The 57,671-nt window shown below is 36.5% G+C and carries 62 protein-coding genes (2 of these 62 cut by a window edge); 50 read left to right on the top strand and 12 right to left on the bottom strand.

All coding sequences use genetic code 11. The annotated features are described in order from the left end of the window. From recD2 to F7888_RS09630, 17 genes are all read left to right on the top strand, one after another. Positions 1-2,319, top strand: partial view of an SF1B family DNA helicase RecD2 gene (recD2, locus tag F7888_RS09710; RefSeq protein WP_191779083.1) — the 3' portion only. It extends 39 nt beyond the left edge of the window; 2,319 of the gene's 2,358 nt are visible here — the last part of the coding sequence; its start codon lies beyond the left edge, outside the window; it ends in the stop codon at positions 2,317-2,319. Positions 2,320-2,345: 26 nt separating this feature from the next. Beyond that, positions 2,346-2,822 carry a PRC-barrel domain-containing protein gene (locus tag F7888_RS09705; RefSeq protein ID WP_191778987.1) on the top strand — a complete coding sequence of 159 codons (477 nt, stop codon included), beginning with the start codon at positions 2,346-2,348 and terminating at the stop codon, positions 2,820-2,822. A 14-nt stretch (positions 2,823-2,836) separates the two neighbouring features. Continuing rightward, positions 2,837-3,028, top strand: a complete 192-nt coding sequence (locus F7888_RS09700; protein WP_191778986.1) for a hypothetical protein — start codon at positions 2,837-2,839, stop codon at positions 3,026-3,028. A gap of 22 nt (positions 3,029-3,050) precedes the next feature. Further along, positions 3,051-3,185, top strand: a complete 135-nt coding sequence (locus tag F7888_RS09695; RefSeq protein WP_191778985.1) for a YrzQ family protein — start codon at positions 3,051-3,053, stop codon at positions 3,183-3,185. A gap of 102 nt (positions 3,186-3,287) precedes the next feature. Beyond that, on the top strand, positions 3,288-4,379 hold the full coding sequence (locus tag F7888_RS09690) for an AI-2E family transporter (RefSeq protein WP_191778984.1): 1,092 nt from the start codon (positions 3,288-3,290) through the stop codon (positions 4,377-4,379). 365 nt (positions 4,380-4,744) lie between these two features. Then, positions 4,745-7,381 carry an alanine--tRNA ligase gene (gene alaS, locus F7888_RS09685; protein WP_191778983.1) on the top strand — a complete coding sequence of 879 codons (2,637 nt, stop codon included), beginning with the start codon at positions 4,745-4,747 and terminating at the stop codon, positions 7,379-7,381. Between the two features lie 82 nt (positions 7,382-7,463). Continuing rightward, positions 7,464-7,730 carry an IreB family regulatory phosphoprotein gene (locus tag F7888_RS09680; protein WP_191778982.1) on the top strand — a complete coding sequence of 89 codons (267 nt, stop codon included), beginning with the start codon at positions 7,464-7,466 and terminating at the stop codon, positions 7,728-7,730. 5 nt (positions 7,731-7,735) lie between these two features. Next, a complete protein-coding gene (ruvX, locus tag F7888_RS09675) occupies positions 7,736-8,152 on the top strand; it encodes a Holliday junction resolvase RuvX (RefSeq protein WP_191778981.1) in 417 nt (138 codons plus the stop codon). Between the two features lie 12 nt (positions 8,153-8,164). Further along, positions 8,165-8,455: a DUF1292 domain-containing protein gene (locus F7888_RS09670; RefSeq protein WP_191778980.1), complete on the top strand. Its 291-nt coding sequence runs from the start codon at positions 8,165-8,167 to the stop codon at positions 8,453-8,455. Positions 8,456-8,595: 140 nt separating this feature from the next. Further along, positions 8,596-9,735 (top strand): endolytic transglycosylase MltG, encoded by a 1,140-nt coding sequence (gene mltG, locus F7888_RS09665; RefSeq protein ID WP_191778979.1) that lies wholly within the window; start codon positions 8,596-8,598, stop codon positions 9,733-9,735. Positions 9,736-9,931: 196 nt separating this feature from the next. Continuing rightward, the gene (locus F7888_RS09660; RefSeq protein WP_191778978.1) at positions 9,932-10,588 is read left to right on the top strand and encodes an O-methyltransferase; all 657 of its coding nucleotides are present in this window, start codon (positions 9,932-9,934) and stop codon (positions 10,586-10,588) included. After that, the gene (locus F7888_RS09655) at positions 10,575-11,504 is read left to right on the top strand and encodes a peptidase U32 family protein (RefSeq protein WP_191778977.1); all 930 of its coding nucleotides are present in this window, start codon (positions 10,575-10,577) and stop codon (positions 11,502-11,504) included. The genes F7888_RS09660 and F7888_RS09655 overlap by 14 nt, the downstream gene beginning before the upstream one ends. A 15-nt stretch (positions 11,505-11,519) precedes the next feature. Continuing rightward, entirely contained in the window at positions 11,520-12,791 is a 1,272-nt protein-coding gene (locus F7888_RS09650) for a peptidase U32 family protein (RefSeq protein WP_191778976.1), read from the top strand. Between the two features lie 6 nt (positions 12,792-12,797). Continuing rightward, entirely contained in the window at positions 12,798-13,433 is a 636-nt protein-coding gene (gene udk / locus F7888_RS09645; RefSeq protein WP_191778975.1) for a uridine kinase, read from the top strand. A gap of 202 nt (positions 13,434-13,635) precedes the next feature. Then, positions 13,636-14,112, top strand: coding sequence for a transcription elongation factor GreA (gene greA, locus F7888_RS09640; protein ID WP_191778974.1), 477 nt, complete (start codon positions 13,636-13,638; stop codon positions 14,110-14,112). A gap of 67 nt (positions 14,113-14,179) precedes the next feature. Further along, positions 14,180-15,961, top strand: coding sequence for a peptidoglycan D,D-transpeptidase FtsI family protein (locus F7888_RS09635; protein WP_191778973.1), 1,782 nt, complete (start codon positions 14,180-14,182; stop codon positions 15,959-15,961). 75 nt (positions 15,962-16,036) lie between these two features. Then, on the top strand, positions 16,037-16,762 hold the full coding sequence (locus F7888_RS09630) for a YrrS family protein (protein ID WP_191778972.1): 726 nt from the start codon (positions 16,037-16,039) through the stop codon (positions 16,760-16,762). A 67-nt stretch (positions 16,763-16,829) separates the two neighbouring features. Here F7888_RS09630 and F7888_RS09625 read toward each other — a convergent pair whose 3' ends face one another. Continuing rightward, a complete protein-coding gene (locus F7888_RS09625; RefSeq protein ID WP_191778971.1) occupies positions 16,830-17,036 on the bottom strand; it encodes a YrzA family protein in 207 nt (68 codons plus the stop codon). A gap of 154 nt (positions 17,037-17,190) precedes the next feature. On the opposite strand from F7888_RS09625, the gene mtnN reads away from it, so the two are divergent. Further along, on the top strand, positions 17,191-17,898 hold the full coding sequence (mtnN, locus tag F7888_RS09620; RefSeq protein WP_191778970.1) for a 5'-methylthioadenosine/S-adenosylhomocysteine nucleosidase: 708 nt from the start codon (positions 17,191-17,193) through the stop codon (positions 17,896-17,898). A 397-nt stretch (positions 17,899-18,295) separates the two neighbouring features. Next, positions 18,296-18,436, top strand: a complete 141-nt coding sequence (locus tag F7888_RS09615) for a YrzI family small protein (RefSeq protein ID WP_191778969.1) — start codon at positions 18,296-18,298, stop codon at positions 18,434-18,436. A gap of 865 nt (positions 18,437-19,301) precedes the next feature. On the opposite strand, the gene crcB is transcribed toward F7888_RS09615, so the two are convergent. The 6 genes from crcB to sigK all read right to left on the bottom strand — a co-directional run bounded on the left by crcB (position 19,302) and on the right by sigK (position 24,542). Beyond that, positions 19,302-19,661 (bottom strand): fluoride efflux transporter CrcB, encoded by a 360-nt coding sequence (gene crcB, locus F7888_RS09610; RefSeq protein WP_191778968.1) that lies wholly within the window; start codon positions 19,659-19,661, stop codon positions 19,302-19,304. Beyond that, positions 19,661-20,065 carry a fluoride efflux transporter FluC gene (locus tag F7888_RS09605; protein ID WP_191778967.1) on the bottom strand — a complete coding sequence of 135 codons (405 nt, stop codon included), beginning with the start codon at positions 20,063-20,065 and terminating at the stop codon, positions 19,661-19,663. Before F7888_RS09605 ends, crcB begins: the two co-directional genes overlap by 1 nt. Before the next feature lie 106 nt (positions 20,066-20,171). Beyond that, positions 20,172-21,530, bottom strand: a complete 1,359-nt coding sequence (mgtE, locus tag F7888_RS09600; RefSeq protein ID WP_191778966.1) for a magnesium transporter — start codon at positions 21,528-21,530, stop codon at positions 20,172-20,174. 80 nt (positions 21,531-21,610) lie between these two features. Beyond that, positions 21,611-23,107, bottom strand: coding sequence for a potassium/proton antiporter (locus F7888_RS09595; RefSeq protein ID WP_191778965.1), 1,497 nt, complete (start codon positions 23,105-23,107; stop codon positions 21,611-21,613). A 16-nt stretch (positions 23,108-23,123) separates the two neighbouring features. Then, entirely contained in the window at positions 23,124-23,687 is a 564-nt protein-coding gene (locus tag F7888_RS09590; RefSeq protein WP_191778964.1) for a tyrosine-type recombinase/integrase, read from the bottom strand. A gap of 138 nt (positions 23,688-23,825) precedes the next feature. Further along, a complete protein-coding gene (gene sigK, locus F7888_RS09585) occupies positions 23,826-24,542 on the bottom strand; it encodes an RNA polymerase sporulation sigma factor SigK (RefSeq protein ID WP_191778963.1) in 717 nt (238 codons plus the stop codon). A gap of 217 nt (positions 24,543-24,759) precedes the next feature. Here sigK and yjcZ point away from each other — a divergent pair, with 217 nt between their 5' ends. The 3 genes from yjcZ to F7888_RS09570 all read left to right on the top strand — a co-directional run bounded on the left by yjcZ (position 24,760) and on the right by F7888_RS09570 (position 27,809). Continuing rightward, on the top strand, positions 24,760-24,927 hold the full coding sequence (yjcZ, locus tag F7888_RS09580; protein ID WP_191778962.1) for a sporulation protein YjcZ: 168 nt from the start codon (positions 24,760-24,762) through the stop codon (positions 24,925-24,927). 154 nt (positions 24,928-25,081) lie between these two features. Further along, a complete protein-coding gene (locus tag F7888_RS09575) occupies positions 25,082-26,875 on the top strand; it encodes a M3 family oligoendopeptidase (RefSeq protein WP_191778961.1) in 1,794 nt (597 codons plus the stop codon). 154 nt (positions 26,876-27,029) lie between these two features. Beyond that, a complete protein-coding gene (locus tag F7888_RS09570; RefSeq protein WP_191778960.1) occupies positions 27,030-27,809 on the top strand; it encodes a phosphatidylserine decarboxylase in 780 nt (259 codons plus the stop codon). Between the two features lie 94 nt (positions 27,810-27,903). Here F7888_RS09570 and sda read toward each other — a convergent pair whose 3' ends face one another. Then, on the bottom strand, positions 27,904-28,044 hold the full coding sequence (gene sda, locus F7888_RS09565; protein ID WP_191778959.1) for a sporulation histidine kinase inhibitor Sda: 141 nt from the start codon (positions 28,042-28,044) through the stop codon (positions 27,904-27,906). A 420-nt stretch (positions 28,045-28,464) separates the two neighbouring features. On the opposite strand from sda, the gene F7888_RS09560 reads away from it, so the two are divergent. The 8 genes from F7888_RS09560 to F7888_RS09525 are packed head-to-tail and all read left to right on the top strand — an operon-like array spanning position 28,465 to position 33,521. After that, complete coding sequence (locus tag F7888_RS09560; RefSeq protein ID WP_191778958.1) at positions 28,465-28,980, top strand: YqeG family HAD IIIA-type phosphatase; 516 nt, start codon at positions 28,465-28,467, stop codon at positions 28,978-28,980. A 4-nt stretch (positions 28,981-28,984) separates the two neighbouring features. After that, entirely contained in the window at positions 28,985-30,088 is a 1,104-nt protein-coding gene (gene yqeH, locus F7888_RS09555) for a ribosome biogenesis GTPase YqeH (RefSeq protein WP_191778957.1), read from the top strand. A 33-nt stretch (positions 30,089-30,121) separates the two neighbouring features. Then, entirely contained in the window at positions 30,122-30,961 is an 840-nt protein-coding gene (gene aroE / locus F7888_RS09550; protein WP_191778956.1) for a shikimate dehydrogenase, read from the top strand. Position 30,962: 1 nt separating this feature from the next. Next, a complete protein-coding gene (gene yhbY / locus F7888_RS09545; RefSeq protein WP_191778955.1) occupies positions 30,963-31,265 on the top strand; it encodes a ribosome assembly RNA-binding protein YhbY in 303 nt (100 codons plus the stop codon). Between the two features lie 19 nt (positions 31,266-31,284). After that, positions 31,285-31,857: a nicotinate-nucleotide adenylyltransferase gene (locus F7888_RS09540; RefSeq protein WP_191778954.1), complete on the top strand. Its 573-nt coding sequence runs from the start codon at positions 31,285-31,287 to the stop codon at positions 31,855-31,857. Continuing rightward, positions 31,844-32,422, top strand: coding sequence for a bis(5'-nucleosyl)-tetraphosphatase (symmetrical) YqeK (gene yqeK, locus F7888_RS09535; protein WP_191778953.1), 579 nt, complete (start codon positions 31,844-31,846; stop codon positions 32,420-32,422). Before F7888_RS09540 ends, yqeK begins: the two co-directional genes overlap by 14 nt. Continuing rightward, complete coding sequence (gene rsfS / locus F7888_RS09530; RefSeq protein ID WP_191778952.1) at positions 32,419-32,775, top strand: ribosome silencing factor; 357 nt, start codon at positions 32,419-32,421, stop codon at positions 32,773-32,775. Before yqeK ends, rsfS begins: the two co-directional genes overlap by 4 nt. Then, on the top strand, positions 32,772-33,521 hold the full coding sequence (locus tag F7888_RS09525; RefSeq protein WP_191778951.1) for a class I SAM-dependent DNA methyltransferase: 750 nt from the start codon (positions 32,772-32,774) through the stop codon (positions 33,519-33,521). Before rsfS ends, F7888_RS09525 begins: the two co-directional genes overlap by 4 nt. A 58-nt stretch (positions 33,522-33,579) precedes the next feature. Here F7888_RS09525 and comER read toward each other — a convergent pair whose 3' ends face one another. Further along, positions 33,580-34,404: a late competence protein ComER gene (comER, locus tag F7888_RS09520; RefSeq protein WP_191778950.1), complete on the bottom strand. Its 825-nt coding sequence runs from the start codon at positions 34,402-34,404 to the stop codon at positions 33,580-33,582. 118 nt (positions 34,405-34,522) lie between these two features. On the opposite strand from comER, the gene F7888_RS09515 reads away from it, so the two are divergent. The 3 genes from F7888_RS09515 (at position 34,523) to F7888_RS09505 (ending at position 38,097) form a co-directional block, all read left to right on the top strand. Further along, positions 34,523-35,131 (top strand): helix-hairpin-helix domain-containing protein, encoded by a 609-nt coding sequence (locus F7888_RS09515; protein ID WP_191778949.1) that lies wholly within the window; start codon positions 34,523-34,525, stop codon positions 35,129-35,131. Positions 35,132-35,207: 76 nt separating this feature from the next. Continuing rightward, complete coding sequence (locus F7888_RS09510; RefSeq protein WP_191778948.1) at positions 35,208-35,777, top strand: ComE operon protein 2; 570 nt, start codon at positions 35,208-35,210, stop codon at positions 35,775-35,777. Beyond that, a complete protein-coding gene (locus F7888_RS09505; protein ID WP_191778947.1) occupies positions 35,740-38,097 on the top strand; it encodes a DNA internalization-related competence protein ComEC/Rec2 in 2,358 nt (785 codons plus the stop codon). Before F7888_RS09510 ends, F7888_RS09505 begins: the two co-directional genes overlap by 38 nt. Positions 38,098-38,208: 111 nt before the next feature. On the opposite strand, the gene F7888_RS09500 is transcribed toward F7888_RS09505, so the two are convergent. Beyond that, entirely contained in the window at positions 38,209-38,343 is a 135-nt protein-coding gene (locus tag F7888_RS09500) for a YqzM family protein (RefSeq protein ID WP_191778946.1), read from the bottom strand. 329 nt (positions 38,344-38,672) lie between these two features. Here F7888_RS09500 and holA point away from each other — a divergent pair, with 329 nt between their 5' ends. Then, positions 38,673-39,683: a DNA polymerase III subunit delta gene (gene holA / locus F7888_RS09495; protein WP_191778945.1), complete on the top strand. Its 1,011-nt coding sequence runs from the start codon at positions 38,673-38,675 to the stop codon at positions 39,681-39,683. Positions 39,684-39,713: 30 nt separating this feature from the next. Here the strand turns inward: holA and rpsT are convergent, their stop codons facing one another. Further along, a complete protein-coding gene (rpsT, locus tag F7888_RS09490) occupies positions 39,714-39,977 on the bottom strand; it encodes a 30S ribosomal protein S20 (RefSeq protein ID WP_191778944.1) in 264 nt (87 codons plus the stop codon). 236 nt (positions 39,978-40,213) lie between these two features. Here rpsT and gpr point away from each other — a divergent pair, with 236 nt between their 5' ends. From gpr to deoC, 13 genes are all read left to right on the top strand, one after another. Next, entirely contained in the window at positions 40,214-41,341 is a 1,128-nt protein-coding gene (gene gpr, locus F7888_RS09485; RefSeq protein ID WP_191778943.1) for a GPR endopeptidase, read from the top strand. A 73-nt stretch (positions 41,342-41,414) separates the two neighbouring features. Continuing rightward, complete coding sequence (gene spoIIP, locus F7888_RS09480) at positions 41,415-42,611, top strand: stage II sporulation protein P (RefSeq protein WP_191779082.1); 1,197 nt, start codon at positions 41,415-41,417, stop codon at positions 42,609-42,611. A 21-nt stretch (positions 42,612-42,632) separates the two neighbouring features. Then, entirely contained in the window at positions 42,633-42,992 is a 360-nt protein-coding gene (locus tag F7888_RS09475) for a YqxA family protein (RefSeq protein WP_191778942.1), read from the top strand. A 352-nt stretch (positions 42,993-43,344) separates the two neighbouring features. Further along, positions 43,345-45,171, top strand: coding sequence for a translation elongation factor 4 (gene lepA / locus F7888_RS09470; protein ID WP_191779081.1), 1,827 nt, complete (start codon positions 43,345-43,347; stop codon positions 45,169-45,171). A gap of 126 nt (positions 45,172-45,297) precedes the next feature. Then, the gene (hemW, locus tag F7888_RS09465) at positions 45,298-46,440 is read left to right on the top strand and encodes a radical SAM family heme chaperone HemW (protein WP_191779080.1); all 1,143 of its coding nucleotides are present in this window, start codon (positions 45,298-45,300) and stop codon (positions 46,438-46,440) included. A gap of 84 nt (positions 46,441-46,524) precedes the next feature. After that, on the top strand, positions 46,525-47,556 hold the full coding sequence (hrcA, locus tag F7888_RS09460; RefSeq protein WP_191778941.1) for a heat-inducible transcriptional repressor HrcA: 1,032 nt from the start codon (positions 46,525-46,527) through the stop codon (positions 47,554-47,556). 126 nt (positions 47,557-47,682) lie between these two features. Then, positions 47,683-48,243 carry a nucleotide exchange factor GrpE gene (gene grpE / locus F7888_RS09455; RefSeq protein WP_412095991.1) on the top strand — a complete coding sequence of 187 codons (561 nt, stop codon included), beginning with the start codon at positions 47,683-47,685 and terminating at the stop codon, positions 48,241-48,243. 62 nt (positions 48,244-48,305) lie between these two features. Next, complete coding sequence (gene dnaK, locus F7888_RS09450; protein WP_191778939.1) at positions 48,306-50,138, top strand: molecular chaperone DnaK; 1,833 nt, start codon at positions 48,306-48,308, stop codon at positions 50,136-50,138. 213 nt (positions 50,139-50,351) lie between these two features. Then, positions 50,352-51,482 (top strand): molecular chaperone DnaJ, encoded by a 1,131-nt coding sequence (gene dnaJ, locus F7888_RS09445; protein WP_191778938.1) that lies wholly within the window; start codon positions 50,352-50,354, stop codon positions 51,480-51,482. Positions 51,483-51,539: 57 nt separating this feature from the next. Beyond that, on the top strand, positions 51,540-52,478 hold the full coding sequence (gene prmA, locus F7888_RS09440; RefSeq protein ID WP_191778937.1) for a 50S ribosomal protein L11 methyltransferase: 939 nt from the start codon (positions 51,540-51,542) through the stop codon (positions 52,476-52,478). Positions 52,479-52,515: 37 nt separating this feature from the next. Continuing rightward, positions 52,516-53,262 (top strand): 16S rRNA (uracil(1498)-N(3))-methyltransferase, encoded by a 747-nt coding sequence (locus F7888_RS09435; RefSeq protein ID WP_191778936.1) that lies wholly within the window; start codon positions 52,516-52,518, stop codon positions 53,260-53,262. Positions 53,263-53,268: 6 nt separating this feature from the next. Further along, positions 53,269-54,636, top strand: a complete 1,368-nt coding sequence (gene mtaB / locus F7888_RS09430) for a tRNA (N(6)-L-threonylcarbamoyladenosine(37)-C(2))-methylthiotransferase MtaB (RefSeq protein WP_191778935.1) — start codon at positions 53,269-53,271, stop codon at positions 54,634-54,636. Between the two features lie 82 nt (positions 54,637-54,718). Beyond that, positions 54,719-55,393 carry a deoxyribose-phosphate aldolase gene (gene deoC, locus F7888_RS09425; RefSeq protein WP_191778934.1) on the top strand — a complete coding sequence of 225 codons (675 nt, stop codon included), beginning with the start codon at positions 54,719-54,721 and terminating at the stop codon, positions 55,391-55,393. Positions 55,394-55,441: 48 nt separating this feature from the next. On the opposite strand, the gene F7888_RS09420 is transcribed toward deoC, so the two are convergent. Then, positions 55,442-56,371 (bottom strand): Na/Pi symporter, encoded by a 930-nt coding sequence (locus F7888_RS09420; RefSeq protein ID WP_191778933.1) that lies wholly within the window; start codon positions 56,369-56,371, stop codon positions 55,442-55,444. Positions 56,372-56,666: 295 nt separating this feature from the next. Between F7888_RS09420 and rpsU the strand changes: the two genes are divergently transcribed. From rpsU to F7888_RS09405, 3 genes are all read left to right on the top strand, one after another. Further along, positions 56,667-56,840, top strand: a complete 174-nt coding sequence (rpsU, locus tag F7888_RS09415) for a 30S ribosomal protein S21 (RefSeq protein WP_015595024.1) — start codon at positions 56,667-56,669, stop codon at positions 56,838-56,840. A gap of 16 nt (positions 56,841-56,856) precedes the next feature. Next, entirely contained in the window at positions 56,857-57,300 is a 444-nt protein-coding gene (locus F7888_RS09410; protein ID WP_191778932.1) for a GatB/YqeY domain-containing protein, read from the top strand. Positions 57,301-57,493: 193 nt separating this feature from the next. Next, positions 57,494-57,671, top strand: partial view of an NfeD family protein gene (locus F7888_RS09405; RefSeq protein ID WP_225228716.1) — the 5' end (the start) only. The gene runs 1,181 nt beyond the window's last position; only the first 178 of its 1,359 coding nucleotides appear in the window; it begins with the start codon at positions 57,494-57,496; its stop codon lies beyond the right edge, outside the window.

The raw sequence follows: 57,671 nt of genomic DNA, 5'->3' as shown, positions 1-57,671 counted from the left end.
AATAACCTATATTCTGTTGTTCGGATAAGACTTGAAGAAACAAATGAAAATTATGATGAAAAAGAAGCGGTTGTGACAGGGTACTTTCCCCGAATTCACGAAAACGAAACGTATACCTTCTTCGGAACGTTAAAGGATCATCCAAAGTTCGGTCGACAATTTCATGTCGAGCATTTCAGAAAGGAAATACCACAGTCAAAACAAGGGATTATACAATATCTTTCAGGTGATCTATTTAAAGGGATTGGGAAGAAAACTGCTGAGAAAATTGTTGACGAACTAGGCGAAAATGCCATTTCTAAAATATTAGCAGATCCATCCTCCTTACAGAAAATCCCGAAGCTCCCTAGTGAGAAAGCTAAAGAAATCTATGAGACCTTAATTGAACATCAAGGTCTAGAACAAGTTATGATTGGTTTATCTCAATATGGATTTGGGCCAAATATTTCAATGAAGATTTATCAAATGTACAAAGAAGAAACACTTGAAATCATTCAAAGTAATCCGTATAAACTAGTTGAAGATATCGAAGGAATTGGATTTGGAAGAGCAGACGAACTCGGAAGTGCGCTTGGATTATTAGGTAATCATCCTGACCGAATTCGAGCTGGAATCTTATACATATTAGAATCTGACTCCATTCAGGAAGGTCATGTTTTTCTAACGGCTGAACAATTAATCATTAAGGTAAAGTTGCTTTTAGAGCATAATCAAAGTGAAATGATATCAGAATTGGACATCTCCAAAGAAATTATTGCTCTAACCGAAGAAGGAAAAATTGTCACAGAAGAAAGTCGAATTTATATCCCATCCTTGTATTTCTCTGAAAAAGGGGTGGTCACAAATATTAAACGAATTCTTGCCCAAACAGAGTATAATGATCAATTTCCAGAATCAGAGTTTTTATTAGCCTTAGGGGATCTTGAGGAACGTCTTAAAGTTCAGTACGCTCCTTCTCAAAAGGAAGCCATTCAAACTGCCCTAATGTCACCGATGCTATTACTCACGGGAGGTCCAGGTACAGGGAAAACAACTGTTATAAAAGGAATTGTGGAGCTATATGGAGAACTACATGGATGTTCCCTTGAACCGAACGATTACAATGATGAAAATCCTTATCCAATACGATTAGTCGCACCTACTGGAAGAGCTGCTAAGCGAATGAGTGAAGCGACAGGACTTCCTGCAGTAACGATTCATCGATTATTAGGTTGGAATGGTGTGGAAGGTTTTCAGCATGATGAGGAAAATCCGATCAGTGGGAAACTGTTAATTGTAGATGAGGTTTCGATGGTAGATACTTGGTTAGCAAATCAATTATTTAAATCATTACCAGAATCGATTCAAGTTATTTGTGTAGGTGATGAGGATCAATTGCCCTCTGTCGGACCTGGTCAGGTGTTAAAGGATTTTCTACAATCTAATGTGATACCTACGGTTCGATTAACAGACATCTATCGTCAATCAGAAGGGTCTTCAATTATCGAATTAGCTCATGAAATAAAAAAAGGTAAGCTTCCTACTGATATTGCCATGCCTAAAGCAGATCGCTCATTTATCAAATGTGGGGCAGGTCAAGTGCTTGAAGTTGTCAAAAAAGTAGCTGCAAATGCGAAGAAAAAAGGGTATAGTGCTCGTGATATTCAAGTTCTTGCCCCAATGTATCGAGGTCCAGCAGGTATTGATAGCCTGAATGTGATGTTACAGGAATTATTTAATCCACCCTCACAAGACAAACGTGAGATTTCATACGGGGATATTATCTACAGAAATGGAGATAAAATCTTGCAGCTCGTTAATCAACCGGAAAGTAATGTGTTTAACGGTGACATTGGTGAGGTTGTTTCAATCTTCTATGCCAAGGAAAACACAGAAAAACAAGATTTGGTGGTCGTCTCTTATGATGGCAATGAAGTAACCTATACAAAACAAGACTTGAATCAAATCACTCATGCTTATTGCTGTTCTATCCATAAATCTCAAGGTAGTGAGTTTCCGATTGTGATTTTGCCACTTGTTAAAAGCTATTATCGAATGTTACGAAAGAATTTGATCTATACGGCCATTACACGTAGTAAGGATTTTCTGATTCTATGTGGGGAAGAGGATGCGTTTGTTCAAGGGATTAATCGAGTAGACGATGGATTAAGGCAAACAAGCCTAGGCTTAAAACTACAGGAAGAAATGGATGATTCATTTATTGGTGAGTCAAAAGAGAATTTAGAGGAACTGGAAGTCATTGATATCTTTTTAACTGATCCTAATGTCGGTATGGAAAACCTTACACCGTATGACTTCATGGAAGAAGACGAAAGATAGTAATGTTCGGAAAGGCGGGAATCACTTTGCGGACATTCTCATTATTAAAAGGACTACCTATTTATCAAACGGACAAAGGGAAGTTAATCGGACATGTGTCTGATATTTGTTTAAGTGAAGAAGGAACAGTAGAAGGAATCTTGATCGACGGTAAGGGTCTTTTTCAGCGGGATCGATTAATTCCGGTTGAATCGATTTCTTCTTTTGGACATGATGGTGTAATGATAGACAGTTGTGTTGAATTGAAGCCAATCCCAAAGGACCAATCGAAGCATTTCTTATACTCACATCACGGATTATATCGAAAGCCAGTGATCACCGAAGAGGGTGAAAAACTTGGTTTATTAGAAGATGTATATTTTCAGGAAGAAGTGGGCACGATTATAGGGTATGAATTAACGGATGGATTCTTTGCTGATATCGCGGAGGGAAAAAAGGTTATTAAAACAAAGACACCCCTTACAATTGGTGAAGAAGTCCTCGTCGTACAAGTAAAACCGTGATGTGAGGTGTGCCCTTGTTGAAATGCCCAAATTGTAAGTCCAAGGACATTGGAAAGATTGGCGTGAATCAATATTATTGTTGGAATTGCTTTATTGAGCTTTCCGTCTCAAAAGGACAAATTAATACCCATCAAGTAGAAGAAGACGGGACATTGAGTTCTTTGGATGATCTCTTTGCTGAGGAAGACAGAAGTATTAGTATGTAATCTACAGCTAGGGGTGAAGAAAATGAATAAGATGTTTACTTCTTTAGTGACAATTGGATTAGGTGCTGTGGCATATAATATGGCTCAGAAAAACAACCTAATCAGTAGTCGTTCAATGAAACAAATGAGGAAAAAGCTTGCAAAAGCAATTTATTAACCATTAAGGGCTGCCGAGGTTGGCAGTCCTTTTATCATTTGCTACTAAAATGTATAATTTTTCCCAATCTCCTCACACTAACAGATGGAGGAGTGATTTACTTTGAACAACCAAATTCAATTAAAATGGATACTGCGCATTACGCTTTTTTTATTGTCTTCGTTATTAATCCTTATAGTTGTAAAACTCTCTCCAATTTGGCTTCCATTCTTTTCAATGTTAAAAATAGTCTTTGTTCCTTTCTTGATGGCAATTTTTATTACGTATTTATTGCACCCGCTTGTCGAAAAAATTCATGCGCGGGGTCTACCAAGGCCAATCGCCATTTTAATTATTTATATTTTATTCTTTGGTGGAGTTTCTTATGGAGTGTATCAGGCAATTCCGATTCTATTGAACCAGCTCCGTGATTTAGTTGAAAGTGTACCAGAATTGATGGATTCTTATCGACTATGGTTACAGCAAATTGAGTATTCAACCTCAAATCTTCCCTCAGGTCTTCATGCTAGGATTGATGAGGCATTTGCCTCTTTTGAGAATAGTATCGATGTGATTATTGCGAGAGTAGTTGCAATGGCAAAGGGATTATTTAATTCAATCTTAATTATTGCCATTGTTCCTTTTGTGGTTTTCTACATGCTCAAGGACTATGATCAAATGAAAAAAGCCGTATGGTATTTAACACCAAGAAGATGGAGGAAGCCTGGACAGCTTTTCCTTAAGGATGTAGATGAATCACTTGGAAATTATATAAGGGGTCAATTATTAGTTTGCTTATTAGTAGCTATCATTGCCTCTCTTGCCTTATGGTTAGCAGGAATGAAATATCCATTATTACTCGGATTTATAATTGGTATAACAGACATCATTCCGTATTTTGGACCTATTATTGGGGCAGTTCCAGCAGTAATTATTGCTGCAACCATATCTAATCAAATGATTCTAATAGTAGTTATGATCATCTTTGCTTTGCAATTTATTGAAGGGAATTTATTATCGCCATTAATCGTTGGGAAGAGTCTACATATGCATCCAATCATGATTATGGCGGCATTATTGCTTGGCGGAGAAGTTGGGGGTGTGGTAGGACTATTAATTGCCGTTCCGATTCTCGCTGTCATCAAGGTGGTGTTAATTCACGTGAAATCACATCTGACTGCATATAGAAAAAAACATCCACTCAACAAAGATTGACAAACATTTTTAGCTTGTCTATAATTGGCTTGAAGTTGGTTAATAAAACAATATAATGTGAAATCAGTGAAGGAATCAGTATGTTACAGCCCATTTAATTGTGAGTAAAGGTAATCACATGTCAGAGAGAGGTCTCCTAGGGTGGAAGAGACGTCAAGTGAAGAGTAACAGAAAGCTAATCCAGAGTGTAGGAAAAAATCCTACCGGGTCATCCCGTTATCAGACTTCATGAGGTGATGAACTAGGTAGGTTCATAATCAGGGTGGTACCGCGAGAATACTCTCGTCCCTGCTATAGGGATTAGAGTATTCTTTTTTATGTCCCTATAAATCAATGCTTAATATTCATACATAGGAGGAAAAACGATGAGTAAATTAACTTCTGCTCAAGTGAGACAAATGTTTCTCGATTTCTTTAAAGAAAAAGGACATGCAGTTGAACCTAGTGCATCTCTTGTTCCACATGAAGATCCAACATTGCTGTGGATCAACAGTGGAGTTGCTACCTTGAAAAAATATTTTGATGGTCGTGTTATACCAGAAAATCCACGTATTTGTAATGCACAAAAATCAATACGTACCAATGATATTGAAAATGTCGGAAAAACAGCACGTCATCATACGTTTTTTGAAATGCTAGGTAACTTTTCAATTGGTGATTATTTCAAAGAAGAGGCAATAATCTGGGCGTGGGAGTTCCTTACTAGCAAACAGTGGATAGGCTTTGACCCTGAAAAGCTGTCAGTGACGATTCATCCAGAGGATGACGAAGCATTTCAAATCTGGAGAGAAAAAATCGGGATTCCAGAGGAGCGCATCATTCGTTTAGAAGGGAATTTCTGGGATATTGGTGAAGGGCCAAGTGGACCAAATACCGAGATTTTCTATGATCGTGGCGAGGCATACGGAAACGATTTGTCAGATCCTGAATTATATCCAGGTGGAGAAAACGAACGATATTTAGAAGTCTGGAATCTTGTGTTCTCACAATTTAATCATAATCCAGATAATACATACACTCCACTGCCTAAAAAAAATATTGATACAGGTATGGGTCTTGAGAGAATGGTTTCGGTTATCCAAGATACACCAACGAATTTTGAAACTGATTTATTCATGCCAATTATTAAAGCAACAGAAGATATTTCAGGGTCTAAATATGGTACGTCAAAAGAGACTGATACAGCCTTCAAAGTAATTGCTGACCATATTCGTACTGTTGCATTTGCAGTTGGGGATGGAGCTCTTCCTTCAAATGAAGGACGCGGCTACGTTCTACGACGTTTATTAAGAAGAGCGGTTCGTTACGCAAAGCAAATCAACATTAATCGTCCATTTATGCATGAGCTAGTTCCAGTGGTTGCAAAGATCATGGTTGACTTTTATCCTGAGGTACAACAAAAGTCCGAGTTCATCCAAAAGGTGATTAAAAATGAAGAGGAAAGATTCCATGAGACGTTACATGAAGGACTTGTGATTCTTTCTAATGTTATTGCCAAGCAAAAGGAAAGCCGAAGCAATGTTGTTCCTGGGGTGGATGTATTCCGTCTATATGATACGTACGGCTTCCCAGTAGAGTTAACAGAAGAATATGCTGAAGAAGAAGGCATGACGATTGACCACAAAGGCTTTGAAGACGAAATGGAAAATCAACGTTCAAGAGCGCGTGCTGCAAGACAAGATGTAGGATCAATGCAAGTACAAAGTGGTGTACTAGGTGAAATCAAGGTAGAAAGTACGTTTGTCGGTTATGATCAACTTCAAACAGATGCAACTGTCTTAGTGATTGTCAAAGACGGTGAGATTGTTGATTCTGCTCATGAAGGCGATGATGTTCAAGTGATTCTTGATCAAACGCCATTCTACGCAGAAAGCGGTGGTCAAATAACAGATGAAGGAACTCTTGTAAATAATCAAAGTAAGCTTTTGGTTAAAGATGTTCAAAAGGCTCCAAATGGTCAGAACCTTCACAGACTAATTGTTGAAAAAGGAACAGTAAAAACGGGTGACAAATTTGTAGCTTCTGTTGAACAAGGAAATCGTCTAGAAATCATCAAAAATCATACAGCTACACATCTTCTTCATCAAGCACTAAAGGACGTTCTTGGAAATCATGTTAACCAAGCGGGTTCACAGGTTACTGCACAGCGTCTTCGTTTTGATTTCTCACACTTTGGACAAGTAAAACAAGAGGAATTAGAACAAATTGAGACGATTGTAAATGACCAAATATGGAAAAGCTTACAAGTAAATATAGATTACAAATCATTGGACGAAGCAAAAGCTATGGGAGCGATGGCTCTATTTGGTGAGAAATACGGCAAAATTGTCCGTGTTGTTCAAGTAGGGGATTATAGCTTAGAGCTTTGTGGAGGCTGCCATGTTCCTAACACGTCAACCATTGGTCTCTTCAAAATTGTTTCTGAGACAGGTATTGGTGCAGGAACTCGTAGAATAGAGGCTGTTACTGGTCGAGCAGCATATAAGTTAATGAATGACCAAGTGAAGCTCCTTCATGAGGCGTCAACAATTATTAAGTCAAGTCCTAAGGATGTACCTGCAAAAATCGAGCTATTATTAGGCGATATTCGTCACCTGCAACGTGAAAATGAGTCACTTTCTACAAAGTTGGGCAATATTGAAGCTGGTAGCTTAGTGGATCAAGCACAAAAAATTGGTGATGTGACGGTCTTAAATCAGATCGTGAATCCAACTGATATGAATAATCTACGTACAATGGTCGATGATTTAAAACAAAAGCTCGGTTCGGCTGTCATTGTTTTAGGCTCTGTAAATGAAGGCAAGGTCAATATCACTGCAGGAGTAACAAAAGATTTAATTGACCGAGGATTCCACGCAGGTAAGTTAATTAAAGAAGTCGCAACACGTTGTGGCGGTGGCGGTGGTGGCCGTCCAGATATGGCTCAAGCAGGTGGTAAAAACCCAGACCAATTACAAGAAGCAATTAACTTTGTACAAGATTGGGTTAAATCCATTTCATAATGCTTCAAAGTTAGTGTAGAATGGAAGTAAGAATCAACATGACAGGTTCAGGTCATAAGAATCTGAGAGTGAGGTGTAACAAATGAGTTCATTTGATAAGACAATGAAATTTAATTTTCAAGAAGAACCGTTTGAAACAAATGTAAATGAAGTGTTGAACACTGTATATGACGCACTAAAGGAAAAAGGTTATAATCCAATTAACCAGATTGTTGGCTATTTACTATCTGGTGACCCGGCTTATATTCCTAGACACAATGATGCTAGAAACATTATAAGAAAGCTAGAACGCGATGAATTAATAGAGGAGTTAGTGAAATCCTATTTAAAGTCTCATCGTGAGGGGTAAACTACATGCGAGTTCTTGGATTAGATGTGGGCTCTAAGACGATTGGTGTTGCCGTTAGTGATGAAATGGGTTGGACAGCCCAAGGGATTGAAACAATCAAAATTAACGAAGAACGACAGCAATTTGGCTTACAGCGACTAGGTGAGATCATAAAGGAATATCAAGTAGATTCAGTTGTGATTGGATTACCTAAAAACATGAATGGAACAATCGGTCCTAGAGGTGAAGCCAGTCAAAGCTTCGCAGCATTGATTGAGAGTGAATTCAATGTTCCTACAATTTTATGGGACGAGCGTCTGACAACGATGGCGGCAGAACGAGTCCTCCTTGAAGCAGATGTTAGTCGAAAAAAACGAAAAAAAGTAATTGATAAGATGGCTGCGGTCATGATACTACAAGGCTATCTAGATAGCAAAAACTAATGAGGTGACATAATGGAAAACGGTGAAAAGCAAATTACAGTTATAGACGAGCAAGGAAACGAACAATTATGTGAGGTATTATTTACGTTTGAATCAGAGGAATTCAATAAGTCTTATGTTCTATATTACCCAGTTGGTGCTGAAAATGATGATGAAGATGATATCGAAATTCATGCATCAAGCTTCAATAGCAATGAGAACGGTGAAGACGGTGAATTACAGCCGATTGAAACAGATGAGGAATGGGATATGATCGAGGAAATGCTTAATACATTCCTTGACGAAGAGGAAGAAATGGAATAAGTTTTCATACGAAAAAGGATTATCTCCAAAAAAGTGGAGATAATCCTTTTTTTTATTCTAAATTTTGAAGAAATTTGGCGTGAATTGACGAAATCAACGAAAGATTGTAGTATAATATTTCGAGTAGAGGAGGAAGTCAAGTGTCTGAATCACCAAAAAATAATGAGAAAAAACAAATACATCAAGAAAAACTTCTTGAGCTTCAAGGAGAAGCGAGAGTTGTTCGAAAAATCGTACTAATTATTTTTATTGTCATATTACTTGTTATTTCTGGTGTCGTAGGCGGCGGTTATTTATATATTAAATCAGCCCTTGAGCCAGTAGACCCAGATAGTGAAAAAGAAGTAAAAGTGACAATTCCAATTGGTTCTTCACCAACGGCAATAGCTAATATATTAGCAGAGAATGGAATTGTCAAAAACGCAAAGGTATTTCGTTATTATACGAAATTCAGAAATGAGTCTGGTTTCCAAGCAGGAGAATATACATTAAAACCATCAATGACATTTACTGATATCATTTCAAACCTAAAAACAGGTAAAGTGATGGAGGATGTAGTATTTCAAATAACAATACCTGAAGGAAAACAGATTAAAGAAATAGCCAAGATTATTTCAGGGAAAACCAATTTCAGCGAAGAAGAAGTATTGGAGAAATTGACAGACCCAGAATACATTGAAGAGTTAATGACCTTATATCCATCATTACTAACTAATGAAATTCTCAATGAGGATATTAAATATGCTCTAGAGGGGTATTTATATCCTGCAACATATCCTTTTTATGAGACAAGCCCGAGTCTAGAGAAAATTATTGAACCTATGATTTCTCAAACTGAGAAAGTAATCGCTGATGTTCAAGGTGAAATGGAATTTCGTGAATTTTCACCACATGAATTATTAACCTTCGCCTCACTTATTGAAGAAGAAGCAACAGCACAAGTAGATCGTGATAAAATCTCAGCCGTATTCTATAATCGGATGAAGATTGATATGGCCCTACAAACGGATCCAACTGTTCTATATGCACTCGGTGAACATAAAGACCGTGTCTTATTTAAAGATTTAGAGATAAATGATCCATTTAACACCTATATTCATAAAGGGTTAACACCAGGTCCAATTGCAAATGCTGGATTAACATCAATAAAGGCTGCACTTAATCCCGCAGATATTTCAGCATTGTACTTTTTAGCTGCAAGTGACGGACAGGTATATTACTCTGATACGTTTGAGGAACATACCGAAAAGGCAGCGAAATATATTCGGAACACTGAATAAATTTGTTTTGGGGAACCGAAAATTAGCGTTCCCCTTTACAATGTGGTAAAATATATCGAGTTATTATAACAACATATGAAACATACTAAAAAATTGGCATAAATGAGCCAATTTTCTTTTTGTTGTTTTCGCACTTGTTCGTTCTATTTTTTACTAACTACGTTTTATTTTAATAAATGTAACTGGAGGTCCCTTAATGGTTTCCGATGAACTACTCGCTTATTTAAATTCCTTAGTCCAGCCTAGAAGTGAATTCATTCAACAGCTAGAAGACTATGCGAAAGAGAATCATGTTCCAATCATGGATGTTATTAGTGCTGAAGCTATTCTTCAGCTTCTACGAATATCTAATCCAAAGCGTATCCTTGAGATCGGAACAGCTATTGGCTATTCAGCAATTCGCATGGCGATGACATTGCCAGGAACTGAAATAACGACAATCGAGCGGAATCGTGGTCGTTATGAAGAAGCAATAAAGAATATAAATGAAGCAAATATGACAAATCAAATCACTGTGTTTCATGGAGACGCACTAGACCTTGCACCAGAAATCCATGCAACTGGAAGCTATGATGTTATTTTTATTGATGCTGCAAAAGGTCAGTATAAACGTTTCTTTGAAAGCTACGAGCCCCTCTTAACAAATCAAGGCATGATTATTACAGACAATGTTCTTTTTAAAGGTCTTGTTGTGGAAGAGATTGAAGATAAACGAAAAAGGCAATTGGTGGACAAAATCAAAATGTATAATGAATGGCTATCGACACATCCAAATTATGTGACAACGATTCTTCCTGTTGGTGATGGGATAGCAATAAGTAAACGAAGAGGTGTTAAGTATGAAAAAGCCTGAGCTTTTAGTTACTCCGACGAATGTTTCTGATATAGAAAAACTCGCAGCTGTAGGAGCAGACGCATTTGTTATTGGTGAACAACAATTTGGATTACGATTGGCAGGAGACTTCACACGTGAGGATGTTAAACAAGCTACTGAAACCAGTCACAAGCTAAATAAAAAAATCTATGTCGCAGTGAACGCTCTATTTCATAATGAGAAAATCGACGCTGTGTACGATTATCTTTCATACTTAAATACACTTAATGTGGACGGTGTTCTTTTTGGAGACCCTGCTGTATTAATGGTTGCTCGTGAGGTAGCCCCTAATCTTAAATTACATTGGAATACTGAGATGACAGCAACAAATTGGTATACATGTAATTATTGGGGGAAAAGAGGCGCAAAACGTGCTGTGTTAGCACGAGAATTAAATATGGATGCGATTGTTGAAATTAAAGAAAATGCTGAAGTTGAAATTGAAGTTCAGGTCCATGGTATGACAAATATGTTCCAATCGAAACGTTCATTAGTTGGGAATTATTTTGAATATCAAGGGAATGTAATGGAAATTGAAAATCGAAAGCTAGAAAAAAACATGTTCTTATATGATAAAGAACGTGATAACAAATATCCTATTTTTGAAGATGTGAATGGTACACATATCATGAGTCCAAATGATATTTGTATCATAGATGAGCTTGAAGAAATGATTGATGCTGGTGTCGATAGCTTTAAAATCGATGGAGTCTTAAAAACAAGTGAATACTTAATTGAAGTAACAAAGCGATATCGAAAAGCGATAGATTTATGTGTTGACGATCGTGATGAATATGAAAACATAAAGGACGAGCTATTAGAAGAGCTTGAGGAATTACAACCTGCTAATCGTCCGCTTGATACGGGATTTTTCTTTAAAGAAACGGTTTATTAAAAGGAGGAACGATTCATGACAACCGTAATGCATGACAAAATATCAAAAATCATCGATGGGAAACGTGTGATCGTAAAAAAACCTGAATTATTAGCACCAGCAGGAAGCTTAGAAAAGCTAAAAATAGCTGTTCATTATGGTGCAGACGCTGTATTTATTGGTGGGAAAGAATTTGGCTTACGTTCAAACGCCGACAATTTCTCCCTTGAAGAAATGGCTGAAGGCGTTGAATTTGCAAATAAATATGGTGCGAAAATTTATGTAACGACCAATATTTTTGCTCATAACGAAAACATGGATGGATTAGATGAATACTTAGAAGGATTAGAGAATGCTGGAGTAACGGGGATTATCGTTGCGGACCCATTAATTATTGAGACATGTCGCAGAGTCGCTCCGAAGCTTGAAGTTCATTTAAGTACTCAGCAATCATTGTCTAACTGGAAGGCTGTCCAGTTTTGGAAAGAAGAAGGCCTTGAGAGAGTTGTACTTGCACGTGAAACAAGTGCTGAAGAAATTAGAGAAATGAAGGAAAAGGTAGATATAGAGATTGAGGCATTTATTCATGGTGCTATGTGTATTGCTTATTCTGGACGTTGTACCTTAAGTAATCATATGACAGCACGTGATTCAAACCGTGGCGGTTGCTGTCAATCATGTCGCTGGGACTATGACCTTTATCAAAAAGACTCAGAAAATGAAGTAGCTCTGTTTAATGATGGAGATGCAGCATTTGCAATGAGTCCAAAAGATTTAAAGCTAATTGAATCGATCCCGAAAATGATTGAATTAGGAATTGATAGTTTGAAAATCGAAGGTCGTATGAAATCAATTCACTATGTGGCAACTGTAGTAAGCGTGTATCGTAAAGTGATTGATGCCTATTGTGCAGATCCAGAAAACTTTGAAATAAATCCTGAATGGCTTGAAGAGCTTGATAAATGTGCAAATCGAGATACTGCAACAGCATTCTTTGAAGGTGTACCAGGGTTTAAAGAGCAAATGTTTGGAAACCATAGCAAAAAGACCACTTATGAATTTGTTGGGCTAGTGTTAGACTACAATGAGGAAACAAAAATAGTTACTCTTCAACAAAGAAACTATTTCAAACCAGGGGACGAGGTTGAATTCTTCGGTCCAGAAATTGAAAACTTTAGAATCAACATCGAGAAAATTTGGGATGAAGATGGACATGAGCTTGATGCAGCCCGTCATCCTTTACAGATTGTCAAATTCAAAGTAGACAAGAAAGTATTCCCGAATAACATGATGCGGAAGGGGAACTGAGTAAGCATGGGGAAGAAGCCCATTGTGATTGGTATCGCAGGTGGATCGGGATCAGGTAAGACAAGTGTAACAAAAGCGATCTACGAGCATTTCAGAGGACAATCAATATTAATGATCGAACAAGACTTTTATTATAAAGATCAAAGTCATTTAGCATTTGAGGAACGTTTGAATACAAACTATGACCATCCACTGGCATTTGATAATGATTTATTAATTGAGCATATTAAGCAATTACTAGAATACAAACCGATTGAAAAGCCGGTATATGATTACAAAGAACATACCAGATCTAAGGATGTTATTATTGTAGAACCGAAGGATGTTATTATTTTAGAGGGAATCTTAGTCCTTGAGGATGAGCGATTGCGCAATTTAATGGACATTAAGCTTTTTGTTGATACTGATGCAGATTTGCGAATTTTACGCAGAATGCTCCGAGACATTAATGATCGAGGTCGTACAATTGAATCAGTTATTGAACAATATGTGTCAGTTGTACGTCCAATGCATAATCAGTTTATTGAACCAACTAAGAGATATGCGGATTTGATTATCCCTGAAGGTGGACAAAATCATATCGCTATCGATTTAATGGTCACAAAAATTCAAACTATTCTTGAACAAAATTCCATTTTGTAATAACATATCATAGAAAGTTACATTTTTGACAATCAATCATTTTAGGGTTCCATAGTAACCCATTTATAAGGAAAGGGGTGACCTTTTTAGGTTAATCTCTTTCCTTCTATAATAGATGTCAAAAAAAGTGTAATAATAAATGGATACATAGATAAAAACAATTCTACTTGGGGTTGTATTACACAGAAGGAGTGAAGGGATTATGGCAATTGAAAAAGTATTTCCGATGACAGCGGCCGGAAAACAGAAACTAGAACAAGAATTAGAACAATTAAAATCAGTAAAACGTAAAGAGGTTGTTGAACGTATAAAGATCGCTAGAAGCTTTGGAGATTTATCTGAGAACTCTGAGTATGATTCAGCGAAGGAAGAGCAAGCTTTCGTTGAAGGACGTATCACAACTCTTGAAAATATGATTAGAAATGCAAAAATCATTGAAGAGTCAAATGATGGATCTAATGTTGTATCACTTGGGAAAACGGTAACATTCATCGAACTACCTGGTGGTGAAGAAGAAACATATACGATTGTTGGAAGTGCGGAAGCTGATCCATTTGAAGGGAAAATTTCAAATGATTCACCAATCGCAAAAAGCCTAATCGGTAAACAGGTGGATGATGAAGTAACTGTTCAAACTCCTGGTGGCGAAATGTTCGTTAAGATTGTCTCAATTAGCTAAATTAAATTCATTTATAACGTTTTAAATAGGATCACCTCGTCGAAAATGGAGACGAGGTGGTTTTTTTATGAAAGTTAAAAAGAGAGGATTCGCTGTTCTAATCATCTTTATGATGATGATTTCCATTCTCGTGATTAGATTAGTGGATATTCAATTATTACATCCAGAATCGTTTACATCTAACAATATAAATTTAATTAAGTCTAGTGTATCTCAGCGGACACAAGAGATTGTGATAGATCAAGGAAGAGGTCGTTTCATTGATCGGAATGCCAATGCATTAACACATGAATATTATCCTAGCCTTGTTCTTTTTCCATTTCTAAAAAATACAGAGTGGCCAGTTGAACAGGTTTCTGATATTTTAGAGGTGCCTTCTAGTGAATTAACAGCTAGTATAGAAGAGGCAAAGGAACCAGTCGTATTTGGAAAAGAAAAGCCACTTGAACTAACAGAAACACAAATGAACCGAATTAATGAGCTTGAGATTCCGGGTGTTTTTGCAGTGTATCGTCAGTATGCAATAGATAGCGATATCGCAGAACATTTATTAGGGATTATCAGAGAAAATCATGAATTACTATCCAAAAGATACCCTGAAAAGACGTATTTATCACCAAAAACGAAGGTAGGAATCACAGGATTACAAGCCGCATTTGATGAGTTTTTACTCCCTGAGGGAGAAGCAAAGCTATTGTATCATGTTGCAGGTGATGGCAATCCGTTGTTTGGTATCGATGTGAAATATACAGCACCTGCTAATCCATATTATCCGGTATCTATTAAAACAACTATTGATAGAGAAATGCAGCAGCTTGCAGAAAAGTTAGTTGAGGAGCATGGGATAAAAAAGGGTGGAGTCGTTCTTTTAGATGTTAAAACATCTGATATTTTAGCCATGGTAAGTGCACCTTCGATTAATCACTCCAATCCATTTGGAGATGGTAGTGCGGATAATCAGATGCTTCTGCCACATTTTCCTGGTTCTGTTTTCAAAATAGTTACAACTGCAGCCGTAATAGAAAAGAATGTGGATGTATCAAAACGAACGTTTAATTGTGACCTTGATTTATATGGACAATCTAATCCGGTGTATGAGCTTGGCGAGTTGGACTTCAGAGAAAGCTTTGCAAAGAGCTGTAACTATACATTTACTTCGCTTGCTCAGGAATTAATTGAGAAGGACTCTAACATCATTGAAGAATATGCTGCGAAATTAGGGTTAATCACCCCTGTCGGTTGGCATGGAGATGTATTTCGGCTTCAGGACTTTAAGCAATTGTCAGGAGAATACAAAGGTTCAATTTGGGGAGATGAAAAGGATAAATCTGTCCCAAAAGCGGTTGCTCAAATATCCATTGGACAAAAGGATGTGAGAGTAACCCCACTTGCTATTGCCAATATGATGGCGACGATTGCAAGAGGAGGAGAAATCAAGCAAGTTCGAGCTGTTTCAGAGGTGCTTTACAAAAATGGAACAACCTTATTCTCATTTCCAGAGCAATCTTTTAAACAAGAAGAAAATATTGCCCCATATACTGCGATGAAGCTACAAGAGCTAATGCAAGAGGTAGTAGAGTCAGGAACCGGTTCGAAATTCCAATCACTTCCATACAAAGTAGCTGGAAAATCAGGGACAGCGGAGATTGGTCGAGAGGTATCAGAAGGTTCCCTAGTAAATAAGTGGTTTGCAGGTTATTTTCCTGCCGAAGAGCCAAGATATGCATTGGTTGTTGTTGACCTTGAACAGATTGGCAGTAAGTCACCAACCAATGACGTATATTTTGATATGGTGAATGGAATTTATCAGATAAATCTTTCTAGAAATGAAACGATAAAAGAAAGTTAATATAAAAAACATTCATCAAATAGGGAAGTAATGATAAAATAGAGTATAGTGAACATTTAGGGAGGGAACTATACTTTGGGGTATGACTTAGAAAAGCTATATGTGGGACCAAGGTCTGAAAAAAGAGCTAAGAGAAGAAGGATTAATAGAGTCCTTAATATACTTATCGGAATTGTGTTTATTTTAATTATCTTCTTCGGTTGGAAGTTCTTATTATCTAATGACAATAAGCAAAGTACAGCTGAAGTGGTTGAATCAACAGAAACAAATAATTCCCCTTCTTCAGAGGGTGGCGGAGAAGATCCAGCTGTAGCTGAAGGTGAATCTGATAGCACTAACGAAGAAGAATCAGCTGTAGAGGAAGAAGATCCAGCGGAGGTTCCTGAAAGTGAATCAACTGAACATGAAGAGATCACTGACGGAGATCCAGACTCAAACATTATAAGATCAATTGAGAATAAGGCATGGGCACCAATTGGTACGAGTCAATCAGAACCTCATACAATTGTCTATGACAGTGGTTCTGTTGATCGTACAGAAATGGAGCGAGCAATCAGCTATGCAGTAGGATATGACGCAGCTTCATTAACTGTTTGGGAGTTATCTCGCCAGGCAGACAATCAAGTCGCAGCGACTATTTCAACGAAGGATAATTCTCATGTGTATCGTGTCTATATTGAATGGGTCCCAGCAGAAGGCTGGAAGCCACTTAGAATTGATGAGTTAAGAGAGAATGATAGTAAATATTATAAAGGTAATAGTGCTTCAGAAACTGTTGAGACAGAAGAAGCTGAAGGTTAATTAAACTGCAGCTATAGAAAAAATGCCAGTGTCCAACTAGGGATAACTGGCATTTATATAGCAATTCTTAGATTTTTGCTTTGAAATGTACAACTGCACTAAAGAACTTTCTGCCGTCTTCATCAATATGCATTTGATGAGAGACATTCTGAACCATTAACATAATTGCTTTATTATGTTCAATTTGTTCGTTAATTTTCTTTTCAAGTGTCTTTAAATCATACGCTTCAAAAAACTCTACTTTGTCTTGAATGAAATCTAATTTAAATTCCAACCCTATTCACTTCCTCATGTCATTTCATGAAAAAAGTATAAAATAACAAGTAAGTAAAGTCTATAGTTGAACGTGAAACGAGATACATAAAAGTGTAATTGTACAAGCATTAGGTTCTAGTATTAACATTTTTAACAAATGAAAGGTGATTGATGTGAAAATAGCAATAATCGGAGCAATGGAAGAAGAAGTAGAAATCTTACGGGAGCGACTTGAAAATAGAGAATCAATGGAGATCGCGGGATGTGAATTTTCAACAGGACATTTGAACGGGCAAGAAATTATATTAGTGAAGTCCGGTATTGGAAAAGTAAATGCAGCACTTTCTACAAGTATTTTATTACAGGAATTTAGGCCAGCATATGTAATCAACACAGGGTCAGCTGGAGGTTACTTAGAGTCGTTAAATGTAGGAGATGTGGTGATCTCATCAGAAGTGAGACATCACGATGTTGATGTGACAGCATTTGGGTATGAGTATGGACAAGTTCCAGGGATGCCTGCAGCATTTAAGAGTGACACGAAACTCGTAGAAATAGCTGAGAAGGCAGCTAAACAAATTTCAGATATTCAAGTTGTCAAAGGTCTTATTGCAACAGGTGACTCATTTATGAATGATCCTGTTAGAGTTGAATTTGTAAGGGATCAATTTCAGGATTTGTATGCAGTTGAAATGGAAGCTGCAGCAATTGCACAAGTTTGTCATACATTTCGAATTCCATTTGTTGTAATCAGAGCATTATCTGATATTGCAGGAAAGGAATCGAATGTTTCATTTGATCAATTCATCAAAACAGCTGCAATCAACTCATCAGATTTAGTTATGAGAATGATTTCAGAAGTGAAAACATCGATTCAATAATATAACTAGAAGTTTATCTAGTATGTCAAAAACATCTCTTTCTTGAAAGAGGTGTTTTTTAGTTGAGATTATTTCCCTATTTTACAAAAAGAGGGTTTACAAAGGGGAATGTGTTGGATATAATTACCTTTGTAGGAATTATTATCATAAAAGGAGGTCGAAGAAAATGATGAGAATAACATCGCAAGCAACATCAGTAATGACAACTTCATATGTACAAAGCTATTCGACCGACTTGGTGATCAATGTAGTACTTTAATGTGCAATTAACGATATAACACACACCGCCGCAGGTAGAGTAGTCTCTTCTGTGGCGTTTTTATGCCTTAATAAAGCCACGGGGAGAAAATGGATTCCTGTGGCTTTTTTGTGTGCTTTTTTAAGGAGGTGATAAGAAATGGTCTTAAATCTATTCTTTTTTCAAATTTCGATCAAGAAAAGAAATGTATCAATTGAAGAGTATGTTCATGAAGAACAAGTAAAAATGATGTATGAAGAAATGAAAGAAAAACAACGTTCAATGATGAATTTTTATTAATTTCTCAATGGTTCAAAAAAAAATGAAAGGTGGTAATGAAGATGATTAAGAGAAGAATTGTATTAACAAATTGGTTGCTTGTGGAGAAGGATTCCACCTAAGTATTTTTATAGAGGAGGAGTTGCGATGCTATCACTGCGTGTATTAATCATTACTTTATTTTTCAAAAGAAAATAGATTAATGATTCACAAATTCGACAAACAAACGTAACGTTATGTTCATTTTTACTTACCGTAAACAATGTCATTAGATGGTAAAGTTAAGGTATCTAGAAGACGATTACGGGGGTGTATACAATGTTTTCAATAGTTATGGGACTTATCATAACGGCAACGATTGCATTAATCATAAGTACAGAGGTAAGTGTAGAAAACTAATTAAAAGAGGCTGTATTTGTTCATAACGAGTTCTGTTTTAGGGTGCAAAACCAAGAAATAAATATCAAACAAAGGCTCTAATTTATCAACTAAATTAGAGCCTTTGTTTTTAAATAAGATGTCTTGTCCTTATTCAAGGTACCAGCTAAAGTGAAATAAGCGGAATTTATCCGGTTAAATACAGAATGGAGCCTGTTTTTGGGGAAATAGGGGTAGTTTTTCCTCTTATGCGCTGCAAAAAATCCTATTTTCGAATGTTTCGAGTCAATAGGCGGAATCTCTCCGCTTATTTCAGCTATTTTTAGTAACAATTACTAAATAAGCGGAATTTTTCCTTCTATTAATCTAGATCAAGTACTTAACCTGACTCCCCAACCGATAAGTGCGGATCCCCTTGGTCTTAGATATGGGAATCAGCCGCTTCTAATCGACCAGCTTATACCAAATAAGAACCTGCTGGCTTTGTTCAGCCTCTATATTAACTGGTTTATGAAGCGAAAAGAATAAATCCAATCGAAAACAAACTGATACTACCTCCTATTGTACAAACAACATAAAGAATACCGCTTCTATATTGTTTTTTCTGAAACAATTCAACAGCCTCCATACTAAAAGTAGAAAAAGTTGTAAAAGCGCCAAAAAAACCAACAACGATTAAATTGTACAATGATGTAGGGCTCTCAAGGTTATATAAAGCAAGTGTAACCCCTAAACCAAAAGAACCAAGTATATTTACAATTACCATTGCTATTGGAAAAGGTGGATGTGGAAATCGTTTCATGAATAATAAGCCAAGTAAAAATCGTAGAATGGCTCCAGCCGTGCCTCCTATTGCAACAAACACCATCAGCCTTCACTACTTTCTAGCTTTAAATAGATGTCTCCAACCTTTACCCCAACAACATACCCAAGCCATGCACAGACCAATCCACCAACTATGCTAATTGAAAAATAAGAGATTAATGCCAGAAAAGAATGAGTAGAAAGGTGGAAAACGTCCGCAGCAAAAGTTGACATTGTTGTAAACCCTCCACAAAACCCTGTCCCAAGGCAAAGCTTCATCCATTTGCCTTTACGATTTATTAACAGGATGCCTGTTAGAAATCCAAGTATCAGACTTCCTACTATATTAACGATAAGAGTCGAAATTGGGAATGATGACAATGAACCAATATGTAAATTGATCTGGTAACGACAAATACTGCCTAGAGCAGCACCAAAGCCTACTGCCAAGCTATTTATTAATTTCATAAATACACCTTCAATAATTAAGAATAGTACTTAAAATATATCATAGATGTAGGGAGAGGAATAAAAAAACGATCACCAACGGAGAAATCGTGTAGTGATCGACTTGTTACATTAATTTTGTGATAAACATGGTAGCAATTCCAAAATAAATAAGTAATGATAAAATGTCATTTAATGTTGTAATGAGTGGTCCAGATGCTACAGCTGGATCGACATTGAATTTATAAAGCGTGAGTGGAATGATCGTTCCTGCCATCGTTCCGATGATTAAAGTGATAAATAAAGAACTCCCAACCACAATTCCAAGAATTGCATCTTGGCGCCAAACAAGAGCGATTAAGAAGATTAAAATGGCACAGATAATCCCGATTATTAAACTAACTTTAAATTCTCTCCAAATCAACTTCAATATCACTTGTTTGTTAATATCTCTACTAATTAACCCACGGACCACAACTGCTAGTGATTGAGTTCCTGTATTTCCAGTCATCCCTGCAATCATCGGCATGAAAAAGGCGAGGGCAACTACTTGGGCTAACGTATCCTCAAAGCTACTGATAATCGTTCCTGAGATGACTCCAATAAATAGGAGTAAGATTAGCCAAGGTAATCGTCTGTATGCAGCAACAATCGCTGTCGTATCAAAGTCAATAGACTTACCAGATGCTGATAATTTTTCAATATCTTCATTTGCTTCTCGTATCACGACATCAATAATATCATCAACGGTAACGATTCCAACAAGAACATTGTTTTCTTCTACGACCGGAATGGCTAAGAAGTCATATCTTTCAATAAACCTGGCAACCTCTTCTTGGTCTGTATCAGCAGTTACAGAGACAACACGGTTATACATAATATCCTGAATTTTCTCCGATTCCTCTGCCAAAATAATCTCACGATATGAAACAACACCAACAAGTTTTTTCTCATCATCAATAACATATAAATAATTAATTGTTTCAGAGAACTCAGCAAATACCTTTAATTTATTAACCGTTTCACGAACTGTATAGTGCTGTGGAATCCATACGAACCTGTTTGTCATAAGGCGACCTGCTGTTTCTGGTTCGTAATTCATGATATTTTGAACAATTGTTGATTCTTCTTTTTTCATCCCAGATAACAGTTCTTCAATCTTATCTGGGGATAAGTCCTGTAATAAGGATGCTAAATCATCATTATCCATTAAATCCATAACCTGTCCTGATTTCTCAATACCAAGCTTGGTTAGTACATTCAATTGTTGTTCATTCTCTAATTCCTGGATCAAATCAGCAATTTGGTCTGATGAAAGGAATAATAAAAACCTGGTATGATGTTTTTCAGGTAAACCTTCAAAAAGTCTAGCTATATCATATGGTTGTAATTCACCAAGAAGTTCTTGAAACTCCTTTTTTTTCGATTCTTTTAATAACTTAATAATGTGTAAAGGGATTTGTTCCTCTGGTATCGTCTGGAGCATGATTTATCTCCTCTCTGATCATATCTCTCGTTTTAGGGTAATTCATGCATCACCTGCTTATTCGTCAAAAAATATGGTAATCAATTATCTGGTATAGGAGTCTCTAATGGTGCTATCTCCTTTTGTGATTTAATGATTTCTAAGAGTTTATCTTTACTTTCTCGGGAGGTCAGAATATATAGAATATCACCAGTTTTAATAGTTGTATCACCTCTAGGTGTGATTAGATTTTCTCCACGAATAATGGCGTTGATTAATACTTTTCTTGGAAGCTTTAACTGGACAATTTTCTTATTCACAATGAAATCATTTTCGTTGACTTCGTATTCAATGATTTCCGCATTCGCTTTCCCAATTGACACAAGCTCTAAGGAGTGTGCTGGAGCTGTTTTCTTTTCTCCTGATAACCCAAGCCAGCCTGCCATGTGAGAAATTGTTGATCCTTGTATTAAAGATGACGTTAAAACAACGAAGAAAACAATATTGAAAAACAGCTGACTATCTTCGATTCCTGCAATCATTGGATAGGTAGCTAGAACGATTGGAACTGCTCCACGTAACCCAGCCCATGAGAGGAATAATTTTTCTCTTAGATTGAAACCGAGCTTAATCGTGGAAAGAAATACAGCTACTGGACGTGCTACAACAATTAAACAAATTGCAAGTAAAAGTCCTTTACCAATAATATCAATTGAAAATAACTGTGATGGAAAGACCAATAAACCTAAAATTACAAACATTAAAATTTGCATCATCCAAGCGAAACCTTCATTAAAACGGAAGATTGAATGACGGTAAGTAATATCTGCACTTCCAATTAATAAAGCAGCTACATATACAGCTAGGAGTCCACTTGCGTTTAGTAATGCAGTTGCACTATAGGTTAGTAAAGCAAACGCCATTGCAAATACTGGGTATAAACCACCAGAATCTAAATTAATTTTATTAAGAGCAAAAACAGCGAGTTTTCCGAATGCAATTCCTACTAATAAACCAATACCCATTTGCCAAAAGAAAGAGAAAATAAGTCCGAAAATATTACTTTCAGTGACTGAAAGTAATTGAATAAAAGAAATGGTCAAAAATACAGCCATTGGATCATTTGTACCTGATTCTACCTCGAGTGTTGATTCAAGACGATCACGAATATTTTGCCCTTTAAGTACAGCAAAGACAGCGGCTGCATCGGTAGAGCCAACAATGGAGCCAAGTAAAAACGCTTCTAACCAAGAGACGTTGAAGATTAATTTAGCAGCTACAGCTACAAGTGAAGTTGTAATTAAAACTCCAAGAGTAGCTAATGTCAAAGAAGGAACAAGAACTGGTTTGACCGATGTCCATTTTGTTTGTAAACCACCTTCAAATAGAATAACAATAAGTGCTAAGATTCCAATTAATTGGGCAAGCTTGGCATTGTCAAAATAAATAAAGCCAAAGCCATCACTTCCAAAAATCATGCCAACAGCAATAAATAGGACGAGTGCAGGTACACCTACCCTTGTTGAAAATTTAGTGGAGAGGACCCCGATAATTAGAAGTAATGCTCCCAATAAAATAAAATAATCAATATTAAACATTGCATTTCCCTCCCTTTTATAGGTTAACGTCTATTTCTGTTTTTATTTTGTTAGTTTTATCAATTCCTAAGTATTTTAGAGTTTCAGTTGAAGAGGAATGATGAAACATTTTTTGCAAGATTGAAATCGCAACTCCTTTTTTATAGGCATGATAACCAAACGTTTTCCGAAGTGAGTGTGTCCCTATACTTCCAGGTATATCACATAATTTAGCGGCCTTATTAATAATTCGATAGGCTTGCTGTCTTGTGATTGGTTTATTTGATTTAGAAGATAAAAATAGATAATCATCAAAATGTAGATTAGAGGTAGGGGCGTAGGAACGAATGGCTTTTTCTACTTGTGAATTAAGAAAGATTGGGATCGAGGGCTGAATGGTCGATGTGACTTCAAGAAACGGTTTCATCTTTCCGTCAGCATCTAATAAATCACTCACTTTAATAGAAAGTAACTCACTAATTTTAAGTCCTGTATTAATACCTAATACGAATAATAAATAATCTCTTTTTGATTGCTTCCACAAGTGCCCCTTAATCTTATTTATTTGATTGATGTCTTTTAATGCGTCAACGAATTCCATAAGCCCTCCATTTTTAATGTTACTTAACACTATTCTAACATGTAGTTATGTAACATTCTATTTATCTGCTCAAATAATGTTAATTTTGCAAAAAAAAGAAGCCAAAGCACTTATTTCAGGGCTTTGGCTTCAATAATATTATCCTTTTTTTCGTTTTTCTTTCTCTGCTCTGTAAAACTCATGAAACATTTTCATTAATGCTCTTTTTTCGATTCGAGATACATAGCTCCTTGAAATACCTAGTTCTTTTGCTATTTCTCTTTGTGTCTTTTCCTTTTGCAAGTCGAGTCCGAATCGTCCTACAATGACTTCTTTTTCGCGTCCATCCAAAATATCGATATATTCTTTAATTTTTTCAAGCTCCATATTTAATTGAATTGTGTCAATCACATCTTCCGATTCTGATTTTAACACATCAATCAAACTAATCTCATTACCTTCCTTGTCTTGCCCAATTGGATCATGAAGAGAAACATCTTTTTTTGTCTTTTTTAATGCACGTAAATGCATAAGTATTTCATTTTCAATACACCTGGCTGCATAAGTCGCAAGCTTTGTACCTTTCCCTTGCGAGTAACTTTCGATGGCTTTTATTAAGCCAATCGTTCCTATCGAAATTAAATCCTCTGAATCTTCACCGGTGTTATCAAATTTCTTTACAATATGGGCAACTAACCGGAGATTATGTTCAATTAGCATGTTTCTTGCATGCTCATCACCAGTAGCCATAAGCTCTAAGTACTTTTTCTCTTCAGAAGAGGATAATGGTTGTGGAAAGGCATTGTTTTTGACATACGAAACTAAAAAGATTAATTCTTTTACAAAGTATCCTAACGCTGCTAAGATTCCTGTCATTTGATCACCTCACACAAAAAAATCAGTAAAGTCTAGGCAATAGCCTATACTCATTCATATGTAGGCTGTTCCTTGTTTGTGTCTGTCCTTTAAAATTAGGACAAGTAATATTCGAAAAAATATTATTGTGAATTCCACGAATGCCCTTCCTCATCTGCTAATTTTGAATAGGCTATTATAAAAGATAGTAGATGACTGAATTAAAGGAGGGATTCAAATGCCATACGGTTATTATCCTTATGGAGGCTACGGGTATCCTGGATATGGTCCTGTAGTATACGGGCGTCCAGGAAGCGGCTTTGGATTTGCGTTAATTGTTGTTCTCCTCATCTTACTTTTAGTGCTTGGTGGGGGATATTATTACTACAATTCCTATGGAAAATAAGACTTTTACAAGGTCCATTGTACAGCTGATAGTACTTTGGACTTTTTTCATTATTAAATTCTTTTTAAATAATAGAAATTTTATAAAAATAATATTATAATGAAAAAGAATGAAAGTATTTAGGAAAACTAAATAAAAGGAAGAGGGGATTATTTTGACAACAACGACTTATGCCCAAACGTGGGATTTAGATGTCTTTTTTGAAGGTGGTAGTAACTCTGAACAATTCCATACATATTTAAAGGATATTGAAAGTGAGCTTGAAAGCTTTCGTTCTTTAGTGACGGAGCTTAGTGTACCGAAAGCTGCTTCAGAAAAGGATGGTTTAACAGCTGTCATTAATGCTTTCCAAGCGGTTGCGCGTAAAATTCGTCAATCTGGAGCATTTGTGAGTTGTCTTCAAGCTCAAGACATGAATGACAAGAAAGCAACGATGTTATATGGCAACATCATGCAATTAAATGCATCACTTCAAACGATCTTAACAGGATTTGATCAAAAATTAGTGTCGATTGAAAAGTCTATATGGGACGAGCTTCTTTCAGAAGATCCATTCGCAGAGCTTGCCTATGTATTGGAGGAGAGAAGAACTCGTGCAAAGGATAAGCTTTCACCAGAGCAAGAAACATTAATCAATTCTTTGGGTATCGATGGCTATCATGCATGGGGGCAACTATACAATACAGTGGTAGGTAATATTAAAATTCCATTCGAAGAGAATGGTGAAGTAAAAGAGCTTTCAGCGGGACAAGCATTTAATAAATTTTCTAGCTCTGATAGAGATACTCGTAAGAAAATGTTCGAAAGCTGGACAACTGTTTGGGAAGAGCAAGCAGATTATATTAGCTCTAGCTTAAATCATCTTGGTGGATTCCGATTAAATGTATACAAGGCGCGTGGTTGGGAAGATATCCATAAGGAGCCACTAGATATTAATAGAATGTCTAAGGAAACTCTTGATACGATGTGGACAGTTATTACTGAAAATAAAGCTCCTTTTGTTGAGTACCTTGACAGAAAAGCGAAGGTTTTAGGTATTGAGAAATTAAGCTGGTACGACCTAGATGCACCAATTGGCAAATCCGAGAGCAAAATTTCTTATCAAGAAGGCTGTGAGTTTATTCTTGATCAATTCAGTAAGTTTGGTAAGGAACTTACAGATTTCACTAGAAAATCATTCGAGGATCGTTGGATAGAAGCTGAGGATCGAGCTGGAAAAAGACCAGGTGGGTTCTGTACAAGCTTCCCGGAAAGTGATCAGTCAAGAATCTTTATGACATATTCAGGAACACCTTCAAATGTTTCAACTCTAGCACATGAGTTAGGACATGCATTCCACCAACATGCAATGAAGGGAGTTCATACGTTAAATCGTAGTTATGCGATGAATGTAGCAGAAACTGCTTCTACATTTGCTGAGATGATCGTAGCGGATGCATCTGTAAAGCATGCAAAAACCGATGAAGAGCGTCTTGCTTTATTAGAAGATAAGGTTCAACGTAGTGTTGCATTCTACATGAACATTCATGCACGCTTTATCTTTGAAACTGCATTCTATGAAGAACGTAAAAATGGCATCGTAAGTGCTGAAAGATTAAACGAATTAATGGAGAAAGCACAAAAAGAAGCATATTGTGACTCACTTGATGAATATCATCCACAATTCTGGGCTTCAAAAATGCACTTCTATTTAACACAAGTGCCATTTTATAATTTCCCATACACATTTGGGTACCTGTTCTCTCTTGGTATTTATGCTCAAGCGATTGAGGAAGGCACAGATTATGAAGAGAAGTATATTGCACTACTAAAGGATACTGCGAGCATGACAGTTGAAGCATTAGCTGAGAAGCATCTTGGCGTTGATTTAACAAAAAGAGATTTCTGGGAAAAAGCAGTAAAGTTATCAATTAAGGATGTTGAAGAATTCTTAGAATTAACTAAATAATCACTAGCAGGACTGACTTTTGTCAGTCCTTTTTTAATACTAGCCAATAATAATCAAGAAACTTCGTATAATAATGGTACGAGCATTCTCGCAAGTGTTATAATATCAGTCATGGATATTTAAGTCATGATCATTTTGCTTAGGAGGAACTAGTTTGAAGCAATGGTTTTACCGTTTTTTTATAGAACTGACCAACCACAGGTTATCTTCATTTCTATTAAGAAGGTTTTCTCAATCAAAACTTAGTAAACGATTGATTCCAGCTTATTTGAAGGTGTATAACATTCAATTAGCTGATGTAAAAGAAGATGTTGAGCATTTTCAATCATTACATGAATTATTTATTCGCGAGCTTAAACCAGAAGCAAGAGCGATAGATTCAAAGGAGAAAAGTATTGTTAGTCCAGTTGATGCGGTGATAGAAGAGGTAGGAACTATCCTTCCATCCAAAGAGATTGTTGTTAAGGGAAAGACGTATTCAATTGCAGAAATGCTTGGTTCAAATGAATTGTTAGAAAAATATGTTCATGGAACGTTTATGGTGATGTATCTAAGTCCTAGTCATTACCATCGAATACATAGCCCTATTACAGGTACGATTCGTAAACAATGGACCTTAGGGTCGAAATCATATCCAGTGAATCAATTAGGCTTGAAATATGGGAAAGATACACTTGCTAAGAATTATCGGAAAATCACGGAAATAGAGTCCTCAGGTAAGCATATAGCGATGGTGAAGGTTGGGGCGATGTTTGTAAATAGTATTGAAATCACACATAAGGGTGATAGAGTAGAGAAAGGGAAGGAAATTGCCTACTTCACTTTTGGTTCTACAGTCATCTTATTGTTTGAAAATGAAACGTTTGAAGTCAATAAGGAGATTCAAACTCCTTGCGATATTCAAGTAGGACAAGCTATCGGTCATTTTCGTTAAATTGTGCTTACAAAGATGCAGCCTGAATACACTCCGCGTCTTGAAAGTTTGAGAAAATGCAAAAAAAAAAAGAGCCTTTTAGGGCTCACATATCTTAAGATGTTGCTTTAATTCTATGTACTAACGATCTGCGCTTAATTTCGGTTTCGATGAGGAAGATAAATTCCTGACTTAATTTAAGTTCAGTTGCTTTAAAATAAGATTCAATGAGTAATTCATCAGACAACTTTCTCATAATTGAACGCCGACTTGGCGATTCACCTCCTAGAAATTTAAGGGGTAGTAGTTCTATTATCATATTTGGTTCATATAATAATAAGTTATCTCATGTTGGTAGTTTAACTCTATCATGAATTTATTTTGAGAACAACCGTTCTCTTATCCACAGAAAATAGTGGATAACTTGTGGGTAGCTTGTTTATAAAAGTGGAAAATATAGATAATTCAACATGTATAATGTGTATAAACTTATCCACAAGTGTTGAAATCAATGGACTTTTGTCGAAAAGTTTTTAATTTTTTATTAGATTCGACGAATTTTGTAGAAAAATGCCTGATTGATACTTTGACAGTTTCTAAAATTTCGTTATGATGTAAGTTGGTATTCTGTAAACATAGAATGATTAACCAAAATAAAACACGAGGTGTACATAGAGTGTTAAAAAATTTCTTACCAAATCAACATGTGAAAAGTGTATTTGATATTTCTGCTAAAGAATTAGTAGAACGAGGAGTAAAAGGGATTATAACGGACCTTGATAATACGTTAGTTGAATGGGACCGCCCTAATGCAACACCAAAATTAATCGAATGGTTTCAAGAAATGAAGGATCAAGGGATTTTGATTACGATTGTTTCAAATAATAATGAACAACGGGTAAAAGCTTTTTCTGATCCACTTGGCATTCCCTTTATTTTCGAAGCAAGAAAACCGCTTGTTAAAGCATTTCGTCGTGCTATTCGTACAATGAACTTAAAAAATGAAGAAGTCGTTGTCATTGGTGATCAACTACTAACTGATGTACTAGGTGGTAATAGGAGTGGTATACACACGATACTGGTTGTACCTGTTGCGCAAACGGATGGTTTCTTCACTAGAATTAATAGAAGAATCGAAAGAAAAATACTAACCTGGATGAAGAAAAAAGGTATGATTTATTGGGAGGAATAATTACGTGGAAGAAAGTATTGCATGTATTGGCTGTGGTGTAACAATACAAACAGAAGATAAAGAAGGAATTGGTTATGCACCAACATCTTCGCTAGAGAAGGAATCGGTGATTTGTCAGCGTTGCTTCAGGTTGAAGCATTATAATGAGGTGCAGGATGTCTCACTAACTGATGATGACTTTCTTAAGATTTTGAATGGAATTGGTCAAACAGAAGGATTAATTGTAAAAATTGTTGATATCTTTGACTTTAATGGTAGTTGGCTACCTGGATTACACCGATTTGTTGGAAAGAAGAATATCTTATTAGTTGGAAATAAAGTGGACCTTTTACCAAAGTCAGTTAAACCTAAAAAGCTAATAAATTGGATGAAGCAATCTTCAAAAGAGCTTGGCCTTAATCCTGTTGATGTGTTTTTAATAAGTGCACATAAAGGAATAGGGATTACAGAAGTGGCTGAGGCAATCGAGCAGTATCGTGAAGGAAAAGATGTATATGTAGTTGGATGTACAAATGTTGGGAAATCAACATTTATTAATCGTTTAATCAAAGACTTTAGTGGTGAAGATGATGTCATAACAACTTCACACTTTCCAGGAACGACACTTGATATGATTGATATTCCGTTAGATGATGATGCGGCATTGTTTGACACACCAGGTATCATTAATCATCACCAAATGGCTCATTATGTGAATAAAAAAGAGTTAAAGGTGATTACACCTAAGAAAGAAATTAAACCGAAAGTTTTTCAGCTTAATGAGAAGCAAACTTTATTTTTTGGTGGACTTGCACGTTTTGATTTTGTTAGTGGTGGTAGACAATCATTTGTTTGTTACCTCTCAAACGAGTTAAATATTCATCGGACAAAACTAGAAAATACTGATGAGCTATATCAAAAGCAAAAAGGGGATTTACTTCAACCACCTGGACCAAAAGATGCAAGTGACTTTCCAGACTTGGTTGCCCATGAATTTACCATCAAGGAAGGAAAGACAGATATCGTCTTTTCAGGCTTAGGTTGGGTAACAGTGAATGAACCTAATGTAAAGGTTGTTGCGCATGTTCCTAAGGGTGTTGGAGTGTTGGTTCGGCCTTCATTAATTTAAAAATAGAGAATCTTAATAGATGTGGGTGAGGATATGGAAAAGATATATGGAGTAATTGGGGATCCGATAGCACATTCGATGTCTCCTGACATGCATAATGATTTATTTCAATTTTACAATCTTCATGCTAGATATCATGCTTTTCATGTCAAACAGGAACATTTAAGAGACGCTATTAAAGGATTTAAAGCCATTGGATTGTCGGGTTTTAATGTGACGATCCCACATAAAGTAGCCATTCTAGAGATGCTAGATGAAGTTGAAGAGGTTGCTGCAAATATTGGAGCTGTTAATACAGTTGTGAATGAAAATGGCAAACTTGTAGGATATAACACTGATGGGCAAGGATATATTACATCCTTAATGACGAAAATAAAAAAAGAACTAAAGGAATGTCAGGTTCTGATTATTGGTGCAGGTGGTGCAGCTAGGGGGATTTATATTTCCTTAGCAGCAGCCGGGGTGAAAACCATTGATATCGTGAACCGAACGGCTGAGAATGCAGACAAAATTATTGCATCTTGTAGATATAAAACGAGTTCTTCATATTATGAAATAAGCGGTAACGAATATGATTTGACAAAATATGATATTATCATTAATACAACTTCCATTGGGATGCATCCTAATATAGATCAAACACCAATTCCTATAGAACAGGATTTGTCTGGAACAGTAGTTAGTGATATTATCTATAATCCATTAGAAACATCGTTCTTAAAGGACGCGCAAAGAAATGGAGCCATTATTGATAATGGGATTGGTATGTTTGTTTATCAAGGAGCATTAGCCTTTGAGAAATGGACAGGAATATTCCCTGATCCAGCAAGAATGGAACGAGTGGTTAGAACAAGACTAGGAGGAACAACATAACATGTTAACAGGAAAACAAAAAAGATTTCTGCGAAGCAAAGCGCATCATTTAGACCCAATTTTCCAAGTAGGAAAAGGTGGAGTAAATGAAAATATGATTAAACAAATTGATGATGTACTAGAAGCACGTGAATTAATAAAAGTAAGTGTATTGCAAAACTGTGAGGAAGATCGTGATACAGTTGCGGAAACTTTAAGTAATGGAGCACATGCAGAACTTGTGCAAGTGATTGGAAATACAATTGTTTTATATAAGGAATCAAGAGAAAATAAACAATTAGAGCTTCCTAAATCAAGTAATTAAATAAATAGGGGGATTTTCATTGAAACATATTGGGATTATCGGGGGTACCTTTGACCCAATTCATAATGGACATTTGTTGATTGCGAATGAAGTATTAGGAGCGCTAAACTTAGATGAAGTTTGGTTTATGCCTAATCATATCCCCCCTCATAAGGAAAATAAGCATTTAACTAATAGTATACATAGAGCAAAGATGATCGCTCTTGCAATAGACGATCATCCATCATTTGTCCTTCAGCCGATTGAGTTAGAACGTGATGGTTTATCTTATACATATGATACAATTAAATTATTAGTAGAAGAAAACACCGATACAGCATTTTATTTTATCATTGGTGGAGATATGGTTGAATATTTGCCAAAATGGCATAAAATTGACGAACTAACAAAAATGATCACCTTTGTTGGCGTAAATCGACCAGGCTATTCAAGAAAAAGTCGGTACAATGTGACTGAAGTTGATATTCCACAATTTGATATTTCTTCATCGATGCTAAGGGAGCGTTTATCAAAAAAAGGAAGTACGAAGTATTTACTTCCCGAAAATGTTAGACACTATATAGAGGAGAACCATTTATATGGAGAAAAATAAAGCATTAGCGGTTGTGAAGGAACAGCTTACTGATCATCGCTATCAGCATACAATTGGTGTCATGAATACAGCCGTCAAACTAGCGGAAAAATATAAGTGTGATCAAAAGAAGGCTGAGCTAGCAGCGATTTTTCACGATTATGCGAAGTTTAGACCAAAGGAAGAAATGAAGCAAATTATTCAAGAACAGAATATGCCGGTTGAATTACTGAGCTTCAATAGTGAATTATGGCATGCACCAGTTGGAGCTTATTTAGTCGAGAAAGAAGTGGGGATAACAGATACTGACGTTCTAGACGCAATAAAGTACCATACCTCTGGTAGAATGAATATGACTAAACTAGAGCGAATTATTTATTTAGCGGATTATATAGAGCCAGGACGAAAATTTCCTGGTGTAGATGAAGTGAGAGAATTGGCAGAACATGATCTAAATCAAGCTCTACTCCAGTCGATACGAAATTCTATCCTATTTCTAATAAAAAAGAATCAACCAATTTTTCCACTAACATTGTATACGTATAACTCTCTACTGATAGAACACAAGGAGGATTTCAGTGAATGAATGAAAAAACAATTTTAACTACAGCGGTAAAAGCAGCAGATGACAAACGTGCAGAGAATATCATCGCACTTAACATGAAGGGGTTATCCCTTGTTGCAGATTATTTCTTAATCTGTCATGGTAATAATGAAAAGCAGGTTCAAGCTATAGCGAGAGAAATTAAGGAAAAAGCAGAAGAGCTTGGAATTAATGTGAAGCGATTAGAAGGATTTGATGAGGCACGTTGGGTATTAATTGATATGGGTGATGTAATCGCACATGTCTTCCATAAGGATGAGAGAACGTATTACAATCTTGAACGTTTATGGGGCGATGCACCTACCGAGGATGTACTCAGTGAGTTAAATCTATGAGTTATGAGAGATTTGCCTATCTCTATGACAGGTTGATGGAAGATGTTCCCTATGAGGAATGGCTTCGTTTCTTACAAACAAAAATGAATAAATATAGCCAACGCAAAATGGAAACCATCCTTGATCTTGCCTGTGGGACTGGTGAGATCTCTGTTCCATTATCACAATCTGGATTTCAAGTCGTTGGAATTGATCTTTCAGATGATATGCTATCAGTTGCCAATGAAAAAGCACTACATGCAAAACAAAATATAACGTTCATTCAACAAAATATGACCAAGCTTGAAGGATTACCTTTATTTGATGTTATAGTGATTTTTTGTGACTCATTAAATTACTTATCTACAATGGAAGAGGTCAAGGAAACGTTTTTAAACGTAAAGCAATGTTTAAAGGATGATGGTTTGTTTTTATTTGATGTACATTCTCTGTATAAAATGAACGAATTGTTTTTGAATCAAACCTATGTTGGTACTGATGATGACATAAGCTTTATTTGGAATTGTTTCCCTGGTAAGTTTGAACATAGTGTTGAGCATGAGCTTTCATTTTTTGTGCTAGACGAGGAAACCTCCATGTATGATCGGTTTGATGAGATTCACTATCAACGGACCTTTAAAGTGGAAGAATATTCGGAATGGCTATTGGATGCTGGCTTTGAAATTATTGAGATTAATGGTGATTTTGATCAAATAGTTACTAATACTTCGGAACGGATCTTTTATACAGCAAAAAAAAGGAGCTAAAAACTCCTTTTTTTTTTGTTTTCATGCAGGAATATTTATTTGTTTGAAGAAATTCTTATTATACTTTTTTAAATTGTTCCCCGATTAACTCGATATCTTCATAATATTTTTCATGTGTACTATGGTACAGGTGTTCAAACACTTCTCCTAATTCTGCTTCTAATACCTTAATTCCTTCACCGGTAACCCCACCTTTAACACATACTTTTTCTTGTAGGGTTTGTAGTGTGAAAATCTCTTTTTCCAGTAATTTTCCCATACCCATGATCATGCCGCTTGCCAAAGTAACAGCCTGTTCCTCAGAGATATGTGTTTCCTTCACTGCGGCATTTATAAACCGTCTTAGTAAGTAACTAAAAAAAGCAGGGCCACAGCTGACAATATCTGATGCTACCCTTGTAATATGGTCCTCTATATGAACTGGTGTCGATATTTGACTAAACAAAGTTTCAAGGTCCTTGCAAGTCATTTCGGAGCAACTATTCCCAAATGTCATAAGTGAAATTCCTGCAAGTGCTCTATTTGTAATGCTAGGGATGATCCTTGCAACCTGGCAATCAACGACAGATTCTAATTGTCCGACTGATATCGGACTAGTAATTGAAATAATGCATTTATCACTTGAAAGTGACGATTTTAGCTCTTGTAATAATGGGTGAATTTCTAAAGGCTTCACACATATGAATATTAAATCTGCTGCTTGTGCAACTAGAGTTGCAGAAGATACAACTTGAATATCAGGATAGCTTTCTTTTATTTTTTCTGCCTTTTGGATGGTTCGATTTGTAATTGTAATTTGAGAAGGTGGAACGGCCATTGATTCGATAAAAGCCCCAATAAGAATACTACCCATATTTCCTGTTCCAATCATTCCGATGTTCATTTTTGTCCCCCCTTTTCAAACATTATCTCCCCACTACAATATGACTTATTTTTCCATATTATGATTACTTTCTATATTTATATCTTGTCTAATTAACTTTTTATTAAGAGGTGAAAACATGTTCAATAAAAGGTTCTCAAAAAAAATCATACTAGGCGCTTGTGCTGCAATCATGTTAGTTGGAATGTTTACTTATTCAAACTTTCGAGGGAAAGGCGAAAATGTGCAAGAAGAGGAGTTTTTCCCCTTGGATGAGGAGGTGACAGAGATAGAAGCTGATATATCTATGACAGAAATATCACCTATTATGGTTGATGTGAAGGGGGAGGTACTCCAACCAGGTGTTTATGAATTTGATACCGGGGAACGTATTCAAGATGCGATCAGGCAGGCTGGAGGATTTACAGAGGATGCTGATGTATTAACCGTCAATCTAGCAGCGATTCTCATTGATGAAATGGTTATTTATGTCCCAAAGATTGGTGAGGTTCGGGAAGTAGTTGTAGATATGAAATCGAGTCAAGGTGGGGATGATAAGATATCAATTAATACAGCTACAGTAGAAGAGCTACAACAGCTAACCGGTATTGGCCCAGCAAAAGCTGCAGCCATCAAAAAATACAAAGATGAAAATGGTCCCCTGAAAAACGTAGAGGAGCTCTTAAATGTTGCTGGCATTGGAGAAAAGACACTTGAAAAACTGAGAGATGAGATTACTATTCGTTAGAATTTATTTGAATTGACGCACTGTAGCTAGAAAGGATAAACTTGTTTTAGAATTATGTTTTCAAGGAGATGAAGAAATGAACAGAATATCATGGGACCAATATTTTATGGCACAAAGTCATTTATTAGCGCTAAGAAGCACGTGTACACGATTAACTGTTGGAGCTACGATTGTTCGTGACAAACGAATTATTGCTGGAGGATATAATGGATCCATTGCTGGTGGGACACACTGTAACGAGGAAGGCTGCTATGTTATTGATAATCACTGTATAAGAACCGTTCATGCTGAAATGAATGCCTTATTACAATGTGCAAAATTTGGTGTCCCTACCCAAGGTGCAGAAATATACGTGACCCATTATCCGTGCCTACAATGCTGTAAATCAATTATACAGGGTGGAATAAAAGCAGTATATTATGCTCTAGATTATAAAAATCATCCTTATGCGATAGAGTTGTTTGCTCAAGCGGGAGTGAAGGTGGAGCAGGTTGAGCTTGATGAGATGGTGATTGACTTAAATACTCAAGAAAAGCTTGCTTTCGTTGGGAGTCTCTTAGAAGAGTTGAAGGACAAAGGGGCAGATGATGATAAATTAAGGTCATTACATGAACAAGCTAATAAATTATTTACATCATATTTATAAACAGGTAAGTCATGTAGCGTATTTATTAAAGGGTCAGCATGTGTACTTATCTCTTTCTGCTATTATTGGAATATTAATACCATATCATGAGTTACATTTATTCATACTAACTGCAGCGGGATTGTACTTATGCTACATCCTTCTGCAAAAACAACTTCTCATATTCCTTCTGTCTCTAATAACGATTATCGGATTTTGGTATTTGTATTTGGAAAATGTAGATAACAATCAAACAACGTTAGCCTCCACAACGTCTGATTTCAGCTTTGAAATCATTTCTCCAGTTCATATTGACGGTGACAAACTCACAACGACAGTTAGAACCTCAACCGAAAAACTCCAACTCAACTATTATGTTAATAGTCTTCAACAAAGAGATGAATTGTCTTTCCTTACTGTCGGTGATCAATGTAAGCTCTCTGGTGAATTAACAGCTCCTAGTCCGGCTAAAAATCCAAATAGCTTTGATTATCAACAATATTTAAATCGGAAAGAGATTCACTGGATCCTTGTCCCGACGAATTGGTTAGTGACCGAATGTCGAAAAGGGGAAGAAAAAGGGATTACGAGTGTATTACAGCTAAGGGAACAAGGGATACGTAAGGTGGGAAGTATATATCCTGATGATGTAAAAGGAATAATTCAAGCACTGTTATTTGGTGAGAGAAAGCAGATAGAAGAAGAGATATTACTAGGGTATCAGAGCTTAGGGGTTGTTCATTTACTTGCCATTTCAGGATTACATGTTGGCTTTATTACATCTATGCTTTTTTATCTGTTGATTCGATTGGGGATTTCAAGAGAAAGATCTATCTTCTTGCTTTTACTGTTTCTTCCCTTTTATGTTGTGATAGCTGGAGCATCTCCGTCAGTGTTGAGGGCATGTCTGATGACTGGTTTGGTCTTAATTAGTGCAAAATCAAAACATCGATTCTCATCCCTTGATGCAATAAGTATTGCATGTGGCTTATTATTGATGAATCATCCCTTCTTATTATTTGAGGTAGGTTTTCAATTATCATTTATCGTTAGTTTTTCTTTAATCATGTCTTCTAATATGATTCTCAAGCAAGGGTCAGTCATTATGTCTTTAATAAAGGTATCCATGATTGCACAAATCAGTGGATTGCCGGTGGTTCTCTTCAATTTTTATGAAATATCTCTCATTAGCCTGCCTCTTAATATATTATTTGTTCCGTTGTATTCACTAGTATTTCTTCCATTAACGATTACATCATTTGTAACCTCATGTCTATTCGAACCTCTGGGTATGGTGCCTTCATTCATTTTGATTCATTTACTCCGATATACAAATAATTTCACTATTTGGGTAAATGAACATGCGAATATATCTCTAACCTTCGGAAGGCCAAATCTCTTTATTTTGATCTTTTATATCCTTAGCCTCTTTTATTTATTCATATCATGGGAAAGACAAAAGAAATTATATCAAGCTGTCACTCTTTTTGCTCTTGTTTGTATTTTTCATTATATAAGTCCTTATCTAAATCCCTATGGAGAAGTTACAATCATTGATATTGGACAAGGTGACACGATTTATATTGAACTGCCTTACAGGAAGAAAATCTATCTGATTGACGCGGCTGAAATTGTTAGGTTCGAGCGTGAGAGCTGGAGAAAACGAGAAAGTACTTTCTCTGTCAGTAATGATGTGATTGTTCCATTTCTAAAATCGAAAGGTGTTAGGAGCATTGATCAGTTAATCATAACACATGGAGATTATGATCATATGGGTGGAGCGATTGATTTAATGGAACAGATTCATACAAAAAACCTTATGCTTGGAGAGGGAAATTCGGAAAAAGAGATAGAGAAAGATCTTATTTCATATGCAAATAATCAAAGTATCAAAATAAATACTGTTGGAACAGGGGATTGGTGGCTGGTTGATGATTATTCCTTCTATATATTATCTCCTGATGGGTCAAAGAGTAATGCTAATAACCAATCCATTGTGATTTATACTGAGTTAGGTGGTGTGAGGTGGCTTTTTACAGGGGATCTAGAAGTAGAAGGCGAACGAGCCCTTGTTAGTAGGTTTCCAAAACTTGAGGTAGATATATTGAAGGTGGGGCATCATGGAAGTAACACGTCGACAACGGCGCCCTTTTTGGATCAGTTAAATCCGAAAATTGGCCTGATTTCAGTTGGTGAAAATAATCGCTATAACCATCCACACCCTGAATTGATAAATCGTTTAAAAAGCGCAAATATGAAGATTTATCGAACCGATTTAAACGGTGCAATAACTTTTCGTTTTACAAAAAAGAAAGGAACGTTTTCGGTGATGATACCATAATATGAACTATACTTACTTAACTCCCAAAAAAAAGAGACTGCAAATCGACAGTCTCTTACCCGTTTCAAATCCAGTCTATGTACTACGAAATTCAGTCATTGTAAATGTTAATTATGAGCCAATTAATTTAATGACAGTTGCAAGAATAAACAAAGTTGCGAAAAAACCAAATGAGACGATGAAACCAACACCTGAGTCTACGGCGTCATTGCGCTTTGTTTGTACACTTTTTTCAAATTCGTTCATTTTAACCCCTCCTACGCATCAAACTCACTTACTTAACGTTAATAACCTATAAATAGTATAAGGTAATTCGAAAAAAAAATCTACAACTACTGTTTCCTATACTGTCAACTGTTGCTACAAATACTTGAAACGGGAACGGGCAAAATATAATTACCGAAACAACAATCGTTAATAAGTTTGTTTCCTAGGGCAATACTTGTTAACGTTTATCATATATAGGGGGATTGATCTAAGGGATCAGTTCCCCTAAGTTTATTGATTGAAATTAATGCCCTTCTCCATTACGATAGATAATGGACACCAACAAAAACGGTAATTGGAGATAAATCATGAATCATGAAATATGGAAGAACATAAAAAAGAATCAATTTGGCTCACTTTATTTATTATACGGAACAGAACCATTTTTAATCAATGAAACAAAGGAACTTTTAGTTTCTAAAGCAATAAATGAAGAAGAAAAGGATTTCAATTTCTCAAGTTTTGATTTAGAGGAGGTAGCCATTGAAGTAGCATTAGAGGACGCTGAGACACTGCCGTTCATGGGAGAACGAAGGCTTGTTCTATTGAAAAACCCAAACTTTCTTACAAGTGAAAAGTCGAAAATAGAGCATAATATTGCAAAGCTTGAAGCGTACATAAATGAACCTGCACCTTTTACCATTCTTGTTTTTATAGGGAATTATCCAAAACTTGATGAACGAAAAAAAATAACAAAATTATTAAAGCAAAAAGCTCAGGTACTTGAAGCGAATACTTTATCTGAAAAAGAGCTCCTCGGCTGGATGTCAGATCGAACTGTTACAAACGGTATCGCTATGAGTGAGGAGGCAAAGCTATTGATTCTCCAATTAACAGGAACAAACTTGTTAATGCTAACTCAAGAAATCGATAAAATGATGCTATATGTTGGTCAAGGTGGAGAGATTACAACAGACGTGGTAATGGACCTTGTTCCACGTACCCTTGAACAAAATATCTTTACTTTGATAGAAAAGATTGTTCAACGAAATTTGTCTGAAGCTTTAAGGATTTTTTATGATTTATTAAGGAATAATGAGGAACCAATAAAATTATTAGCATTACTAGCCGGACAATTTCGCTTACTACTGCATGTGAAGGAGTTTTCCAAAAAAGGCTATGGGCAACAGCAAATTGCTGGCCATTTAAAGGTTCATCCATTTCGAGTGAAGCTTGCTGCAGGTCAGGCGCAATTGTTTACCGAAAAGGAATTGGAGAATATTATGTCTCAAATTGCAGAAATGGATTATGAGATGAAAAGCGGGAAGATGGATAAACAGCTCTTATTAGAACTTTTTATCATGAAGCTAGCAAAATAAAAAACGACTCAATTTGAGTCGTTTTTTTTATTATGCGTTTTGGCTGTTTAGCTTTTTAGCTAAGCGAGCTTTTTGACGGCTTGCTGCATTCTTATGAATAAGACCTTTACGAGCTGCTTTGTCAAGCTTGCTAGAAGCTTCTAAATAAGCTGCCTTAGCGTTATCATCATTGTTAGTAGCAAGAGCTTCAAAGTTTTTAACTGCTGAACGCGTTGCAGACTTAACTGAAGCGTTTTGAGCACGACGCTCATCACTAGTTTTTACACGTTTGATTGCTGATTTAATATTTGGCATACTTTCACCTCCTAATACTTACCATCGAGGTTATATAAACTCGATCATTCAATACCAATTTATAAATTTTCACGTGAAAATTCAGATGTTGGAACAAATGATATTCTACCAAACCATAGACGATAATGCAATACAATTATCATTCCTAGCAATTTCTTTTAGATGTGGGTCAAAGATGAATGAATAAAACGATAAAAGGCAAAAATAGAAAATATATTAAAATGGGGGGTTATTTTATGGCTGAAGAGCTTGATTTAAGTAAATACTCTGTGCGAACGGATTTGGCAGTGGAAGCGCGGGAAATGGTTGTCGAAGAACGTAATAAAGCACTAGGAGAACAAGAAGAACCAATTTCAGATATTAAAGGTGTCATAGTAAAAGATAGAGAAATTGATGGTATTTTAGTTTCATCTGTTGAAATAACAGAAGAAGGTGCCAATGAAATTGGGAAGAAAAAAGGAAATTATTTAACACTTGAGGTTCAAGGGATTAGACAAAAGGATACTGAATTACAAGAAAAAGTTCAGAAAGTATTTGCAACTGAATTTAATCATTTTTTAAAAAAATTAGGCATTCCTAAGGATGCAAGCTGCCTTGTGGTTGGACTTGGGAATTGGAATGTAACGCCAGATGCGCTCGGCCCAATCGCTGTTGAGAATCTAGTAATTACTAGACATTTATTTGATTTACAGCCTGAAAGTGTCCAAGAGGGCTTTCGTTCTGTTAGTGCGATTGCTCCAGGCGTTATGGGGATAACTGGTATTGAAACTAGCGACATTATTTATGGAGTGATAGAGAAGTCCAAACCAGACTTTGTGATAGCAATTGATGCTCTAGCATCTAGATCAATTGATAGAGTGAACTCTACTATTCAAATATCAGATACTGGCATTCACCCTGGATCTGGTGTTGGGAATAAGAGAAAAGAGCTCAGCAAGGATTCGTTAGGGATTCCTGTGATTGCAATTGGTATTCCAACTGTCGTAGATGCTGTTTCTATCACGAGCGACACGATTGATTATATCTTGAAACATTTTGGTAGAGAAATGAGAGAAGGGAATAAGCCTTCACGTTCACTTGTGCCTGCTGGGATGTCGTTTGGAAAGAAAACCAAGCTAACAGAGGAAGATCTTCCAGGTGAAAATGAACGAAATACCTTTATGGGAATTGTCGGTAATCTGCCAGATGATGAGAAAAGAAGGCTAATCTATGAAGTACTTTCTCCACTTGGTCATAATTTGATGGTTACACCAAAAGAAGTTGATGTATTTATTGAAGACATGGCAAATGTCATAGCCGGAGGATTAAATGAGGCGCTACATCATGAGATAAATGATAATAATGCAGGTTCGTATACTCATTAATTATTTACTCTAGTAGTTCTACTCTTTCAACCTTGTTCATATGAATTAATAGACAAGTGTTTGAAGGAGGAAGATCATGAAAAGCCGAACTGACGGAATGATGTTTACAGTTCATGGGACAAGCATTAGTAAAGGGATTATCCTTTTGCTATTTGGAGTGATCATGACATTTATGTTGATAGCAATCATGACATCACTAAAGCCTGAATACCGTATATCATCTTCTTCTATCAATAATATAGCAACAACATTAACTGGTGAATCATTAGTGTACTTATTAGGTTACGAAAATCACTATTTCACACAGAGCTTACCTGAGTCTAGCAAAAAACCAAATTATTCATCGCTGATATTTCATGCAGCGACAAATATCAATCCGGATGATCCTCGAAGCTTACTTGGTAGAGAGCTTCCAGGGTTTTCGATATTTGATTCGAAGCTTATTGTTGCAGGCCAAGGAACTAACTACTCTAACTTACCAATCGAATCATCTCCACCGCTAGAGGTATTACTAGAGGAACGAGAAGCATCACTTGAAAGTATTAGCGAGGAAGAGCCAGCGGATGATAAGCCAGTCACTCCTCCAGAAATGACAACGGGTGACAAAAAGGTTGTTTATATCTACCATACGCATGCTCGTGAATCCTACTTTCCGCATCTAAAAGTGGATAATTCAAACCCAGATAATGCTTTCCATCCTGAAGTAAATGTTACGTTGGTTGGAGAAAAACTTGGAGAAGAGCTGGAAGCAAGAGGTTTAGGAACAGAAGTGGATAAAACGGATGTTACTGATATTTTATTAAAAAATAATTGGCAATATGGTCAATCATATAATGCATCAAGATCAGTTGTTGCTTCAGCATTAGAAAAGAATCGTGATTTCACGTATGTGATTGATATCCATAGAGATGCGGCAAGAAAAGAAATAACAACCGCTACGATTAATGGAGAAAAATATGCTAGAACGTGGTTCATAGTAGGAGGAAACAATCCTAATGCAGCTAAAAATACGAAAATAGCTGAAGAACTACATCATCTTCTGGAAAAGAAATATCCTGGTCTAAGTCGAGGAGTAAATGAAAAGTCAGGAGCAGGAACAAACGGGAAATTTAATCAAGATCTTTCAGCTGGAGCAATGTTAATTGAATTCGGTGGTGTTGATAACACCATGGAAGAATTAAATCGTACTGCAAAAGCGATAGCAGATGTACTTGCAGAGTATTATTGGCAAGCAGAGAAGGTTAATGCTTCTGAAGATAGCAAAGAATAATTAGTTAAGGGGTCAATAACCATGGCGAAATTTATGATGAAATGCTTTTTTATAGCTTCAATACTATTAATTGGTGTCTTGATTGGGATGCAGCAAGCAAATCAAGGGATGAAGAAGATGAAGGGGTATGAGGACTCTTCACTTCAAAGTGCCTTTCAAATCTCAGCAGAAACCACTGGTCAAGTAGAAGCTTCCGTTTTAGGGAAAAAAGTAACAAGCCATGACCTTGATGAAAAACAAAAACAGCTAGAAGAAGTCGAAGCATTTAATCTATTCTCAACAATGGGAAGGAAATTAGGAGAAGGCGTAAGCGCAGTATTTGAAAAAATCCTAGTAGAACTCTCTAATGGCATAGGAAAAGCAATTGATAAAATTGGATAGAAGAACAATTGGGCAACCTATTAATGGGTTGCCTTTTTTAAATATAGTCTATTTTCAAAAAAGTTTTATCAGTAGATAGTAGTTTCTAGTAGCCTGAATACACTCAAGACTCCCGTGGGATGCGTGAGAATAGTGAGACCCCGCAGGAGCGTGCGACGAGGAGGCTCACCACTCATCCCACAGGATGCGGAGTGTATTCAGACTGCGGTGATTAACGTAATATTAGGCATATGTTAAGTATAATTCCTGTGAATCCTAAAAAAGATAAATATAATTACAATTGTAACTTATCGACATTCTTTGATATAATGAAGGGCAATGTATGTTTTCGGCGAAATGGGTAGGAGTGATTATGATGAATAATGAAGAAAGACTAAAAAGACAATCAAAAATCCGGAATTTTTCGATTATAGCTCATATAGATCATGGTAAATCTACATTAGCAGATCGTATTTTAGAAAAAACAAGTGCTTTAACTCAGCGTGAAATGAAGGATCAGTTACTTGATTCGATGGATTTAGAACGTGAGCGTGGAATTACGATTAAATTAAACGCTGTTCAGCTTCAATATAAAGCAAAAGATGGAGAAACATATATTTTCCACTTAATTGATACACCTGGACACGTAGACTTTACCTATGAAGTATCACGTAGCTTAGCGGCTTGTGAAGGTGCAGTTCTTGTCGTTGATGCTGCACAAGGAATTGAAGCTCAGACGCTCGCGAATGTTTATTTAGCATTAGATAACAACTTAGAGATTATGCCAGTCATCAATAAGATTGACTTACCAAGTGCTGATCCAGAACGAGTTCGTGGTGAAATTGAGGATGTTATCGGTTTAGATGCATCAGATGCTGTCTTAGCATCTGCAAAAGCAGGGATTGGAATTGAGGACATTCTTGAGCAAGTGGTAGAGAAGGTACCAGCACCTAAAGGAGATCCTAATGCACCACTTAAAGCGCTAATCTTTGACTCCATCTATGATGCATATCGTGGAGTAGTTGCTTATATTCGAGTTGTTGATGGGACTGTTAAAGTCGGTGACAAGATTAAAATGATGGCAACAGGAAAAGAGTTTGAAGTATCAGAGGTTGGTGTATTTACACCAAAGCCTGCGATGCTAAATGAACTTACTGTTGGTGATGTTGGATTCTTAACAGCAGCAATCAAAAATGTTGGAGATACTCGTGTGGGTGATACCATCACACATGCAAAAAATGCTGCAACAGAAGCACTACCAGGGTATCGTCGACTTAATCCAATGGTATTCTGTGGACTATATCCAATTGATAATGCCAAATATAATGATCTACGTGAAGCGTTAGAGAAGCTAGAATTAAATGATGCGGCACTTCAATTTGAGCCAGAGACATCTCAAGCTCTAGGATTTGGTTTCCGTTGCGGATTCCTTGGACTACTACACATGGAAATTATTCAGGAGCGTATTGAGAGAGAATTCAAAATTGACTTAATTACAACAGCACCAAGTGTTATCTATGATGTGCATTTGACTGATGGTACAGAGTTCAAGGTTGATAACCCATCAAATATGCCAGATCCTCAAAAGATTGATCGTGTAGAAGAACCTTATGTGAAAGCAACAATGATGGTGCCAAACGACTTTGTTGGTGCGGTTATGGAGCTTTGCCAAGGAAAGCGTGGAATCTTCATCGATATGCAATATCTTGATGAGAACCGTGTTAGCATTGTATATGAAATTCCATTAGCTGAAATCGTATATGATTTCTTTGATCAGCTTAAATCAAATACAAAGGGGTATGCTTCATTTGATTATGAATTAATCGGATATAAGCCATCTAAGCTAGTAAAGATGGACATTCTATTAAATGCAGAAACAGTTGACGCATTATCCTTCATTGTCCACCGTGATTCAGCTTATGAACGTGGTAAAGTGATTGTTGAAAAACTGAAAGAATTGATTCCAAGACAACACTTTGAAGTTCCAATCCAAGCGGCAATTGGTCAAAAGATTATCGCGCGTTCAACAATCAAAGCAATGCGTAAGAACGTACTTGCTAAATGTTATGGTGGAGATATCTCCCGTAAACGTAAATTGTTAGAAAAGCAAAAAGAAGGTAAGAAGCGTATGAAATCTGTTGGATCAGTCGAGGTGCCACAAGAAGCATTCATGGCTGTACTTCGAATGGATGATAACTAAAAAGTAATAGATTACACATTTTAAAAAAGGCTTTGCCTGAAAAAAGTGCCCGGTACCACATTCCCTTGCTTAAAATGGAAATGGACCAGGCACTTTTATTATATAAGTATGGAAGAAGTGATTAACATCGTACAAGCCGCATATCTTCATATCCCATTCTGCTCCCAAATTTGTCACTATTGTGATTTTAATAAAGTGTTTCTTCAAGGACAGCCAGTTGAAGAATATTTAGCTAGCATGGACACGGAAATGAAAAACACAGTAGCAGCATATCCTTATAGCAAATTAAAAACAATATTTGTTGGTGGAGGAACACCAACAGTCTTAAACGAACATCAGCTTGATTTCTTTTTATCAAGTATTCATAAACACCTAGGACCGATTGATGATTCAATTGAATTCACATTTGAAGCAAATCCTGGAGACCTTAGTATAGAGAAGTTAAAGCTAATGAAAGATGCTGGGGTTAATCGCTTGAGCTTTGGTGTTCAAACATTTAATGATCAATTATTACATGCGATTGGAAGGACCCACCGTAAAGCCGATGTATTTAAAAGTATAGATATGGCACGAGAAGCAGGATTCACAAATGTGAGCTTGGACTTAATCTATGCATTACCAAAACAAACAATTGCTGATTTCCAAGAAACATTAGATATAGCATTAACGCTTGGGGTTGAGCATTTTTCAGCATATTCATTAATCATTGAACCCAAAACAGTGTTTTATAACAGGATGAGAAAAGGTACCTTAAGCTTACCGAGCCAAGAGAATGAAGCAACAATGTATGAAATCTTAATGGATACAATGACAAGTTCAAATTATAAACAATACGAAATAAGTAATTTTGCAAAGCCTGGTTATGAAAGTAAGCATAATCTAACCTATTGGAATAATGAAGAATATTACGGGATTGGAGCAGGTGCTCATAGTTATGTGAATGGAAAGCGAATAGCAAATGCCGGACCAATCAAAAAATATATGACGAAGATTGCCGAAACAGGCTTACCATATATCGACACGAATGAAGTCTCTATAAATGAAATGATGGAAGAGGAATTATTCTTAGGATTAAGGAAGACTGCTGGAGTATCAAAAGAGCACTTTCACCTGAAGTTTAAGCGTGAATTGATGGATGTGTTTGGGGAGCAAATTACCGAACAGAAATCAAAGGGATTATTGGAAGAAACTTCTGATGCTGTTAGACTTACACATCAAGGGAAGTTCTTAGGAAATGAAGTGTTTCAAGCTTTTATTGGTTTAATCTAAATCGTTGACATTATCAATTGAATTTGGTAATTTATTTATAGAATTAGCACTCGCACAATAAGAGTGCTAACAGAGGTGATGTTCATGCTTACAGATCGTCAGCTATTAGTTCTTCAAGTAATTATTGATGATTTTATTCGAAGTGCTCAACCAGTCGGGTCTAGAACATTGTCGAAACGAGACGAGATTACATTCAGCTCTGCAACGATTCGAAATGAAATGGCAGATCTAGAGGAATTAGGTTTTATTGAAAAGACTCATAGTTCATCTGGAAGAGTTCCTTCAGAAAAAGGTTATCGTTACTATGTGGATCACTTGTTATCACCACAGCGTCTGTCAAAAAAAGATCGAAATGAAATTAGATCAATTTTCGCAGAGCGTATATATGAGTTAGAAAAAGTAGTTCAAAAATCTGCACAGATTTTATCTGAGCTTACTAACTACACTGCAATTGTATTAGGACCTGCAATGGCGGTAAATAAGGTGAAGAGACTACAAATTATTCCTATTAATAAGGAAACAGCAGTTGCAATTATTGTAACAGATACTGGGCATGTGGAAAATCGAACGATTACTTTCCCGGGCTCAATCGACCCCTCTGATATTGAGAAGATGGTAAATATTCTTAATGAGCGATTAGTTGGAGTTCCATTGACGGAGCTACATGATAAGATATTTAAAGAGGTTGCATCATTATTAAGTATGCATATACGCAATTATGATAGCTTGCTTCAAGCATTTACTGGAACTTTCAATATGAGTGCGATGGACCGAATGTATTTTGGTGGAAAAACGAATATGCTAAGCCAACCTGAATTTCATGATATTCAGAAAATCCGTTCGCTTCTGATGATGATTGAAGAGAAACAGGATTTCTATCAACTACTTCGAAAGCCACAATCTGGAATCAATATTAAGATTGGTCGTGAAAATCAATATAGTGCAATGGAAAATTGTAGTCTTATAACTGCTACGTACTCAATTGGTAGTGAGCAATTAGGATCAATTGCTATTCTTGGGCCTACTAGAATGGAATATGCACGTGTGGTCAGTCTGCTAGATTTGGTTACAAATGATTTGTCAAAAGTGCTAACAAGATTGTATCAAAATGAATAGGCGTGGCAATATTTAGTATAGAGTGAATGTTGAAGCACTCATTATCTCTATACTACATATAATCAATTTCATATAAGTAATTTCCATACCTTAAGGGAGGTGAAAGAATTGGCTAATGAAGAGCAAATTGTAAAAGAAGAAGCTGAAAAAGAAGTAGAAGTAATTGACCAAGAAGATGTGCAAGTAGAAAATGCAGAAGAAGCAAGCGTCGAATCTGATGACCTGACCATTGCCAATGAGAAAATCGCAGAACTTGAGGCAAAGCTGGCTGAAGCAGAAAATCGTACAGTTCGCTTACAAGCTGATTTCGAAAACTATAAACGAAGAATCCGCTTAGATCAAGAAGCAGCTACAAAATATAGAGCTCAAAGTTTAGTGACTGATATCTTACCTGCGCTTGATAACTTCGAAAGAGCGTTGAAGATAGAAGCAAAGGACGAAAGTGCTAAATCATTAATGCAGGGAATGGAAATGGTATATCGCAGTCTTATTGATGCACTAACAAATGAAGGTGTAGAAATGATTGAGTCTGTTGGCAAACCATTTGATCCACATCTACATCAAGCAGTTATGCAGGTAGAAGATGCGGAAGCTGAACCTAATACTGTCCTTGAAGAATTCCAAAAAGGATATAAGTTAAAAGATCGAGTGATCAGACCTACAATGGTTAAAGTTAATCAATCGTAGTCTACATATAGCATGAATCATAGCATGAAATTATTTTTAAGCGAATGAGGAGGTAATTTACAATGAGTAAGATTATTGGTATTGATTTAGGAACTACAAACTCTTGTGTGGCAGTTATGGAAGGCGGAGAAGCGAAAGTTATCCCAAATCCTGAAGGAAACCGTACAACTCCATCGGTAGTTGCATTTAAAAATGGTGAACGCCAAGTTGGGGAAGTTGCAAAAAGACAAGCAATTACAAACCCAAACACAATTATCTCAATCAAGCGTCATATGGGAACAGATTATAAAGTCGAAGCTGAAGGCAAAGAGTATACTCCACAAGAATTATCAGCGGCGATTCTACAATATTTGAAATCATATGCTGAGGAATATTTAGGTGAAAAAGTTGAAAAGGCAGTTATTACTGTACCTGCTTACTTCAATGATGCAGAACGCCAAGCAACAAAAGATGCAGGTAAAATTGCAGGACTAGAAGTTGAACGTATTATCAACGAGCCAACAGCAGCTGCATTAGCTTATGGATTAGACAAGACTGAAGAAGATCAAACAATCCTAGTATATGACTTAGGTGGCGGTACGTTTGACGTATCTATCCTTGAACTAGGAGATGGAGTATTTGAAGTTAAGTCAACAGCTGGTGACAATCGTCTTGGTGGAGATGATTTTGACCAAGTAATCATCGATTATCTAGTAGAGCAATTCAAGAAAGAAAATGGAATTGATCTATCAAAAGATAAAATGGCATTACAACGTCTAAAAGATGCTGCAGAAAAAGCGAAAAAAGACTTATCTGGTGTAACAAGTACTCAAGTTTCATTACCATTTATCACAGCTGGAGAAGCTGGACCACTTCACTTAGAAGTGACTCTAACTCGTGCGAAATTTGATGAGCTTTCAGCACACCTTGTTGAAAGAACAATGGGACCTACTCGTCAAGCATTAAAAGATGCTGGCCTTAGCGCAAGTGAATTAGATAAAGTTATCTTAGTTGGTGGATCTACTCGTATTCCTGCAGTAGTTGAAGCAATCAAGAATGTAACTGGTAAAGACCCACACAAAGGGGTTAACCCAGATGAAGTTGTTGCACTTGGTGCTGCAATTCAAGGTGGAGTATTAACTGGTGATGTGAAAGATGTTGTATTACTTGACGTAACACCATTATCACTAGGAATTGAAACAATGGGTGGAGTATTCACTCGTTTAATCGACCGTAATACTACGATTCCGACAAGTAAATCTCAAGTGTTCTCAACAGCTGCTGATAATCAAACAGCTGTAGATATCCATGTGCTTCAAGGTGAGCGTCAAATGGCTGCGGATAACAAGACATTAGGTCGTTTCCAATTAACAGACATTCCACCAGCACCACGTGGAGTACCTCAAATTGAAGTATCATTTGATATTGATAAGAATGGTATTGTTAATGTACGTGCGAAGGATCTTGGAACAAATAAAGAACAAACCATCACAATCAAATCATCTTCAGGTCTATCTGATGAAGAAGTTGAACGTATGGTACGTGAAGCAGAAGAAAATGCAGAGGCTGACAAGGCGCGTAAGGAAGAAGTTGAACTTCGTAATGAAGCTGATCAATTAGTCTTCCAAACGGAAAAGACACTAAAAGATCTTGAAGGCAAAGTAGATGAAGCTGAAGTTGCAAAAGCAAATGAAGCGAAAGATGCATTGAAAGCTGCGATTGAAAGCAATAACCTAGAAGAAATTCGTACGAAGAAAGATGCACTTTCTGAAATCGTACAACAATTATCTGTTAAGCTTTATGAAGAAGCTGCAAAGGCTGCTCAAGGAGCTCAAGGCGATGCTGATGCTCAAGGTGGAAACCCTGGAGACGATGTCGTTGACGCAGAATATGAAGAAGTAAAAGACGATAAATAATTAACTGGAAATGATCAGTTGAAACAATGACTAAAGGTCAAAGTCAGGCATGTCTTGGCTTTGACTTTTTTTAACGAAAATAGTTGACAGTGACCAAAATTTATTAAAAGGTTCGTTTAAAGATTATTGTAATCACTTAGGATTGTTATTGCCTTTTGATTTCAAGAAGTGATAGAATAATCTTTATGTGAAAGAAGCGGGAGTGGGTATTAAATGAGTAAAAGAGATTACTATGAAGTACTCGGGCTTAGTAAAGGTGCGTCCAAAGACGAGATAAAAAAAGCGTATCGTAAGCTTTCGAAGCAGTATCATCCTGATATTAACAAAGCTGATGATGCAGCAGATAAATTCAAAGAAGTAAAAGAAGCCTATGAAACATTAAGTGATGATAACAAAAAGGCTCATTACGATCAATTTGGTCACACTGACCCAAATCAAGGCTTTGGAGGCTTTGGTGGTGGACAGGATTTTGGTGGCGGTTTTGGATTCGAAGATATCTTTAGTTCTATCTTTGGTGGTGGAACAAGAAGAAGAGATCCAAATGCACCAAGACAGGGTGCTGATCTTCAATATACAATGACTCTAGGCTTTGAAGAAGCAGTCTTCGGGAAAGAAGTCGATATTGAAATTCCTAGAGAAGAAACATGTGAAACATGTGATGGATCTGGTGCTAAACCAGGTACGAAGCCAAGTACATGTTCTCATTGTAATGGTAGTGGTCAATTAAATGTAGAACAAAACACACCATTTGGACGCATTGTCAATCGTAGAGTATGTAATTATTGTAATGGAACTGGTAAGAAAATTGAACATAAGTGTTCAACCTGTGCAGGAACTGGGAAAGTGAAGAAGCGTAAGAAAATTCATGTAAAGATCCCTGCTGGTGTGGATGATGGACAACAACTTCGAGTGTCATCTCAAGGGGAACCAGGAGTCAATGGTGGACCTCCCGGAGACCTGTATGTTGTATTCCATGTAAGAGAACATGAATTCTTCGAACGTGATGGTGATGACATTTATTGTGAAATGCCGTTAACCTTTGCACAAGCTTCTCTTGGTGATGAGGTAGAGGTACCAACTCTTCATGGTAAAGTGAAATTAAAGATTCCTTCAGGGACGCAAACAGGAACTAAATTCCGTTTGCGTGGCAAAGGTGTTCCGAATGTTAGAGGGTATGGACAGGGAGACCAACATATTCAAGTTCGAGTAATAACACCTACAAAATTAACAGAAAAACAGAAACAACTTATTCGTGAATTCTCGGACTTAAGTGGTCATGGGACTCCGGATGAACAGCATGATAGCTTTTTCGCAAAAGTGAAAAGAGCTTTTAAAGGCGAATAATCCCTTTTATAAGTGTGTATTTGAAAATAATAAATATCAGTATTGGAGTTGGTAGAGATGAAGTGGTCTGAACTAAGTATTCATACGACACAAGAAGCGGTTGAGCCGATCTCAAATATTTTACATGAAGCAGGTGCTAGTGGTGTCGTTATCGAAGACCCGTTTGACTTAACTAAAGAACGTGAACAAGTTTTCGGTGAAATCTACCAACTCAATCCTGATGATTATCCAGTTGAAGGTGTTATTATTAAAGCTTATTTGCCAGTAAATAGTTTTCTAGGTGAGACTGTTGAAGCGATCAAAGAAGCAATTAATAACTTACTTCTTTTTGACATAGACCTTGGGTTTAATAGCATTACAATTAGTGAAGTAAATGAAGAGGAATGGGCAACTGCTTGGAAGAAGTATTATAATCCTGTGAAAATCTCTGAAAAATTCACCATCGTCCCTACTTGGGAGACTTATGAACCTGTAAGCAGTGATGAATTAATTATTGAACTTGATCCTGGTATGGCATTTGGAACAGGCACTCACCCAACGACAGTCATGTGCATCCAAGCCCTAGAAAGAACAGTTGCAAAAGGTGATACAGTCGTTGACGTCGGGACAGGATCTGGGATTTTAAGTATTGCAGCAGCATTGTTAGAAGCGAAATCAGTGAAAGCTTATGATCTTGATTCAGTTGCAGTGGATAGTGCTCGTTTGAATGTAAAGCTGAACAAAGTACAAGACCGAGTAACCGTTGCTCAAAATAACTTACTTGATCATGTAGAAGGACCTGTTGACTTGGTTGTTGCCAATATTTTAGCTGAAATCATTGTTCGTTTTACAGATGAGGCAGCTGCGATTCTAAAGCCTAATGGTTACTTCATTACCTCAGGTATCATTAATACTAAGAAGCAGGAAGTGAAAGACCGCTTGCTTGATTCTGGTTTTGAAATCGAAGAGACATTAGTGATGGAGGACTGGGTTGCTTATATTGCAAAGAAAGTATAATCTTTCTCTATAAGTGATTCTTTAGGTGGTGAAAAACGTGCAACGATATTTTATAGATGATTTTATTGAACAAACAGCAGTAATTAAAGGTGATGATTTGCACCACATTGTTCGGGTGATGCGAATGGACGTTGGGAATCAATTAATTTGTTGCGATTCAAAAGGAAAGCAAGCAACATGTGAAATAACTGAAATTACCAATGATACGGTTTTAGCGTCTGTTGTAGAATGGATAGAGAATCAATCTGAAATTCCAGTAACTGTTTCGATAGCAAGTGGGTTGCCTAAAGGGGATAAACTCGAATATGTTATACAAAAAGGGACAGAGCTAGGTGCAAACGAGTTTGTCCCTTTTATTGCTGCTCGCTCCATCGTGAAATGGGATGAGAAAAAGGGTGCCAAAAAAGTAGAACGTTGGAATAAGATTGCAAAAGAAGCAGCAGAGCAGTCTCACCGATCGGTTGTACCAACAATTCATTCACCGAAAAGGTTTAAGGAATTGATAACATATAGCAAAGGCTTTGATTATAAAGTAATTGCATATGAAGAAGCAGCAAAGCGTGGAGAAAAATCTGCTTTAGCTGGTATGTTTAATGAGCTTAAGGTAGGTGATTCCTTATTGGTAGTAATTGGACCTGAAGGAGGACTTGCTGAAAAAGAGGTTGAAGAGCTTCAAGAGCATGGGTTTATTTCTTGTAGCTTTGGACCAAGAATTTTAAGGACAGAAACAGCACCGCTTTATGTGCTGTCAGCACTGTCCTATCATTTAGAATTAGCGAGGTGACAAGCTATGCCTTTCGTCGCGTTTCATACATTAGGGTGTAAAGTAAATCATTATGAAACAGAAGCTATTTGGCAGCTTTTTAAAGAACAAGGATATGAGCGTACAGAGTTTGAAAGTACTGCTGACGTTTATGTCATTAATACATGTACGGTAACAAATACTGGTGATAAAAAGAGTCGCCAGGTAATCCGCCGTGCTATCCGAAAAAATCCAGATGCAGTGATTTGTGTAACTGGTTGTTATGCACAAACCTCTCCGGCTGAAATCATGGCGATTCCTGGTGTTGATATTGTAGTAGGAACACAGGATCGTGTGAAAATGCTTGATTATATTGAGCAATTCAAAATAGAACGCCAACCTATCAATGCTGTTGGTAATATCATGAAGGCTCGTTTGTATGAAGAGTTAGATGTACCTTCATTTACAGATCGTACACGTGCTTCTCTAAAAATCCAAGAGGGCTGTAATAACTTTTGTACGTTCTGTATTATTCCATGGGCTCGTGGCTTAATGAGATCAAGAGATCCAAAAGAAGTGGTTCATCAGGCTCAATCATTAGTAAATGCTGGTTACAAGGAAATTGTTTTAACTGGTATTCACACAGGCGGCTATGGAGAAGACATGAAGGATTATAATTTGGCTGCATTACTTCGTGATCTCGAAGAGCAAGTAACTGGGCTAAAACGTATTCGAATTTCTTCGATTGAAGCTAGTCAAATTACTGATGAAGTCATTGAGGTCTTGAATAATTCTAATAAGGTTGTAAATCATCTACACATCCCACTTCAATCAGGATCTGATACTGTCTTAAAGCGTATGCGTCGTAAATATACAATGGAGCATTTCGGTGAGCGTTTAGATCGACTTAAAGAAGCGCTTCCTGGACTAGCTGTTACTTCTGATGTTATTGTAGGTTTCCCAGGTGAAACAGAGGAAGAATTCATGGAAACGTACGAATTCATCAAGAAGCATCAATTCTCGGAATTACATGTATTTCCATATTCAAAGCGTACTGGAACTCCAGCAGCACGTATGGAAGATCAGGTCGATGAAGAAGTTAAAAATGAACGAGTACATCGATTAATTGCTCTTTCAGATCAATTAGCAAAAGAATATGCATCACGATATGAAGACGAAGTAGTTGAAGTGATTCCTGAAGAGGAATACAAGCAAGATGGAGTTGCTGTACCTGGAATGTATATTGGGTATACAGACAATTACTTAAAGGTCGTATTCCCAGGAACCGAAGAATTAATTGGTCAGATTGTGAAGGTGAAAATCACGAAGGCAGGTTATCCATATAACGAAGGACAATTTGTACGTGTGATGGATGATTACGCAGCAGTGAAAGATGAAATAAAGATGAGTTCTTAATATAGATGGCCTTTTTAGGTCATCTTATTAATGTTATGATGAAAAAGTTCGTTCAACCTATTATAAAGGAGTATTAATACATATGAATCCAACTGAAATCGCAAAAACAATTGATCACACGGCTTTAAAGGCAGATACCACGAAAGACCAGATTGTTGAATTATGTAAAGAAGCGAAGGAATATCAATTTGCATCTGTATGTGTCAATCCAACTTGGGTAGCTACTGCTGCGGAGTTATTAAATGGTACTGATGTAAAGGTTTGCACAGTTATTGGTTTTCCATTAGGAGCCAATACACCAGAAACTAAGGCATTTGAAACAAAAGATGCAATTGCTAAGGGTGCAACAGAGGTTGATATGGTCATCAATATTGGCGCATTAAAGGACAAAAATGATGAGCTTGTTGAGAGAGATATTCGTGCAGTAGTTGAAGCTGCTAAAGGACAAGCGTTGACAAAGGTAATTATCGAAACAAGTCTTCTTACTGAAGAAGAAAAGGTACGTGCATGTGAGATTGCAGTTAAAGCAGGCACTGATTATGTGAAGACATCAACTGGTTTTTCAACTGGTGGGGCAACAATTGAAGATATTCAACTAATGAGAAAAACGGTTGGACCAGATATTGGTGTAAAAGCATCAGGTGGTGTTCGTGATACAAAAGGTGCTGAAGATATGATAGAAGCAGGCGCAACAAGAATTGGAGCAAGTGCAGGAGTAGCTATTGTAAATGGTCTAACTGGATCTTCAGACTACTAATCCAAAGTGAGCAAAAAGGAATTCGGCGATGTCGAATTCCTTTTTTGTTTACACACGTTTTGGATGGAATCTTATAATAAATGTTGCTAATAGTCCAGAAAAAGGTAATGCAATTAATGAAGTCAGGACATTAAATATTAAACTTACATGAGCTAATTGAATATCTGGTACAGATGTCATCATCACTGCTACTGCACCTAAACTTTTTATAAAAGGATAAAATAAAGCAACACCAATAATATTAATCCAAATATGAGCGTAAGCTGCAAGCTTAGCCTCATGGGTTGAACCAAGACTCGCTAAAAAAGCAGTGATACATGTTCCAATATTCGCACCTAAAATAATCGCTATTCCAGCATGTAAAGATAATAAATGTTCATTCATAAATCCCATGATGATACCTGTTGTTGCGCTACTTGATTGAATAATTGCTGTTAGAAGAGTGCCTAGTCCAATACCAATTAGTCCATGATCATTAGTATATTGGAAAAATGAATGAATGGAAGGGAAGAGTGACAAAGGATGCGCTAGCTGTTCAAACCCATTCATTGAAACAAATAAACATCCTAAGCCAAATAACAGAGCTCCAAAACTAAAGACTTGTTGATGTCGAATAAACAAGCATAAGAAACCTATAATAAGAAAAGGGATGATAGCTTCATAAATATCAATTGTAATCAATTCAGTTGTAAAGGTTGTTCCAATATTTGTTCCTAGAATAATCCCGATAGATTGTTTGAAGGTCAAGTACCCTGTAGCAATTAAGCCAACAACTAAAACCATGACAGCTGAACTACTTTGAATAATTGCAGTTATAATCGTTCCTGTAATTAGTCCTTTTATAGGATTATCAGTAAAAGAGATCAACCATACCTTTACTTTTTCTTGTGACAAATTATATAAACCTGTCCTCATAACGGTCATGCCAAAAATAAAGATAGCAATATATACTGCAAATAAGGAGATTATCTCTAACATTATTTCACCGTCCACCTCTTTAAAAATCTTGTCCTAAGACAATTGTATGGACAAGGCAAAGAATACATGCCAAAGAAATTTACAGAGGGCACAATTAAACACATTATTTTTATAAAAAAATATATAGGTTTATGAATTGTTTCATATAAATACGGTTGACCAGAGATTACTGTTATATTATAATTGCAAAGTACATGTTTATTTTTATTTCAAAAGAATAAATGAAGATAATATTAAGGTTATCAAACATGTTTATTAAGACGTTTAGTGGTTGTTTTGGAGGGAGGGAAATAGAATGTCAAAAACGGTCGTTCGTAAAAACGAGTCGCTTGAAGACGCTCTTCGCCGCTTCAAACGTACGGTATCAAAGTCTGGTACTATACAAGAAGCAAGAAAGCGCGAATTCTATGAAAAGCCTAGCGTAAAGCGTAAAAAGAAGTCTGAGGCAGCAAGAAAGCGCAAATTCTAATAAGAGGGTGTAGTTTATGAGTCTTCTTGAGCGTTTGAACCATGATATGAAACAAGCGATGAAGAATAAAGAAAAAGACAAACTTTCTGTGATTCGGATGGTTAAATCATCTATTCAAAATGAACAGATTAAGATTGGCCAAGAGTTATCCGGAGATCAAGAATTAACTGTCCTAACTCGTGAATTAAAACAACGTAAGGATTCCCTCCAAGAATTTAATAGCGCCGGTCGAGAAGACCTTGTTAATAAAATTCAGTCTGAAATTGAAATTTTAGAAGTGTACATGCCTAAACAGTTAAGTGAAGAAGAAATTGTGCAAATTGTGAAAGAAACAATTGCAGAAGTGAACGCTTCATCAAAAGCTGAAATGGGTAAAGTAATGGGAGCCATCATGCCTAAGGTTAAAGGAAAAGCGGATGGGACACTTGTTAATAAAATTGTACTTCAGCAGCTTTCATAAAAAAACACCTTACACTGTAAGGTGTTTTTTTATTACAATACTAACTATCTAAAATACATTAATGCGAATAGTTAAAACACTATTATTTTATATTTTTTTTAAAAAAAATGAAACCAAACGAAAACTCATTCGTATTACTTTACATAAACGGAAAACAATATACTTAAATAGATGTAGAAGGGGGGAAGGAATGATGGCAAACAAAATGAAATTTAGACAAAAATATAGACGAGGAATTCTGTCTTTTTATCTCTTTTTAATTTTTTCTGCATTAATACTAGCATTCGTACCACAAAAAGCACAGACGAATTCTAATGGTGAACTCGTCTACGTAATTCCAGTAGAAAATGCGGTAGAAAAAGGATTGTATG

Source organism: Litchfieldia stipae, from assembly GCF_014837155.1.
Lineage (GTDB): Bacteria > Bacillota > Bacilli > Bacillales > Bacillaceae_L > Litchfieldia.
The sequence above is the reverse complement of the archived record's forward strand: the minus strand, read 5'-3'. Positions and strand labels throughout refer to the sequence as shown.

Bases quoted from the DNA above. Each gene is read 5' to 3' on its own strand.
- F7888_RS09695 (WP_191778985.1), top strand. From the start codon at position 3,051: ATGAATAAGATGTTTACTTCTTTAGTGACAATTGGATTAGGTGCTGTG.
- alaS (WP_191778983.1), top strand. From the start codon at position 4,745: ATGAGTAAATTAACTTCTGCTCAAGTGAGACAAATGTTTCTCGATTTC.
- F7888_RS09680 (WP_191778982.1), top strand. From the start codon at position 7,464: ATGAGTTCATTTGATAAGACAATGAAATTTAATTTTCAAGAAGAACCG.
- ruvX (WP_191778981.1), top strand. From the start codon at position 7,736: ATGCGAGTTCTTGGATTAGATGTGGGCTCTAAGACGATTGGTGTTGCC.
- F7888_RS09670 (WP_191778980.1), top strand. From the start codon at position 8,165: ATGGAAAACGGTGAAAAGCAAATTACAGTTATAGACGAGCAAGGAAAC.
- F7888_RS09660 (WP_191778978.1), top strand. From the start codon at position 9,932: ATGGTTTCCGATGAACTACTCGCTTATTTAAATTCCTTAGTCCAGCCT.
- F7888_RS09655 (WP_191778977.1), top strand. From the start codon at position 10,575: ATGAAAAAGCCTGAGCTTTTAGTTACTCCGACGAATGTTTCTGATATA.
- F7888_RS09650 (WP_191778976.1), top strand. From the start codon at position 11,520: ATGACAACCGTAATGCATGACAAAATATCAAAAATCATCGATGGGAAA.
- udk (WP_191778975.1), top strand. From the start codon at position 12,798: ATGGGGAAGAAGCCCATTGTGATTGGTATCGCAGGTGGATCGGGATCA.
- greA (WP_191778974.1), top strand. From the start codon at position 13,636: ATGGCAATTGAAAAAGTATTTCCGATGACAGCGGCCGGAAAACAGAAA.
- F7888_RS09635 (WP_191778973.1), top strand. From the start codon at position 14,180: ATGAAAGTTAAAAAGAGAGGATTCGCTGTTCTAATCATCTTTATGATG.
- F7888_RS09615 (WP_191778969.1), top strand. From the start codon at position 18,296: ATGGTCTTAAATCTATTCTTTTTTCAAATTTCGATCAAGAAAAGAAAT.
- crcB (WP_191778968.1), bottom strand. From the start codon at position 19,661: ATGGTGTTTGTTGCAATAGGAGGCACGGCTGGAGCCATTCTACGATTT.
- F7888_RS09605 (WP_191778967.1), bottom strand. From the start codon at position 20,065: ATGAAATTAATAAATAGCTTGGCAGTAGGCTTTGGTGCTGCTCTAGGC.
- mgtE (WP_191778966.1), bottom strand. From the start codon at position 21,530: ATGCTCCAGACGATACCAGAGGAACAAATCCCTTTACACATTATTAAG.
- F7888_RS09595 (WP_191778965.1), bottom strand. From the start codon at position 23,107: ATGTTTAATATTGATTATTTTATTTTATTGGGAGCATTACTTCTAATT.
- F7888_RS09590 (WP_191778964.1), bottom strand. From the start codon at position 23,687: ATGGAATTCGTTGACGCATTAAAAGACATCAATCAAATAAATAAGATT.
- sigK (WP_191778963.1), bottom strand. From the start codon at position 24,542: ATGACAGGAATCTTAGCAGCGTTAGGATACTTTGTAAAAGAATTAATC.
- yjcZ (WP_191778962.1), top strand. From the start codon at position 24,760: ATGCCATACGGTTATTATCCTTATGGAGGCTACGGGTATCCTGGATAT.
- sda (WP_191778959.1), bottom strand. From the start codon at position 28,044: ATGAGAAAGTTGTCTGATGAATTACTCATTGAATCTTATTTTAAAGCA.
- aroE (WP_191778956.1), top strand. From the start codon at position 30,122: ATGGAAAAGATATATGGAGTAATTGGGGATCCGATAGCACATTCGATG.
- yhbY (WP_191778955.1), top strand. From the start codon at position 30,963: ATGTTAACAGGAAAACAAAAAAGATTTCTGCGAAGCAAAGCGCATCAT.
- yqeK (WP_191778953.1), top strand. From the start codon at position 31,844: ATGGAGAAAAATAAAGCATTAGCGGTTGTGAAGGAACAGCTTACTGAT.
- rsfS (WP_191778952.1), top strand. From the start codon at position 32,419: ATGAATGAAAAAACAATTTTAACTACAGCGGTAAAAGCAGCAGATGAC.
- F7888_RS09525 (WP_191778951.1), top strand. From the start codon at position 32,772: ATGAGTTATGAGAGATTTGCCTATCTCTATGACAGGTTGATGGAAGAT.
- comER (WP_191778950.1), bottom strand. From the start codon at position 34,404: ATGAACATCGGAATGATTGGAACAGGAAATATGGGTAGTATTCTTATT.
- F7888_RS09515 (WP_191778949.1), top strand. From the start codon at position 34,523: ATGTTCAATAAAAGGTTCTCAAAAAAAATCATACTAGGCGCTTGTGCT.
- F7888_RS09510 (WP_191778948.1), top strand. From the start codon at position 35,208: ATGAACAGAATATCATGGGACCAATATTTTATGGCACAAAGTCATTTA.
- F7888_RS09505 (WP_191778947.1), top strand. From the start codon at position 35,740: ATGAACAAGCTAATAAATTATTTACATCATATTTATAAACAGGTAAGT.
- F7888_RS09500 (WP_191778946.1), bottom strand. From the start codon at position 38,343: ATGAACGAATTTGAAAAAAGTGTACAAACAAAGCGCAATGACGCCGTA.
- holA (WP_191778945.1), top strand. From the start codon at position 38,673: ATGAATCATGAAATATGGAAGAACATAAAAAAGAATCAATTTGGCTCA.
- rpsT (WP_191778944.1), bottom strand. From the start codon at position 39,977: ATGCCAAATATTAAATCAGCAATCAAACGTGTAAAAACTAGTGATGAG.
- gpr (WP_191778943.1), top strand. From the start codon at position 40,214: ATGGCTGAAGAGCTTGATTTAAGTAAATACTCTGTGCGAACGGATTTG.
- F7888_RS09475 (WP_191778942.1), top strand. From the start codon at position 42,633: ATGGCGAAATTTATGATGAAATGCTTTTTTATAGCTTCAATACTATTA.
- lepA (WP_191779081.1), top strand. From the start codon at position 43,345: ATGATGAATAATGAAGAAAGACTAAAAAGACAATCAAAAATCCGGAAT.
- hrcA (WP_191778941.1), top strand. From the start codon at position 46,525: ATGCTTACAGATCGTCAGCTATTAGTTCTTCAAGTAATTATTGATGAT.
- dnaK (WP_191778939.1), top strand. From the start codon at position 48,306: ATGAGTAAGATTATTGGTATTGATTTAGGAACTACAAACTCTTGTGTG.
- dnaJ (WP_191778938.1), top strand. From the start codon at position 50,352: ATGAGTAAAAGAGATTACTATGAAGTACTCGGGCTTAGTAAAGGTGCG.
- prmA (WP_191778937.1), top strand. From the start codon at position 51,540: ATGAAGTGGTCTGAACTAAGTATTCATACGACACAAGAAGCGGTTGAG.
- mtaB (WP_191778935.1), top strand. From the start codon at position 53,269: ATGCCTTTCGTCGCGTTTCATACATTAGGGTGTAAAGTAAATCATTAT.
- deoC (WP_191778934.1), top strand. From the start codon at position 54,719: ATGAATCCAACTGAAATCGCAAAAACAATTGATCACACGGCTTTAAAG.
- F7888_RS09420 (WP_191778933.1), bottom strand. From the start codon at position 56,371: ATGTTAGAGATAATCTCCTTATTTGCAGTATATATTGCTATCTTTATT.
- rpsU (WP_015595024.1), top strand. From the start codon at position 56,667: ATGTCAAAAACGGTCGTTCGTAAAAACGAGTCGCTTGAAGACGCTCTT.
- F7888_RS09410 (WP_191778932.1), top strand. From the start codon at position 56,857: ATGAGTCTTCTTGAGCGTTTGAACCATGATATGAAACAAGCGATGAAG.